General features: G+C 32.9%; 46 protein-coding genes, 2 tRNA genes and 1 pseudogene (2 of these 49 running past the window's edge). 36 read left to right on the forward strand and 13 right to left on the reverse strand.

Annotated features, from left to right (window positions below; translation table 11 throughout):
- Together CAP47_RS06900 and CAP47_RS06905 are read left to right on the forward strand one after the other, a co-directional pair.
- On the forward strand, positions 1-155 hold the 3' portion of the coding sequence (locus CAP47_RS06900; RefSeq protein ID WP_192869959.1) for a glycosyltransferase. It extends 979 nt beyond the left edge of the window; 155 of the gene's 1,134 nt are visible here — the last part of the coding sequence; its start codon lies off the left edge, out of view; it ends in the stop codon at positions 153-155.
- A gap of 22 nt (positions 156-177) precedes the next feature.
- Complete coding sequence (locus CAP47_RS06905; RefSeq protein WP_100775964.1) at positions 178-1,005, forward strand: hypothetical protein; 828 nt, start codon at positions 178-180, stop codon at positions 1,003-1,005.
- On the opposite strand, the gene CAP47_RS06910 is transcribed toward CAP47_RS06905, so the two are convergent.
- Positions 1,006-1,455: a hypothetical protein gene (locus tag CAP47_RS06910; RefSeq protein WP_100775965.1), complete on the reverse strand. Its 450-nt coding sequence runs from the start codon at positions 1,453-1,455 to the stop codon at positions 1,006-1,008.
- Positions 1,456-1,592: 137 nt separating this feature from the next.
- On the opposite strand from CAP47_RS06910, the gene CAP47_RS06915 reads away from it, so the two are divergent.
- The gene (locus CAP47_RS06915) at positions 1,593-2,093 is read left to right on the forward strand and encodes a DUF456 domain-containing protein (RefSeq protein WP_093245097.1); all 501 of its coding nucleotides are present in this window, start codon (positions 1,593-1,595) and stop codon (positions 2,091-2,093) included.
- On the opposite strand, the gene CAP47_RS06920 is transcribed toward CAP47_RS06915, so the two are convergent.
- The 3 genes from CAP47_RS06920 to CAP47_RS06930 all read right to left on the reverse strand — a co-directional run bounded on the left by CAP47_RS06920 (position 2,090) and on the right by CAP47_RS06930 (position 4,648).
- Positions 2,090-2,653 carry a nitroreductase gene (locus CAP47_RS06920; protein ID WP_100776105.1) on the reverse strand — a complete coding sequence of 188 codons (564 nt, stop codon included), beginning with the start codon at positions 2,651-2,653 and terminating at the stop codon, positions 2,090-2,092. The two genes, CAP47_RS06915 and CAP47_RS06920, sit on opposite strands and share 4 nt — an antisense overlap.
- Positions 2,654-2,687: 34 nt before the next feature.
- Positions 2,688-3,272: a sugar transferase gene (locus CAP47_RS06925; RefSeq protein WP_100775966.1), complete on the reverse strand. Its 585-nt coding sequence runs from the start codon at positions 3,270-3,272 to the stop codon at positions 2,688-2,690.
- 125 nt (positions 3,273-3,397) lie between these two features.
- Complete coding sequence (locus CAP47_RS06930; RefSeq protein WP_100775967.1) at positions 3,398-4,648, reverse strand: metallophosphoesterase; 1,251 nt, start codon at positions 4,646-4,648, stop codon at positions 3,398-3,400.
- A 104-nt stretch (positions 4,649-4,752) separates the two neighbouring features.
- Here CAP47_RS06930 and hemW point away from each other — a divergent pair, with 104 nt between their 5' ends.
- Together hemW and CAP47_RS06940 are read left to right on the forward strand one after the other, a co-directional pair.
- Positions 4,753-5,877 carry a radical SAM family heme chaperone HemW gene (gene hemW, locus CAP47_RS06935; RefSeq protein WP_093245112.1) on the forward strand — a complete coding sequence of 375 codons (1,125 nt, stop codon included), beginning with the start codon at positions 4,753-4,755 and terminating at the stop codon, positions 5,875-5,877.
- Positions 5,878-6,243: an MmcQ/YjbR family DNA-binding protein gene (locus tag CAP47_RS06940; RefSeq protein ID WP_093245116.1), complete on the forward strand. Its 366-nt coding sequence runs from the start codon at positions 5,878-5,880 to the stop codon at positions 6,241-6,243.
- A gap of 2 nt (positions 6,244-6,245) precedes the next feature.
- Here CAP47_RS06940 and mnmD read toward each other — a convergent pair whose 3' ends face one another.
- Positions 6,246-6,932: a tRNA (5-methylaminomethyl-2-thiouridine)(34)-methyltransferase MnmD gene (gene mnmD, locus CAP47_RS06945; protein ID WP_093245120.1), complete on the reverse strand. Its 687-nt coding sequence runs from the start codon at positions 6,930-6,932 to the stop codon at positions 6,246-6,248.
- Positions 6,933-7,204: 272 nt separating this feature from the next.
- Between mnmD and CAP47_RS06950 the strand changes: the two genes are divergently transcribed.
- Positions 7,205-8,866, forward strand: coding sequence for a MutS-related protein (locus CAP47_RS06950; RefSeq protein WP_100775968.1), 1,662 nt, complete (start codon positions 7,205-7,207; stop codon positions 8,864-8,866).
- On the opposite strand, the gene CAP47_RS06955 is transcribed toward CAP47_RS06950, so the two are convergent.
- Complete coding sequence (locus CAP47_RS06955) at positions 8,863-9,579, reverse strand: hypothetical protein (protein ID WP_100775969.1); 717 nt, start codon at positions 9,577-9,579, stop codon at positions 8,863-8,865. The two genes, CAP47_RS06950 and CAP47_RS06955, sit on opposite strands and share 4 nt — an antisense overlap.
- A 71-nt stretch (positions 9,580-9,650) precedes the next feature.
- On the opposite strand from CAP47_RS06955, the gene CAP47_RS06960 reads away from it, so the two are divergent.
- On the forward strand, positions 9,651-9,863 hold the full coding sequence (locus CAP47_RS06960) for a hypothetical protein (RefSeq protein ID WP_100775970.1): 213 nt from the start codon (positions 9,651-9,653) through the stop codon (positions 9,861-9,863).
- Here CAP47_RS06960 and CAP47_RS06965 read toward each other — a convergent pair.
- From CAP47_RS06965 to CAP47_RS06995, 7 genes are all read right to left on the reverse strand, one after another.
- Positions 9,838-11,217 carry a glycosyltransferase ArnT-like protein gene (locus tag CAP47_RS06965; protein ID WP_100775971.1) on the reverse strand — a complete coding sequence of 460 codons (1,380 nt, stop codon included), beginning with the start codon at positions 11,215-11,217 and terminating at the stop codon, positions 9,838-9,840. The two genes, CAP47_RS06960 and CAP47_RS06965, sit on opposite strands and share 26 nt — an antisense overlap.
- Before the next feature lie 5 nt (positions 11,218-11,222).
- Entirely contained in the window at positions 11,223-12,665 is a 1,443-nt protein-coding gene (locus tag CAP47_RS06970; RefSeq protein WP_100775972.1) for a cellulose synthase family protein, read from the reverse strand.
- A complete protein-coding gene (locus CAP47_RS06975; RefSeq protein WP_100775973.1) occupies positions 12,662-13,354 on the reverse strand; it encodes a glycosyltransferase family 2 protein in 693 nt (230 codons plus the stop codon). Before CAP47_RS06975 ends, CAP47_RS06970 begins: the two co-directional genes overlap by 4 nt.
- Entirely contained in the window at positions 13,354-14,937 is a 1,584-nt protein-coding gene (locus CAP47_RS06980; RefSeq protein WP_100775974.1) for a 4Fe-4S binding protein, read from the reverse strand. The genes CAP47_RS06975 and CAP47_RS06980 overlap by 1 nt, the downstream gene beginning before the upstream one ends.
- Positions 14,938-14,947: 10 nt before the next feature.
- Positions 14,948-16,243 carry an NAD(P)/FAD-dependent oxidoreductase gene (locus tag CAP47_RS06985; protein WP_100775975.1) on the reverse strand — a complete coding sequence of 432 codons (1,296 nt, stop codon included), beginning with the start codon at positions 16,241-16,243 and terminating at the stop codon, positions 14,948-14,950.
- A gap of 141 nt (positions 16,244-16,384) precedes the next feature.
- On the reverse strand, positions 16,385-17,632 hold the full coding sequence (gene odhB, locus CAP47_RS06990) for a 2-oxoglutarate dehydrogenase complex dihydrolipoyllysine-residue succinyltransferase (RefSeq protein WP_093245158.1): 1,248 nt from the start codon (positions 17,630-17,632) through the stop codon (positions 16,385-16,387).
- A 26-nt stretch (positions 17,633-17,658) separates the two neighbouring features.
- Positions 17,659-20,448: a 2-oxoglutarate dehydrogenase E1 component gene (locus CAP47_RS06995; RefSeq protein WP_100775976.1), complete on the reverse strand. Its 2,790-nt coding sequence runs from the start codon at positions 20,446-20,448 to the stop codon at positions 17,659-17,661.
- A 357-nt stretch (positions 20,449-20,805) separates the two neighbouring features.
- On the opposite strand from CAP47_RS06995, the gene CAP47_RS07000 reads away from it, so the two are divergent.
- From CAP47_RS07000 to CAP47_RS07135, 29 genes and pseudogenes are all read left to right on the forward strand, one after another.
- Positions 20,806-21,771: a polyprenyl synthetase family protein gene (locus CAP47_RS07000; protein ID WP_100776106.1), complete on the forward strand. Its 966-nt coding sequence runs from the start codon at positions 20,806-20,808 to the stop codon at positions 21,769-21,771.
- 75 nt (positions 21,772-21,846) lie between these two features.
- The gene (locus CAP47_RS07005; protein ID WP_100775977.1) at positions 21,847-22,443 is read left to right on the forward strand and encodes a TetR/AcrR family transcriptional regulator; all 597 of its coding nucleotides are present in this window, start codon (positions 21,847-21,849) and stop codon (positions 22,441-22,443) included.
- 3 nt (positions 22,444-22,446) lie between these two features.
- Positions 22,447-23,808, forward strand: coding sequence for a TolC family protein (locus tag CAP47_RS07010; RefSeq protein ID WP_100775978.1), 1,362 nt, complete (start codon positions 22,447-22,449; stop codon positions 23,806-23,808).
- A 7-nt stretch (positions 23,809-23,815) separates the two neighbouring features.
- Positions 23,816-24,991, forward strand: coding sequence for an efflux RND transporter periplasmic adaptor subunit (locus tag CAP47_RS07015; protein ID WP_192869960.1), 1,176 nt, complete (start codon positions 23,816-23,818; stop codon positions 24,989-24,991).
- Positions 24,992-24,997: 6 nt separating this feature from the next.
- Complete coding sequence (locus CAP47_RS07020) at positions 24,998-28,444, forward strand: efflux RND transporter permease subunit (RefSeq protein WP_100775980.1); 3,447 nt, start codon at positions 24,998-25,000, stop codon at positions 28,442-28,444.
- 144 nt (positions 28,445-28,588) lie between these two features.
- Positions 28,589-28,672, forward strand: a tRNA-Ser gene (locus CAP47_RS07025).
- Between the two features lie 21 nt (positions 28,673-28,693).
- Positions 28,694-28,768, forward strand: a tRNA-Pro gene (locus CAP47_RS07030).
- Positions 28,769-29,192: 424 nt separating this feature from the next.
- Positions 29,193-30,413, forward strand: a complete 1,221-nt coding sequence (locus CAP47_RS07035) for a site-specific integrase (protein ID WP_238140986.1) — start codon at positions 29,193-29,195, stop codon at positions 30,411-30,413.
- 76 nt (positions 30,414-30,489) lie between these two features.
- Positions 30,490-31,302, forward strand: coding sequence for an RteC domain-containing protein (locus CAP47_RS07040; RefSeq protein ID WP_192869961.1), 813 nt, complete (start codon positions 30,490-30,492; stop codon positions 31,300-31,302).
- 121 nt (positions 31,303-31,423) lie between these two features.
- Positions 31,424-31,690, forward strand: a complete 267-nt coding sequence (locus tag CAP47_RS07045; RefSeq protein WP_100775982.1) for a helix-turn-helix domain-containing protein — start codon at positions 31,424-31,426, stop codon at positions 31,688-31,690.
- A 4-nt stretch (positions 31,691-31,694) separates the two neighbouring features.
- Positions 31,695-32,360, forward strand: coding sequence for a hypothetical protein (locus CAP47_RS07050; RefSeq protein ID WP_153043503.1), 666 nt, complete (start codon positions 31,695-31,697; stop codon positions 32,358-32,360).
- Positions 32,347-33,039: an ATPase gene (locus tag CAP47_RS07055; protein WP_100775984.1), complete on the forward strand. Its 693-nt coding sequence runs from the start codon at positions 32,347-32,349 to the stop codon at positions 33,037-33,039. The genes CAP47_RS07050 and CAP47_RS07055 overlap by 14 nt, the downstream gene beginning before the upstream one ends.
- Before the next feature lie 31 nt (positions 33,040-33,070).
- The gene (locus CAP47_RS07060) at positions 33,071-33,754 is read left to right on the forward strand and encodes a hypothetical protein (protein ID WP_100775985.1); all 684 of its coding nucleotides are present in this window, start codon (positions 33,071-33,073) and stop codon (positions 33,752-33,754) included.
- A gap of 93 nt (positions 33,755-33,847) precedes the next feature.
- Positions 33,848-35,071, forward strand: a complete 1,224-nt coding sequence (locus CAP47_RS07065; protein WP_100775986.1) for a YARHG domain-containing protein — start codon at positions 33,848-33,850, stop codon at positions 35,069-35,071.
- A gap of 114 nt (positions 35,072-35,185) precedes the next feature.
- The gene (locus CAP47_RS07070) at positions 35,186-35,761 is read left to right on the forward strand and encodes a hypothetical protein (protein WP_100775987.1); all 576 of its coding nucleotides are present in this window, start codon (positions 35,186-35,188) and stop codon (positions 35,759-35,761) included.
- Between the two features lie 313 nt (positions 35,762-36,074).
- Positions 36,075-36,401, forward strand: a complete 327-nt coding sequence (locus CAP47_RS07075; RefSeq protein ID WP_100775988.1) for a hypothetical protein — start codon at positions 36,075-36,077, stop codon at positions 36,399-36,401.
- 775 nt (positions 36,402-37,176) lie between these two features.
- Positions 37,177-38,505 (forward strand): hypothetical protein, encoded by a 1,329-nt coding sequence (locus CAP47_RS07080; RefSeq protein ID WP_100775989.1) that lies wholly within the window; start codon positions 37,177-37,179, stop codon positions 38,503-38,505.
- Between the two features lie 10 nt (positions 38,506-38,515).
- Positions 38,516-39,598 carry a hypothetical protein gene (locus CAP47_RS07085; RefSeq protein WP_100775990.1) on the forward strand — a complete coding sequence of 361 codons (1,083 nt, stop codon included), beginning with the start codon at positions 38,516-38,518 and terminating at the stop codon, positions 39,596-39,598.
- Between the two features lie 2 nt (positions 39,599-39,600).
- A complete protein-coding gene (locus CAP47_RS07090; protein ID WP_100775991.1) occupies positions 39,601-40,764 on the forward strand; it encodes a hypothetical protein in 1,164 nt (387 codons plus the stop codon).
- Positions 40,765-40,770: 6 nt separating this feature from the next.
- Positions 40,771-42,576, forward strand: a complete 1,806-nt coding sequence (locus CAP47_RS07095) for a hypothetical protein (RefSeq protein WP_100775992.1) — start codon at positions 40,771-40,773, stop codon at positions 42,574-42,576.
- Positions 42,577-42,581: 5 nt separating this feature from the next.
- Positions 42,582-45,572, forward strand: coding sequence for a virulence factor SrfB (locus CAP47_RS07100; protein ID WP_100775993.1), 2,991 nt, complete (start codon positions 42,582-42,584; stop codon positions 45,570-45,572).
- Positions 45,573-45,582: 10 nt separating this feature from the next.
- Positions 45,583-48,390 (forward strand): virulence factor SrfC family protein, encoded by a 2,808-nt coding sequence (locus CAP47_RS07105; protein WP_100775994.1) that lies wholly within the window; start codon positions 45,583-45,585, stop codon positions 48,388-48,390.
- A complete protein-coding gene (locus tag CAP47_RS07110; RefSeq protein ID WP_153043504.1) occupies positions 48,387-49,745 on the forward strand; it encodes a S8 family peptidase in 1,359 nt (452 codons plus the stop codon). The genes CAP47_RS07105 and CAP47_RS07110 overlap by 4 nt, the downstream gene beginning before the upstream one ends.
- Positions 49,742-51,481: a hypothetical protein gene (locus tag CAP47_RS07115; protein WP_100775996.1), complete on the forward strand. Its 1,740-nt coding sequence runs from the start codon at positions 49,742-49,744 to the stop codon at positions 51,479-51,481. Before CAP47_RS07110 ends, CAP47_RS07115 begins: the two co-directional genes overlap by 4 nt.
- Before the next feature lie 17 nt (positions 51,482-51,498).
- The gene (locus CAP47_RS07120; protein ID WP_100775997.1) at positions 51,499-52,008 is read left to right on the forward strand and encodes a DUF4339 domain-containing protein; all 510 of its coding nucleotides are present in this window, start codon (positions 51,499-51,501) and stop codon (positions 52,006-52,008) included.
- Positions 52,009-52,063: 55 nt separating this feature from the next.
- A pseudogene (locus tag CAP47_RS12560) lies at positions 52,064-52,219 on the forward strand (DUF6804 family protein); the annotation flags it as partial.
- 186 nt (positions 52,220-52,405) lie between these two features.
- Positions 52,406-54,781 carry an EcoAI/FtnUII family type I restriction enzme subunit R gene (hsdR, locus tag CAP47_RS07125; protein WP_100775998.1) on the forward strand — a complete coding sequence of 792 codons (2,376 nt, stop codon included), beginning with the start codon at positions 52,406-52,408 and terminating at the stop codon, positions 54,779-54,781.
- Between the two features lie 137 nt (positions 54,782-54,918).
- Positions 54,919-56,274: an ATP-binding protein gene (locus tag CAP47_RS07130; RefSeq protein WP_100775999.1), complete on the forward strand. Its 1,356-nt coding sequence runs from the start codon at positions 54,919-54,921 to the stop codon at positions 56,272-56,274.
- A 3-nt stretch (positions 56,275-56,277) separates the two neighbouring features.
- On the forward strand, positions 56,278-57,671 hold the 5' portion of the coding sequence (locus tag CAP47_RS07135) for an N-6 DNA methylase (protein WP_100776000.1). The gene runs 43 nt beyond the window's last position; the window shows 1,394 of its 1,437 coding nt (coding positions 1-1,394); it begins with the start codon at positions 56,278-56,280; the stop codon falls past the right edge of the window.

Below are 57,671 nucleotides of genomic sequence, written 5' to 3' on the forward strand. Positions count from 1 at the left end.
GACTTTTAAACGAATTTTCTAAGAAGTTTCATTTAGGATTTTGTGCTAAAGAACTTTTATTATTTTATATAGTTTACCCTTTTAGTCTTTTTATTTTTATTTTTGCAGTTCTTAATAAAGACTACAGTTGGAAATCACGCCAATTTAAATTTTAATCCATTTAGATATACATTAAATATGAAATTGATATACACTTTTTGTTTATTTTTTCTAATATGCATTGCTTCAGCACAAAATAAGATAACAGTAGATCAAAAAACTTACGATGTTAAGTTGTTGGAAGATGGAGAGTTGAGTTTGTATTCAGAGCACACAACTGGTGATCGCCTTTATATTATGAGTTATGAAGGGAAAAACGTATTGTTAGAAAAAAATAACTTTCATCAAAAGATTCAAACTTTGCTGAATCGTTCTCTCTCGATGAGGTCTGTTAACTATAGAACACGATCACTTGTAATATTCACAGAGAGATTCAATCATCGTGTTGATGATAAAGTTGATAAACTTAGTCTCGGTTTAAGTGTTTTTGGTGGTATTTCAAACCAGTTTTTATTTACGAATCCAAATAATGAAAAATATGGCGTCGCTGGTGCTGAACTTGAACTTTCTAACAGAAAAATGTTTAGAAGACATAGTCTCTTCTTTCAGTTTAATCAAACGATAAATACAACGGATTATGATTTTAATCTTTCTCAATTAACTTTGAATTATAGATTCAGATTTATAGATACAAAGTATTTTTATGCGGCTGCCAATGTAGAATTTTTCAGTTTGAATTACGTTTCATTTGAAAACTCTTATTATAATCAAGATGAGGAATTAGTGGTTGAAGATGAAGAAACAACAGCACTTGATACACCAATTAGCTTTGGCGCAAGTCTTAACTTCAACCTTTCTAAAGTCACAACGATTTTCGTGAGTTATAATGATTTTGTTGCACTTGGTGTTAACGATAACGGTGAAACACCTCTCGATTTTAGTTTGGGTTTACGTTTCGCTTTATAACTATTTAAATTGTAGAGGAATTTCAAAACTCAATTTAACAGGAACACTCCTTTTTTGCGCTGGGTAAATCGGCTTTAGTTCAGTGATGCAACTATCAATTTTTTGAGAAAGCTTCAAATTATTTTTCGTTGATGAAGCTAATGAGTCGAAAATTATTTCTCCACTTTTAGAAACACTCAAGTGCAATTGAAAACAATCGTTTGTGTTTTTAAGTTGAGTAGGAAGACATTGATCTAGATTTAAATAAGCACCAATATTTTCAGTAAAGCATAAGAAGCTTTTTTCTTTGCTTAATCCTTCTTCACAAAATTCAAAACCTGGATAAATATCAACTTCATCCCAATTGATGTGCTGTTTTTCGTTTTCTAAAATTTGTTGTGCATTTTGCTTTTCAAATTTTTGGCATCCTAAAATCAGGAAAATAAATAAAACAGCTAAAATTGATTTCATAGTGCTAAATTAAAAATAAGTCTGATTTTAATTCAATCTTCACAAAGATATGATATGTTTTGACTTAAATACTTCTTCTTTATCAATCTTAAAGTCAGTTTTGTATTCTGAGATATTTTATATTTACAATAAAAAAAATGAGCATTCTATTAATCACTATTGGCTTTATACTTTGTATTGTTGGCATTCTCGGTAGCTTTTTACCGGTTCTGCCAGGTCCTCCTTTGTGCTGGTTGGGTTTGTTGTTTTTTTATCTAGCACCAGTTATTCCGATGAATTATACTATTCTTATTGTAACATTTGTGGTTGCTTTAGTTGTATTCTTGCTAGATTATATCGTTCCTGCGATTGGTACAAAATCTTATGGTGGTAGTAAATATGGCGTGATAGGAACCACAATAGGACTTATCGTTGGGCTCATTGCACCAATCCCTTTCGGATTTTTGATAGGGCCATTTGTTGGTGCTTTTATAGGTGAATTTATTTTTAATAAAAGCAAAGGAAAAACAGCTCTTCGTGCTGCTTATGGTTCGTTTCTAGGTTTCTTAGGGTCAACTTTGATGAAGTTCACTTTTAGTTTGGCTTTTAGCGTTTATTACATTTATCAAATCATCAATTATCGTGATTTAATATTTTAATCAAAGAATTGAATCTTTTCATCTATTGAAGTTTGTCGCTCACCTTTTGGCCATTCCTCATCAGTTTTTCCTAAATATAACAAGCCTAAGCATTTTTCACCTTCTTTAAAATCAAAGAATTCTCCAAAATCTTTAATCATTTTTGGCGAACTCCAATAGCAACCAATTTGCATTTCAGTCGCAAGTAGCCACATGTTCTGAACCGACATTGCTACAGCGGCAACTTCTTCCCATTCTGGAACACTTTCTTTAGGGTCTCTTTGTAAGCAAATAGCAATTACAGCTGATGATTGCTGAAACTTATCAATAATTTTTCTCTGTTTAAATTTAGAAGGCTTATCAGTTGACTTGAGATATAATGAACCAACAAACGCACTAAATTTTGTTTTAGACTTTCCTTGTAAAACCTTGTAACGCCAAGGCTCAGTTTTGCGATGTGTTGGTGCCCAATTTGCCGCTTCTAAAAGTTTTTGAATTTCTTCTTTTGAAACTTTTTCATCATTATATTGATGTGGATAGATCGATCTTCTTTTTTTGATAATATCAGCAATCGTTTGCATAGAAATTTTTACCGTAAATCTAATTAATTTAACTTCAGGAATCAAGTTCAGATGATGAACGAAAAGGTAAGAGTACAGTTTTTAAAATGATTTTAATATCTGTTGAAAAGCTGATATCTTCAGCATATTGAGAGTTTAATTTTAACTTTTGAGGAAAAATGATAGTGTCATTATAGCTTAACGGGTCACTTTGTGATTTTAAAATCTGCTCTTCGTTGGAAAAATGTAGAGAAGCATAACCAGTTAATCCTGGCTTTAACTTGCTTATGCTTTTATATTTTTCTCCTAATTGGTCATAATATCCTGGTATATCTGGTCGTGGACCTACAAAACTCATTTGCATCGCCATAATATTGATCAATTGTGGTAATTCATCAAGTTTACTACGTCGTAAAAACGCCATAAATCTCGTCGTTTTCCCATTTTCAGTAATGCTTTTAAACTTGAAAATTTTAAATCTCTTTTGATATTGGCCTATACGTGTTTGAATAAAAATAGGACTTGACCGATGTGCAATTGAAAGGATGACAGAAAGTATCAATAAAATAGGTATCAAAAAGACGAAGAGGAAAAAAGCGCCTAAAAAATCAAAAAAAGGTTTAATATAAAATTGATACATAAATTCGTAAACAGCTCATTTAAATGCTGACTTCCTATTTGTTAGATTTTAAACTGAATCTCTAAAAATACAGAAAATAAATGTATGTTATTTTTATGCTTTTAAACTCAAAAAAGTCTTTTATTTTAAGATTTAACAGCTACTGTTTTTGATTGATCAGGATTTCCTTTCTTAAATTTAATAACTGTTATTTCTGGCCAAATCCCAACACGGCCAGGATAAGCTAAGTATCCAAATCCTCTATTGACGTTGATGTAACGTTTTTTGAATTCATAAACTCCGGCCCATTGTTTATATCGATACTGGATCGGACTCCATTTAAACCATCCAGGAATTTCAATGCCAAATTGCATGCCATGTGTGTGTCCGCTTAAAGTTAAATGAAGATTTTTTTCATGCTGATGTAAAACTTTGTCCCAGTAGGAAGGATCGTGACTCAATACGATTTTAAAATCTTTTTGGGTTAAACCCTCGCAAGCTTTATCGATGTCACCAGCTTTTTTGAAACGACCTTTTCCCCAGTTTTCAACACCAACAACCGCTAAATGCGCATCGTTTCTTTTGATGAGTCTGTGTTCATTTCTGAGCATCTGCCAACCCATTTCTTCATGAACTTTCAGGAAATTCTTGAAGTTTTCTTCTTTATCTTTTGGCTCTTTAAATTTATAGTAATCGCCATAATCGTGATTACCTAAAATTGAATAAATCCCATCTTTTGCCTTTAATTGACCAAAAAGATCTTTCCAATCATCCATTTCAGAGGCTAAACTATTCACAAGATCACCTGTAAACATGAGCGCGTCAGATTCTTGTTTGTTAATGAGGTCAATAGCGTATTTTATTTTCTCACGATTGCTGAAGCTTCCAGAATGAATATCGCTTAATTGGGTGATTTGATAACCGTCAAATTCCTCTGGTAAATCCTCAAATGCGAGTTCATATGTCAAGACTTTAAAATTATATTTCCCTTGAAACATTCCGTAAATCAATGAAAAGAAAGGAATAGAGCCGAGTCCCATAGCGATTTGACTTATAAATTTTCGACGACCTTCAATTTGAACATGTTCGGAAGGTGTTTTTAGCTTTCTATAAAAATAGCGAAAACTTCTGACGATATCTTCACCAAACAAAAATATAATCAAAACATTTTTTAAAGAGTAAACAGCTAAGACAATGCCTAGTGAAACACCTCTAGAGCCACTAAAAGTTTTGTCAACAGTGTCGCTATAAAAGCTATACACCAAAAATAAGATTGGCAGAAAGCTGAGGATAAAATAGAGAATATAATGTAACTTGGAAGAAGTTAGTCGCTTGATGGCTTGAAAGGCGTAAATTTCTAAAACCAGAGCGAGTAGAGCAACAAGCAACCACTGCATATTTTTTTTGCACAAAGATAAATCCAGCATATTGAAATTGAACATGATTTAAAATTAAATTAGGCTTTGTCGCAATTTTCAGATATACATCATAACTTTGTCGCATGTCAGGTATCTATATTCATATTCCTTTTTGCAAACAAGCATGTCATTATTGTGATTTTCATTTTTCAACTTCAATGAAATATAAAGAGCAACTAGTCTCTTCTCTGATGAAAGAAATAAGTTTGCGTCGTGATGAAATTTCTCCAAACATAAAAACAATTTATTTTGGAGGAGGCACACCGAGTTTATTAAATCAGGATGAAGTGACTAAAATTATTAATCAAATTCATAAAGAGCTTAATGTTGATGAAAATGCTGAAATTACCTTAGAAGCAAACCCAGATGATTTAGATGAAAATTACCTGAAGGAACTCAGTCAAACTAAAGTAAATCGTTTAAGTATAGGTGTGCAGTCTTTTTTTGAAAAAGATTTAAAAATGATGAATCGTGCGCATAATTCTGAAGAAGCGCACAAATCAATTCAACTCGCAAAAAAGTATTTTGATAATATTTCAATAGATCTTATCTACGGAATTCCTGAGATGTCGATTCAACGTTGGAAAGAAAATATCAATAAAGTTTTTGAGCTAAATGTTCCGCATATCTCATGTTATGCATTGACTGTAGAGCCACAAACAGCCTTAGCAAAATTTATTGAAAAAGAAATCATCAAACCCGTTGATGATGCCTTAGCGAGAGAACATTATGAAGTTTTATGTGAAGAAATGTCAGCTAATGGCTTTGATAATTATGAGTTTTCTAATTTTGGAAAAGCGGGTTATTACTCGCAAAATAATATGGCTTACTGGACGGGAAAATCTTATTTAGGAATTGGTCCTGCCGCGCATTCCTTTGATGGTAAAAAGCGAAGCTGGAATATTAATAACAACATCAAATATATTAAGGCGATTGAAAGTGGTAAACTGCCAAGTGAAGTTGAGACTCTAACCAAAAGTGACCGGTTTAATGAATATATCATGACAGGTTTACGCACCAAATTTGGTGTTTCTTTACAAAAAATCAAAAATGATTTTGGTCAAGTTTTTTATGATCATATTCAAAGAGAAGTTTCACCTTTAGTTGAAGAAAACCATCTTGAATTGATTGATGGATTTATACACATTACGCCAAGTTCACGATTTTTAACGGATGGTATTTCATCTGAACTTTTTAGAATTATTTAAATGGACATAGAACAAATAAGAGATTTTTGCTTGTCACACAAAGAAGTGACTGAATCATTTCCTTTTGATAAAGATGTTTTAGTTTTTAAAGTTTTTGACAAGATTTTTGCTTTGATTCCACTTTCAAATTGGGAAAAAGGAGAGCAAAGTCTTAACCTAAAATGCGATCCAGGTGTTGCTGCCGAATTGAGGGAGAAATATCCGCAAACTGTTCTGCCAGGTTATCACATGAATAAAAAGCATTGGAACACTTTAATGCTGCAAACAAGTGAATTTTCAGAAAAAAAAGTCAAACACTTTATTTTGCATAGTTACAAATTGGTGGTGAGTAAATTACCAAAATCAAAGCGAGAATCATTGAAGTAAATTTAAATTAATTCGCCACGTAACATTTCTCTTTTTCCGGGTGGGCCAGGCATGCGTTTCATCTTAAAGCCCAAGCTTTCAAGATTACGCCTTACACTTCCTTTGGCACAATAAGTGACAAAAACTCCTTTATCTTTTAAGGCAGTTTTAAATAATTCTAAAGTTTTCATGTCCCATAAATCAGGTTGAACACGTGGGCCGAAAGCATCATAAAACACAATATTTGCGGTATCGATTAAACTGAGCTGATCAAATTTTTGATGTATTTTATGTAATTTGAAATTTGATGAAATCTCTGTTCTTTTATCCCAAATAGCAGAATGTAATTTCTTAAAAATAGCATCAGCTTGTTCGCCTTCAATCTGTTGAGGATAGTTGAGTTTCGAAACTTCTTTTTCTGCAACAGGAAAAGCTTCTAGGCTGATATAATTAACTTTTACTTTGTTTTCTTTCGCCCAGAAATAGGAGAGAAGCGCATTCAAACCTGTTCCAAAACCAGCTTCAAGAACCGTAATTTCTATATCATTTTCTCTGAAATAATCAAGATCAAGAGAAGCTAAGCCTGTCTTTAAAAAAACATGTTTGGCTTCCTGAATTGCACCATGTTTAGAATGGTACTGCTCATTCCATTCTGGAATTTGAATGGTTGTTGAGCCATCTTTGGTTGTGATGATTTGGTGTGAAAGCATAAAATTGTAAATCTTTTCAAATTTAAGCTATTTTTTGAAGTAGTCAAATCTTTGTGAAAGCCTAGTGTAAGAGGTGACTCATTTTTAAATTCTCTTAAGTAAAGTCTGAGATTAAAACTCTATTTATTATTCAAAAAAACTTAGTTTTGTTAGCTAAATTCAGAAATGTGAACATTCAATTCTACGAAGATAAAATCTCTAAAACGAATCTGAAACTTAATAAAGTTAAGTCCAAATTGTTGTTATCAAGCCTTTTCAGGCTTTTTGTGTTTATGGCAACGCTATTTTCTGTTTATTGGTTTTGGGGCTCAGCAAGATTTGTCATCGGAACAATAATTGTTTTCATCATTCTCTTTTTGGTACTCGTTACGAGACATCAGAAAATTGTAGATCAAAAAACAATTTTATTGAATATAATTACGATTAATCAAAACGAGATTCAAGCGCTTAACGGTGATTATTCAGCTTTTGCAGATGGTGAAAATTATACGGATCCAACACATGAGTTTAGCCATGATATTGATTTGTTTGGCTTGCGTTCATTTTTTCAATTTTTAAATAGAACAGCTTTAAAAGAAGGAGAGCAGAAGTTAGCAAATTTATTGACCTCAAATGATCACGATCATATTCATCAAAAGCAAAAAGCAATACAAGAGCTTGCTAAAAAAGTTGATTATCGTCAATCATTTTCAGCCGAAGCCATGCGGGTTGAAACACAAACAAGTACTAAAGAAATTCATGATTGGGTGTCAAGTTATAAAACCTTTGTGCCAAAAATAATGCGTTGGCTGCCGACTGTTTTTTCGGTTTTATCACTTGTTGTCATCAGCTTGTATTTCTTCGATGTAATCAAGGTGATGCAACTTTTATTATGGATGTTTATCGGTTTAATTATTGTTGGGTTTTATGTTAAAAAGACAACGAAACTCTATCAAGACATCAGTCGGATGCAAAGCTTTTTTCAGAGTTATCAAAAGTTGATTTCTGATATAGAAAATGAAAATTTTGAAAGTCAACTTTTAAAAGACCTACAATCCAATATAAAAAGCACGCCAAAGGCTTCAGAGAGATTAAGAAAAATAAATCGTGCGATTGATGGATTTGAACAACGTAATAATCTTCTTTTAGGTTTGTTCTTAAATGCATTTTTGTTGTGGGATGCAAAATACACTTACATTATTGAGCAATGGATCATCAATAATAAAACGGATGTTTCTAATTGGTTTTATAGCATAGCTGAGTTTGATGCTTACCATAGCTTGGCTAATTTGGCTTACAATAAAACAACATATAATTATCCTGAAATTTTAGACGAAAAAAGTGAATTTGTTATCAAATCTCAGAAAGCAGTTCATCCATTATTGGATGAAGGTATTGCTGTTAAGAATGATTTCAAGATCTCTTCTCAGGAATTCTTGATTGTGACAGGCGCAAATATGGCTGGGAAAAGTACGTTTTTGAGAACCTTATCTTTACAGATTTTAATGTCTAATTTGGGATTACCAGTTCGTGCAGAATCTTCAGAATACAGACCAATTAAATTGATTACAAGTATGCGAACTTCAGATTCATTGATGGACGAGTCATCTTATTTTTATGCTGAATTGAGTCGATTAAAGTACATAATCGATCATAGTGAAAAGGATGATTATTTTATCATTTTAGACGAAATCTTAAAAGGTACAAACTCTAAAGACAAAGCTGAAGGTTCTAAAAAGTATGTGGAGAGATTATTGAAAACATCAAGTCACGGTGTGATTGCAACGCATGATTTAAGCCTTTGTACATTAGAAAATGAACACCAAGAAATTAGTAATTATCATTTTGATGCAGATATTACAAACGATAATTTAACCTTCGATTATAAATTGAAATCAGGTATTTGTGAGAATATGAATGCTTCTTTCTTGATGAAGAAAATGAATATTGTTTAATCTTTTAAAACTAAATTAATCACATCAATTTTTTGTTCACCAATGATTTTTCTTTCAATAAAATAATGATCAAAATCTGTGGGCTTATAACTGCTAAGTGAAGTCTTTTCAATCTTTTCACCATCTATCTTGACTAGATAAGCATCGTCAAAAAACCATTTCTCAAAAAGAAATTGTTCAATTTTGTTTTGCTCGGGTTCTTTGTTAAATATTGGTAGGAAGCTAGGAAGCTTTTCATTATTGACTTGCTGTTCAAAGCTCATTTTTTTGTAGATATCTTTGATGAAGTTCAATTCTAAATCTCTGTAATAACGCTCATCTTCATCCAGTGATTTCCAGTCCTTAACAAGCGTATTATACTGTGTTAGCATAGCATCAGTAACAACACTGCTATTTGAAAAATTTTGAATAGAAGTTCTTTGAATATTTAAAATATCAAAATTTGTTTTTTTAAGCTCTTGTTTTATTTTTTCTAAAAAAGCATCTCCAGTAATGTTGTCAACTCTTAATGTTAAACTTGAGAGATAAGTTGAATCTTGATATTCAGGCTCAGTTTGTTTATCAAATGCTTTTGAAAGATGACTGAGCTTGATTTCTTCTCCATTCTTTAAAATGATTGAATCATTTTTGATTTTTAGTTCAAATGTATTCTCTTGAGAGAAAATTGTTGAAAAATTAAGGAGACAGACAAGAAAAAGTAAATATTTATGCATGTTTTTTTGTACAAATTTAAACAATTAAAATTATTTCATATATTTGTAATCACTTTGAACCAATTTTACGAATGAATTTTAGACAAAAGACTTTTGCTTTCATCCTAATGCTGACTCTTGTCTGTTCAGTTGATGCTTTTTCACACGGACCGCCTCCTCCTAACGGTGGTAATGTAGATGATGTCCCTGTGCCTATTGATTCTGCTTATCTTTTAGCATTCGGCCTTTTAGTTGGAGCTATTGGCGGGTATATATTAATTAAGAAAAACTCTTCGAGAGTTTAATCCTTTCCCCTGTCATCACTATAATCAAGATGACAATTCCATATTCTATCATGACAATCCACAAATTCTCACTGAAATAATTTTGATGATAAGCGTGGTAGCTCAAAATGATGCTCAGGCTCCATACCCAAAACAATTTTTGTTTCGTTAACATGCTAACGCCAAAAGGTAGAATTAAATACCAAGGGTGTATCGTTGTTGAGAGCAGCAAATAAATTGTAAATATATAAACAATACGTTTTAAAAAATCGACTTCTCTGTTGTTTTTATATTGATAAAAACTCGTGAATATCACCAAGCTAAAGATGCTAATAGCAAGGAGTTTCCCGATTAAACATATCGCATTATAATCTACCCATTGATATCCGATTTCTCTAAAAATATAATACAAACTCGCGTTAAATTCAAATTTTTGAAACCACAAACTTAAACTACTTTGATAAGATGAAATCAAATTTTCATCAATGAAATTAACGTAGGCTAAACCAATTATTAAACTTGATAGAAGAAGTATTTGAGTTGATTTTATAAAATTCTTTTTATTGTTTCCTCTGTAAAATTGATAGCTAAGAATTAATGGAAAAATAATTAACGGAAGTAATTTTGACAAAATGGATAATGACAAGAAAATTGAGATTAATCTCACAGATGAATTCTTTAACATGTGATAGATGAATCCTAAAAAGAAAAATAGCATTACAACTTCAAAGTGCAGATTCCCCGTGATTTCTAGTATTATTAACGGGTTAAGGATAAAGTAAAAAACATAGTGTTTTTTTATTTTGAGAAATTTTAAAATTTTTATCAAAAAAAAGATGATTCCTATTTCAGCTAACCAGTTGATTGCTCTCAAAAAAATTATGTTGTTGATTAGTGAATCTTTGGAAACTCCGTAGCTTAAAGTATAGATCCATTGCGCTATTGGTGGATAATTTGTATGATTCCCAGCGCTTAAATCACCCATTTTCTGTACAAGGAATTTTGCGAAACCGAGATTCTCTAGATGATGTTTTTCTAAAAATGTTTGAGGTAAAGCGACATAAGCATTATAGCCTTCCCAGTTGAGCATTCCATCCCAAATAAATCTATAAAAATCTTGTGATAAAGCAGGAATGTGATTAATGAAAAAAAGCCGAATGATGATTGCTAAACCAAAAAGCAGCCAAACTTTTTTTTTGAAAAGCTCCGTTAGAATTATACTGAATCCGAAAGCAAGTCCATAATAACTAAAAAGCTTCAGGTGTTCGTAACGCTCAGTATTAAAACTCAGTTCAGCATAAACAAGGAGCATCAAAGCAATCGATAGAAAACCTGCTAACTTTTTGTTTTGATGTATAAAATTTAATGTTTTCAATTAATCTATTTTGAAAAAATACTCTTGTAAGAAACAAAACTAAAACCTAAAAACAACATCACATGAAAGAATAATAAACCGTATTCATTTAATCGAAAAGCTGAATAAATCCCGAATGCGAAATAGATTGCCAAGCAAACTTCAAGAATATTGACGACTGATATTTGTTTCTTAATATAAGTGTTGTTTTCTAATACATTATTAAGTTTAGGCGTTCTGATAAAAGCAGATTTCTTTCCAAAGTGTCCTTCCAAAACAGCAATTGAATTATGTAATGATAAACCCATTGCAGCAGAGAAAAAAGAGATAAATAAAAAGATGAATTCAAAGAAATTAACTTTTGATTGTTCATTAATCGATTTAAAGCTTTTCCAATAAACAATTAAAAATAAAATAGTGCTTATGCCCAAAATACTCATCGCATAAAAAAACCATTTTAATTCGGGATGAGTTGCTTTGATAAATAATAAAGGAACGCTAATTATGGCGAGCAATAGTACAACAAGAAACATACTACTATTAAGCAGATGAAAAAAGCTATGAATTTTTGTTCTTAAACTCACCTCAGAACTTTGTAAAACTTTTTTGAAATTTTTACTGAAATTCTCAGCAGCACCTTTATTCCATCTGAATTGTTGTGATCGTGTTGCACTCATAATCGCAGGAAGTTCAGCTTCAGCAACAACACCTTCAAGATAAACGAATTCCCAACTTTTGAGCTGAGCTCTATAGCTTAAATCTAAATCTTCCGTCAGAGTATCACCTTGCCAATTGCCAGCATCAATGATGCAGGTTTTACGCCAAACACCTGCGGTTCCATTAAAATTGATAAAATGTTTTGAAAGATTTCTGCCAACTTGCTCAAGTGTAAAATGAAAATCTAGTGCAAAAGCTTGAATTTTGGTCAACAAACTATCTTCTCTGTTGAGGTGTCCCCAACGCGTTTGAACTACACCAATTTTCTCGTTGCTAAAGTGCGGAATTGTCTTTTTAAGCCAATCTGATGAAGGCATAAAGTCGGCATCAAAAACAGCAATAAATTCTCCTTCTGCCTTTTTTAAACCTTCTTTTAAGGCGCCAGCCTTAAAACCAACACGATTTTTTCGCCAAATATGTTTAATATTGATGCCTAGATTTTGATAGTTTTCAACAAGTTTTATTGTTTTGATCATTGACTCATCTGTAGAATCGTCAAGAACTTGAAATTCTATTTTTTCTTTTGGATAATCAAGCTGAACAACTTGATTTATTAGGCGTTCAACAACATAATTTTCATTGAAAACGGGAAGTTGTATGGTGACTTTAGGCCAAGATTTAAACTGTTTGATTTTACGCTTTTGAGATTGCATCCTGTATTTAAGATAAAGATCAAATTGCACTAAACTGTAAAGAAAAACTATGAGCAAAAGTAGCGCATAGATGATAAGGATGAGATATGTCAAAATCACTTTGCAGGATATTTAATGATCCAACCAATTATTTTTATACCAGCAAAAACAGCACCTTTCACAGTTCCTGAGACTTTAGAAGTTCCGATTCTGTTTCTGTAATTTACCTTAACTTCCTTATACTTCAAATTATATTTTAATGCTTTCAATTGCATTTCAATTGTCCAACCATAAGTTTTATCTTGCATGTTAAGCATTAGTAATTTGTCATATTTAATAGCTCTAAAAGGCCCAAGATCGGTAAATTTTGCATTGTATAAAATCTTCATGAGAGTTGTGGAAAGCCAATTTCCGAAAATTTGAGGAAACGTCATCGCACCTTTCTCTCTACCTTTTTTATGGCGAGCTCCCAAAACAAAATCATAACTCTCATTGATAATTGGTGATACGATTTGAGTCAAATCTTCCGGATAATCACTGAAATCCCCATCTAAAAAAACAATTATGTCAGTTTCAGGTGCATTATTTTTGATGTAATCCATACCTTTTAAGCAGGCATAGCCATAACCTTTTTGCTTTTCTTTTAAAACTGTCGCACCAGCATTTTTAGCGTTTTCTTCAGTTTGATCAGTTGAGTTATTACTGATAACAATCACTTCATCGACAATTTTAGGAATGTGACTAACAACTTTTCCGATGGAATCTGCTTCATTAAAAGCAGGAATAATAACCCGAATACTCTTTTTCATTATTTTGTTTTCTCATTGAAAAATTCCATCAAATCAATGTCGTTACCCGTTGTGATTTCTTTTTGATTAATGCGGTTATCAAGTGAATCGTTTTCTAGTTTTAATACACCACGAGGGCAAACTGAAGCACAGATACCGCAACCAACGCAAGAAGACCTCACGATGTTTTCTCCTTTTTGCGCATAAGCTCTCACGTCAATTCCCATTTCGCAATAAGTAGAACAGTTTCCGCAAGAAATGCACTGTCCTCCATTTGTTGTGATTCTGAATTTAGAAAATAGACGTTGTTGCATACCTAAAACTGCAGCCATTGGGCAGCCAAAACGACACCAAACACGATTTCCGAAAATAGGATAGAAACCAACGCCAATCACACCAGAAAAAGCTGCGCCAATTAAGAAGCCATAAGTTTCGCGAAGCTTGTGTGCAGGGAAAAGAAAAATATCTTGATTGTAATTGAAATAATTGATACATATCATTGAGAGGATCACAATGAGGAAACCAGCTCCTGCGTATTTTGCATCTTTGGCAAGTTCTTCTTTTTTGAAATACATCAACAAACTAAAAACAAGGCTAAGAAACCCAGCTGAACTCCAGAGAAAAACATCTTTTGTAAACCAAAATTCGTCTGGATTTTGGCTTAAATAAGAATAGACCACAGCGATTGTCATGACTGTTACAAAAACTAAAACACTGTGAATCACCCAACGCTCAACTTTCCATGCAAAAACTGATTTATCAGAAAGATGTCTGTATGGATCACCAGCAGTTTCTGCTAATCCACCACAACCGCAAACCCAACTGCAATACCAGCGTTTGCCGTATTTGTAGGTTAAAATTGGTGAAATAACAAAAATTGAAAGAATACCGAAAGCGAACATAATCAAGCCAATCGAACCAGCGCTAAAAAATGAATCGAGTTTATAGCCAGCAAAAAGATCATAATTTAAAGGCCAAATATTGGCTGGATTAAAGTAAGGCTGATTCAATCGCATGAGAATTTCAGGAATCAAAAAGGCAAAGCCTAACTGAAAAAACATCACCGAGAATGTTCTCAAAACTTCATATCTGTTATGTCTGTATTTTTTAATGAATTTATATCCGAAAATGAAAATTGCCAAAGTATATAAAGTTCCGTATACAAACCATTGACTAGCTGGACCGCCATTAATGAGGCGACTCAATGGATCAAAAAGAGAGATGATACCTGTGTTTGCGCCTTCGCTATTTAATCCTAAATATTCAGGATACCAATATAAAGCAACGTAAAACATCGTTAACGCTAAGGCTGTTATCCATGCAAAAAGCCCACGACTTGTCATTGATTTAAACCAAACACCATCATTTTTGATTCCGGGTTGTTTGTTTTTATATAAATCATAAGAAAAACCAACTGTTCCTAAAGTCATGAGCCCGAGACTTAGACTTAAAAAAAGTGTTTTATTGGGAAAATTGACATTTGCAATGGCTAAAATAAGTATGAAAAGTCCTGTTATTCCAATAGCACTAAATATCTTCTGTCCTTTTGATAATGCGGCTGGCTTTTCACCAGTCATTGCCATGTTTCTTTCAAACTTGCTCATCTATTTAATATTAAAGATGTTTTTGGTAACTTTTAAAAATATCTTTTTCATATGACTGAAAAAACTCTGGATCAAAATTGGCTTGTTTTAGATTTTTCATCACTTCCAGAATTGTTTTGTTTTGTTCAAGCCATCCATTCACAACCTCATGTCTCAATCTAATTCCGAAAGTATTGATTCCTATAAATTGATTATTTTTTTGATTGAAGTTTACCGTCATTGCTTTAGTTCCATCTGGATGCGACCAATGTAATTGTCTGTTGTTTTCGATCTCTTCAGGGTAAACCCAACCATAGGTTTGGTACTCAATATCGAAAAATTTAGCCGAGTTAAACCAATGTCCAGGATTGTATTTCATCGGTTTGCCACAAATTGTTTGTGCGACTGTTTCGCCCATCATTTTCCCTGTGTACCAAACAGCTTCAATTGAAGGTCTGTTCTTGATGACTTCACGTTGTTCAGCACAATCCCCAATTGCATAAATATTGTCATAATTTGTTTTTAAATAAGGATTGACAAGAACACCCCTATTTGTTTCAATCGAAGTTTGGCTTAGCATTTCTAATCTGGGTTTAACGCCAGTTGTTAAGCCAACGAGATCACATTGAATGGTTTCGCCTGTTTCTTTGATTTTAACAGCCCTAACTTTTCCGTTTTCATCGGTCAGGATTTCATCAAGATTTGTCTCCAATCTTAAATCGATTTGGTGTTTTCTGATATGTTCATCAACAAGCTGTGCGTCGTGTTTGGGTAAAACGTTGTTCCAAAAATGTTTTTCTCTAACCAAAAATGTAACAGGAATGTCACGTGTTGACAACATTTCAGCAAGTTCAATTCCTATTAATCCTCCACCGACGATGATAGCTCTTTTACAAGCACGATTGTGAGGTGCATTTTTTTCTAAAAGTTCTAAATCTTGCTTGCTGTAAAGTCCTTGAACGCCATGAGCCTCTTGTCCTTTCCAGCCAAACTTTTGAGGTTCAGAGCCTGTTGCTATGATTAAATCTGTGTATTGTAAATGGCGTCCATCTTCTAGTTTGATGCTTTTATCTTCCGGACTAATTTCGGTTACGTAGGCTTTTAAGAGATTTATTCTATTTTTCTTCCAAAATTGATCTTCATAAGGTTTGAGATGGTTCCACTTCATGTGTCCCATATAAACGTACATCAAGGCAGTTCTTGAAAAAAAATATTCTGATTCTGAAGAAATAATCGTGATTCTTTTATCAGATAGTTTTCTGATATGTCTGGCAGCAGTCACTCCTGCAATTCCGTTACCGATAATAATGACGTGCTCTTGTACCAATTTTTGTTAAAGTTTATTGAATCTTAAAAGTGGGTGAAGCTAAGAAATTGAATGTACTCATTTTCTAAACAAACTCCCAAAAAATAAAAAAGAGGTTTGATTTGTCAAACCTCTTTCAGATATTCTTAAAGAAGATACGAATTAAAGCTCAAGTGCTTTTTTGATATCTCCATCCATCAATAATTTTTCAGGATCTTCAAGTGCTTCTTTAATAGCAACTAAGAATCCGACAGACTCACGACCATCAATAATTCTGTGATCGTAAGATAATGCTAAATACATCATTGGTCTGATCTCAACTTTACCATCAATGGCAACTGGTCTTTCAATAATGTTATGCATTCCTAAAATACCACTTTGCGGAGGATTGATAATTGGTGTTGATAACATAGAACCGAAAACGCCGCCGTTTGAAATCGTGAAAGTACCACCTGTCATTTCATCAACGGTAATTTTTCCATCTCTTGCTCGTGTTGCTAAGCGTTTTACTTCTTGCTCAACACCTCTGAAACTTAAGTTTTCTGCATTTCTCATGACAGGAACCATTAATCCTTTAGGACCTGATACAGCAATACTGATATCTTTATAATCATAAGTGATCATTTCTCGACCTTCAATCATACTATTAACAGCAGGATATTCATCAAGTGCACGAACAACTGCAAGCGTAAAGAAAGACATAAAACCAAGGCTCACACCGTGTTTTTCTTTAAACTTCTCTTTGTATTTAGAGCGGATATCAAAAATAGGCTTCATGTCAGCTTCGTTGAATGTTGTCAACATCGCTGTTTCATTTTTAGCTGTCACTAATCTTTCTGCGACTTTACGACGAAGCATAGACATTCTTGATCTTTTTTCACCTCTTTTGCCAGGGCCAGGAGTTCCCATAGAAGGTTTGCCTTCAGCTTTGACAGCATCGTCTTTTGTGATTCTACCATCGCGACCACTTCCCTTAACGTCTTTGGCGTCGATGCCTTTTTCGTCAAGTGTTTTCTTGGCGGCAGGAGATGGTGAACCAGAAGCGTAAGTTTCTTTTTCTTTAGAATCAGATTCTTTCTCTTCTTTTGTTGGTTGCTTTTCTTCTTTCTTTTCGTCAGATTTTTTCTCTTCCTTTTTTTCCTCCTTGTCGCTATCGCTACCTGAAGGCTTCTCTGCATCTGTGTCAATTAAGCAAACAACCCCGCCAACATCAACAACATCACCTTCTTCAGCTTTAAGCGTAATAATTCCGCTTGCCTCAGCAGGTAATTCTAGTGTTGCTTTGTCAGAATCAACTTCTGCGATTGTTTGATCTTTTTCAACGTAGTCGCCATCCTGGACTAACCATTCCGCGATTTCAACTTCGCTTATAGACTCGCCCGGTGAAGGGACTTTCATTTCTAAAGCCATAATATTTATTGTTTCGTCGTCTTAATTTATTTTTTATAATCTAATATACAATTGTCCTTTGAAGAATCAAAAACGTAATCAATGACTTCTTCGTGACGTCTTTTAAATCTTGCAGGACTTCCAGCTGCTGGTGAACCGTAGAATCTTCTACTTGCAACTCTAAAGTCTTTTGCTTTTGTGTAATGCAGCAACAAGTGAGAATATGTTCCCATATTTCTTGGTTCTTCTTGCGCCCACACAATTTCTTCGGCTTTGCTGTACTTCTTAATCACTTTATCCATTTCCTTTTCTGGTAATGGGAAAAGTTGTTCTATTCTTACAAGTGCAACATCTTTTCTGCCTTCTTCCTCTCTTCTTTCTAATAAATCATAGTAGAATTTACCAGTACAAAGAACTAAATTTTTAACATCTTTAGCTTTAGGATTGTCTGTATCAATAACTTTTTCAAATTTTCCTTTTGCTAATTCAGCCTTTGTTGACCTTACTTTTGGGTGTCTTAATAAACTTTTTGGAGTGAAAACAATCAGTGGTTTTCTAAAACTCAACTTCATTTGTCTTCTTAATAAATGGAAATAGTTGGCTGGCGTTGTACAATTTGCAATATACATATTGTCTTTAGCGCATAGTTGTAAATAACGTTCCATGCGTCCTGATGAATGTTCAGAACCTTGACCTTCGTATCCGTGAGGAAGAAGCATGGTAAAACCATTTTGAGATTTCCATTTATCTTCAGCAGAAGAAATGTATTGGTCAATCATGATTTGTGCACCATTACTAAAGTCGCCAAATTGTGCTTCCCAAATTGTTAATGTATTTGGGCTTGCCATTGCATAACCATAATCGTGACCAACAACTGCGTATTCTGATAATAATGAGTTGTAAATGTAGAAGTTTGCATCATCACTAACATGTGCGTGAGGTACATATTCTTCTTCACTTTCCTCAACTTTAATGACTGCATGTCTGTGAGAGAAAGTACCACGCTCAACATCTTGACCTGAGATACGGACGTCATGTCCTTCTTTTAGAAGAGTTGCGTATGCTAAAAGCTCACCCAATGCCCAATCAAGACTATCCTCATCAAACATTTCTTTTCTTGACTTCATCAAGCGTTCTACTTTACGTAAGAACTTTTTACCCTCGGGTAATTTTGTTATTTTTTGAGCTAATTCTCCAAGTTCTTTAATGTCGAATGTTGTGTCAACATCCTTCATCATATCTTTACGCTTACCGTATTCAATACCTTCCCATTCTTCTTGAAGGATTTTGGTAACAACAGCATTGTTTTCTTTTTTAGAGCTTTCAAAATTTTCTTCAAGAGTTTCTTTATACTCTTTTTCAATTTTTTCTAAATAAGACCTATCAATGACACCTTCATTAACTAATTGTTTTGTATAAATCTCACGAGGATCATCGTGATTAGAAATAGCTTTGTAAAGTTTAGGTTGTGTAAAACGAGGCTCATCACCTTCATTATGTCCATATTTACGGTAACCTAAAAGGTCGATAAATACATCTCTGCCAAACTCCATTCTATAGCCTAATGCGAAATTCATTGCATGGACGACAGCTTCGGCATCATCAGCATTCACGTGTAATACTGGTGACAAAGTTACTTTAGCAATATCTGTACAATAAGTTGATGAGCGTCCATCGGTATAGTTTGTTGTAAACCCTATTTGGTTGTTGACCACAATATGTATTGTTCCGCCAGTTCTGTAGCCATCAAGTTGTGACATTTGTACAACTTCATAAACAACGCCTTGACCAGAAACAGCAGCATCACCATGAACAACAATAGGTAAAACTTTTTGTATTTCAGATTTGTGATGGTCATCTTGCTTAGCTCTTGCTATACCTTGAACAACAGCTCCTACCGTTTCAAGGTGAGAAGGGTTTGGAGCTATATTAAGGTTGATTTCTTTTCCGCTATCAGTGTGACGCTCACAAGTCCAACCTAAATGGTATTTAACATCACCATCAAAGCCGTCGATTTCGTAATCTTTTCCTTGAAATTCGTTATAGATATCTTTTGGGCTTTTGCCAAAAATATTAGTAAGTGTATTTAATCGACCACGATGAGCCATTCCCATTACAAATTCTTTAACACCCATGTCTGCTGCACCTTCTATAAGTGCGTCAAGTGCAGGAATAAGTGTTTCGTTTCCTTCTAATGAAAATCGTTTTTGGCCAACAAAATTTTTGTGAAGAAAAGTTTCAAATAAGAAAGCTTTGTTAAGCTTTCTTAAAATTTTTTTCTTTTGATCAGCATCAAATTTAGGGTGGTTGTGATTTTTGTAAATTTGTTTTTGAATCCATTCAATTTCTTGAGGCTTTCTAATGTAAGCGTATTCAACACCTATTGATTCACAAAAAACTTTTTCGAGAAAATCAATGATATCTCGAAGTTTGGCTTTTCCAATCCCTATTAAGTCTCCAGCCTCAAACTCAGAGTCTAAGTCTGATTTCGATAAACCAAAAAGATCTAAAGTGATTTTAGGGTTGTAATCACGTCGATCTCTAACGGGATTTGTGTGTGTGAAAAGGTGTCCACGATGTCTGTAAGCATCAATAAGATTGACAACTTGGAATTCTTTCTGTACGTTTTCAGGTACTTTAATTGTTTCAGTTTCCTTTGTTTCAGCATCTCTGATAACAACTTCTTCGGCAGAGCCATTTTCGGTCATACCAAAATCAAACCCCTGAAAAAATGCACGCCAACTTGGCTCGATAGCATCAGGATTTTGAAGATAATTGTCGTAAAGTTCAGCTAATTGTTGAGGATGTACTGCGTTTAAAAAAGAAAATTGGTCCATATTTGGATTTGCAATAGTTTTGAAGTAACAAAATTACAATTTCTTATCTAATAGCATCTATATTATCATATTTTATGATTTTGTTTTCAATTAACAATATTGAGTTTTATATAAAATTACTGTATTATTATTAGTAAATCATATATTTTGGTTTAAATAAATTCATTTTATTCAGGATATGTTCGGTATAGATAATTTTTATTAAGATATACTTTTTTTATCTTGCTAATAATGTAAAGTTGGGCATAGGATTTTTGTCAGATTTAAAACAGTTTTTGCTTTACAATCTTTATTAATATCTCAAAAAATATAACAAACTCTTTAAAAAGTTTATTTTCGCCCAAAATGTTTTTAGAGATGAAAAATATCGACGTTTATAAAGCTGAATTTCTTGAAAATCTTAAAAAAAGATACAAAAACAAATCACCTGAAAGTTTATATGAGCCTATTGAGTATATTTTAAATTTAGGAGGTAAACGAATACGGCCAATTTTGGTTTTAATTAGTGCAGATTTGTTTGCTGATAAATCATCAGATGCTATGGACGCAGCATTGGCAATCGAGATATTTCATAATTTTTCACTTGTTCATGACGATATTATGGATGCAGCTCCATTAAGACGTGGAAAAGCAACAGTTCATGAGAAGTGGGACATCAATACAGGAATTCTTTCTGGGGATGCGATGCTCATTACGGCTTATCAATTATTTGAAAATTATCCTGTTGATCATTTTAAGCCTTTAGCACAATTATTTAGCAAAACAGCACTTGAGGTTTGTGAAGGTCAACAATATGATATTGATTTTGAAACTCAAATTGAGGTTGATATCGATGCATACATTAAAATGATAGAGTATAAAACGGCAGTTCTCGTTGGTGCTGCTTTAAAAATGGGAGCTATCATTGCTGGTGCTAATCAAGAGCAACAAACATACATTTATGAATTCGGTCGTTTATTAGGAATTGCTTTTCAAATTAAAGATGATTATTTAGATGTGTTTGGTGATGAATCGGAGTTTGGAAAACAGTTGGGTGGCGATATTATTGAAAACAAGAAGACCTATTTATATTTAAAAGCTTTGGAAGGTAAACAGAGGGAGCAACTTCAACATTTGTTTTCTGTAACACCTTTAGATCCGAGTGCAAAAATCAAAACTGTTAAGCATATTTATGAAGCTTCTGGAGCTGCAGAGGCAACTTTAAGGGAAATTGAAAAATACACATTAATGGCTTTTGAATGTCTGGAAAAAATCGAACTTTCTGATGATAGAAAAGCTTATCTGAAGAATTTTGGTTTGAACTTGATGAATCGAACTTTTTAGAATCTTAGAATTTTAATAAAACTTCAAAAACTTTTATTGTTCTAAAAGTTTTTTAGCTTAATTTTGCCCTCTATTATGAGGAATCAAATTATTCGCAAGGCAACTGAGATGTTTTTAGAACTAGGTTTTAAAAGTGTCACCATGGACGATTTAGCCCATGAGTTATCCGTTTCTAAGAAAACAATTTATGACTTAGTCGGAAAGAAATCTACACTTGTAGAGCTTGTTGTGCAAAGCGTTATTGCTGAAATTGATGTTGAAATGAGCGATGTATCCAGTCAGGAGTTTGATGCAATAACTGAAATGTTTGCTTTCCGAGATATTGTTGTTAAACGATTAAGAAATCAAAAAGCATCACCTCAATTTCAGCTCAAAAAATACTATCCGAAAATTTACGATAAATATAGAGGGAAACAAATTGATATTATGAGCCAGAATATCAAAAAGAACATTCTTAAAGGTGTTCAAGAAGCTTATTATTATGATGATTTATCAATCAATTTTGTAGTGAATTTGTACATCGTAGGTCTTCTCGATATCAAAAATGAGGAGTTACTCAATGTAGATCAATTTACGCAAAAGCAATTGTATCATGAATTTGTACTATATCACTTAAGAAGTGTGACAACTCAAAAAGGACAATGGAAAATGAATGAAATTTTAAAGGCATAAGAAATGAATTTTAAAAAACACTTTTTACTAATTTTTATACTTCTGACGACGCTGACTTTCGGTCAAGAAACTCAAGAGAAATCAGAAGTTTATAAAATGACATTGCAAGAAGCTATTGATTTTGCAATGGACAGCGCTTACGCAAACATCAATGCTCAGCAAGATGTTGCGATTGCGATCAAGAAAAAATGGGAGACAACAGCTGATGGTTTGCCACAAATTAATGGTCAGGTGAATTATGAAAATAATCCGAAATTGTCAGTGACGCCACTACCAGGTGAACTCATCGGTGAGCCAGGAACTACTGTGCCTGTGAGTTTTGGTAACAAACACAACATGAATGCATCAGCGCGTTTAGATCAATTAATTTTTGATGGATCATATATTGTAGCGCTTCAAGCTGCAAAGACTTTCTTGGAATATTCTGCCAATAATAAATTGAAAACAGAATACGAAGTCAGAACCAACGTCATCACGGCTTATGGAAACGTTTTACTCTCCAAAAATTCAATTGATATTACTGAGAACAATCTTGATAATGCTGAGAATAACCTTGATGAAACTCAAAAGATTTTTGAGAATGGATTAGCAGAAGAAGAGGAAGTTGAACAACTTAAGATAACAACTCAGCAACTCAAATCTCAACTGAACAATGCAAAACGTATGCACGAAATTGCAAAGGAAAGCCTGAATATGGTTTTGGGTTTACCAGTTGAAGCGGAGGTTATTTTGTTAGACGAATTAGAAATTTTAGCAACTCAAAATATTTTAGAAACTGATGCTTCTGAAGATTTTAAGTTGGAAGAAACTGTTGATTTTAAAATTGCTAAAAACTTAGTTGAGCAAAGAGATTTAGAGTTTAAACTCGAGAAAAGTAAAGCCTTGCCAACTTTGTCAGCATTTGTCAATTATGGGGCGACAAGCTTCGGTGATGAGTTCAACTTTTTTGAAAGTGGGAAAGATTGGTATGAGTTCTCAACAATTGGCGTGAGTTTAAGCGTTCCGATTTTCAGTTCATTCCAGCGTCACTCAAGAACTCAGCAAGCAAAAATGGAGCTCGAGAAAGCTGAGGTGCAAAAGGAGCAAGCCATTAATGAAATTAAGAGAACTTACAATGCAGCTAAAAGTGAAATGACTTATGCTACTGAAAATTTCGAAATTTCTAAAGATAATTTAAACCTTGCAGAGAGAATCTCACATAAAAATGAAATCAAATTTAAAGAAGGTTTAGCCAGCAGTTTCGAACTTCGACAAGCACAAGTGCAGCTGTATCAAGCTCAAAACGAATATTTACAAAGTATGCTAAATGTAATTAATGCTAAAGCAGAACTTGAAAAAATTAAAAATAAGCCACTCCAAAACTAAAAGATCAATGAAAAATTCAATTCTTTTTATCGCAATCTTAAGTCTGTTGATGACGACATCATGTCAAAATAAGGAACAAACGGTTGATGAAGTTATAGATTCTGGAAAAGTTGACTTGATGAAAGAAAGACGTCAAGAACTGAACAAAGAGCAAAGATTGCTCAATACAAAAATCTCAAAATTAAGTAAGGAAATCGAAGCGCGTGAAGATTCTAATTCCTTCTCACTTGTGAGTGTCAAAAAAATAGAAACAGAGAAATTTGTTCATTATATTGAAGTCCAAGGAGATGTTGAAACGGATCAAAATATTTTGATTTATCCTGAATTTAGCGGCGTCTTAGATAAAATTTATGTCAAAGAAGGTGATCGCGTTAAAAAAGGTCAACTCTTAGCTAGAATTGATGATGGCGGTTTGTCTGAGGAAATGGCAGAGCTCGAAACACAGCTTCAACTTGCTGAAACACGTTTTAAAAGACAAAAGCGTTTATGGGATCAAAACATAGGTTCTGAGATTCAGTTTTTAGAATCTGAAACTTCTTATAAATCTTTAAAAAGCAATAAAAATAGATTGCAAAAGCAAATTGACAAAACACAGATTAGAGCTTCTTTCTCAGGAGTGATAGATAGTAAGCTTGCAGATCAAGGTCAAGTAGTGAGTCCAGGTCAAACCCCAATTTTCAGATTGATCAATTTATCTGAAACATATATTTATGCTGAGGTTCCAGAGCAATTTTTGAATGCTATTAAAGTTGGAACATCTGTTAATGTTTCTATTTCTTCAATGGGATTAAATTTTGATACTGAAATTATTCAAGTCGCTAACTTTATAGACCCAAATAACAGAAAGTTTATGGTGAAAGTTGGCATTCCTAAAGATATCAAAAACCTGAAACCAAATCTTATTGCTATAATTAAAATTAATGATTACACTTCTGAAAATACGGTTGTCATCAGTCAGAATATTTTACAAGAAACATCAAGTGGCGAACAGATCGCTTATGTTTTTGAACCAAAAGATGATAAAGTTGGGGCTGCAAAGCAAGTTAAAATCAAAACAGGTAAAAGCCTAAAAGGAGATATTGAGGTTTTAGAAGGTTTAGAAGAAGGGCAATACATTATCACAGATGGTGCGAGAAGTGTAAGAGATGGTGAGAAGTTAAGAGTTTCAGAAGCGATAAAGTAGAGAGGGATGGCAAATAAAAACACATATAAAGAGTTTAGTATTTCATCATGGGCGATTGACAACAAAATGACTGTTTTCGTTATTATTGCGATCAGTCTTTTGGGCGGTCTATTGTCTTACTATAGTATGCCTCGCGAATCATTCCCTGAGATTGTACAAACAAAAATTTACATTAGCTCGATAAATCCAGGAAACTCTGTTGAAGATGTGGAGAAATTCATTACAGAACCTTTAGAAGAAGAGTTTAAAAATGTTAATGGTGCACGCGAAATTAACTCAACGACGATGCAAGATTATTCAATGATTATTGTTGAGTTTGAAGAAGATATTGAGGTAAGTACAGCAAAGCAGCTGATCAAAGATAAAGTTGACCAGGTTAAATCAGAAACAACTTGGCCAACATTAGATAATGGTGCTAAGGTTGAACCTAATGTTTTCGATCTAAATATTTCTGAGGAAATGCCGATTTTGAATATCAATTTTGTCGGAGATTTCACAACTCAAAAGCTGAAGGATTTTGCAGAGTATATGCAAGATGAGGTTGAACTGCTTCCACAAATTAAAGAAGCTAGTGTAAGAGGTGTTGACGAAAAAGAAGTTGAAGTTGCTATTGATATCTATAAAATGGTTTCTTCAAAAGTTTCATTTGATAATGTGATCAACGCAATTAGAGCAGAAAATAAAACCATTTCAGGGGGAAATATTATCAGTAAAGGTTTAGAGAAAAACATTCGCGTTATTGGAGAGATTGACAAACCTTCAGATCTTGAAAAAATTGTTGTAAAATCTGACGATGGATCTGTCTTTTTAGAAGATATCGCACAAGTTAGATTTAATGAAAAAGATGCAACAACTTTTGCTAGAAATAAGGGTAAGCCAGTTGTTATGCTCGATGTGAAAAAGCGAGCTGGTAAAAATATGATTGAAGCCGTTGAGCAAATAAAAGAAATAGTCGAAAAGGAAAAGTCAGACTATTATCCAGAAAATTTAGAAATTAGTATTACTAATGATCAATCCGTACAAACAGAAAATCAAGTGAATGATTTAGTCAATAATATTGTATTTGGTGTCATTTTAGTTGTTGGTGTTTTGATGTTCTTTTTAGGTTTTAGAAACGCTTTGTTTGTTGGAGTTGCTATTCCATTGTCAATGTTTATCGCACTGACTATTCTTTCTTCATTAGGCTTTACTTTAAATACAATGGTTTTATTTGGTCTTGTTATGGGATTAGGTATGCTGGTGGATAATGGTATTGTTGTTGTCGAAAATGTTTATAGTTTGATGGATGAAGGCATGCCTCGAATCAAAGCTGCAAAACAGGGGGTTGGAGAAATCGCATGGCCAATTATAGCTTCAACAGCAACAACTTTGGCGGCTTTCTTTCCATTAGGACTATGGCCAGGAATGATTGGTAAATTCATGGTTTATTTCCCGATTACACTTTCAGTTGTCTTAACATCTTCATTATTTGTTGCATTAATCATCAACGCTATGTTGACATCACAGTTTATGAAAACTGAAGAAGGTGAATTAAGAAAAAATTTATTGATTAAATGGAGCTTGATTCTGTTTTTAGTCGGTGCATTGGTTTTAGTGACTGGGTTTATTGCTGATTCAGGAGGGTTGAGAGCTATTGGTAACTTGAGTATTTTGGTTGCCATCATGATGTGGGTTTACAAATATTTCCTAGAAGGCGCTATTCGTTATTTTCAGTTTAATCTGCTCAAACGTATGGAGCGTTTTTATGAATCAAGCTTGGTTTTTGCTTTATATAAAAAAAGATCCTATTTCTTTTTTTTCGGAACAATAGGAATGTTATTGCTAGCTTTCGTTTTGGTTAGTGTGGCAGAACCGAAAACTCTATTTTTTCCAGAAAATGAACCAAATCAAATTATCACTTACATTGAATATCCTGAAGGGACAGCCATAAATAAAACGAATGCTTTGACAAAACAAGTTGAAGAAAAAATATATGATGCTGTCAAGAAATATGAAGATGACGACGGCTATAATTTTATGATTGAGTCAGCTATATCTCAAGTCGGAAAAGGTTCAGGAAACCCAATGACGAATAGTGGAATGGCTAATGAAATGCCGCATCGCGCTAAAATTACTTTAACTTTAAGAGAGTTTAAATTTAGAAGAGGAATTTCAAGTTTGAAAACTTTAGAAGAAGTGAGGCAGTCTGTGCAAGGTTTTCCAGGTGCTTCAATTATTGTTGAAAAAGACAATATTGGTGCGCCAACTGGTTATCCGGTTAATTTAGAAATAAGAGGGGATGACTATGAAGATATGCTTGCAGAAGCAGAAAATTTACGTCAATTTATCAATCAATTAAATATTGATGGAATTGAAGAGCTGAAAATTGATGTCAATAAATCTAAACCTGAAATTGATATCAGAATTGACAGACAGAAGGCTGGTGAACTTGGTATTTCAGCTTCTATGATTGGACAAACGATTAGGCGTTCTGTTTTTGGACAAGAAGCTTCAACCTTTAAAGATGGGGAAGATGATTATGAAATCAATGTGCGTTTAAATGAGAATCAACGTTATGATGAAAATGCAATATTGAATCAGCCAGTTACTTTTAGAGATACAAAAGGGCAAATCAATCAGATCCCTATTTCTTCTTTAATTACAACTGAACCAGCCGCAACATTTAATTCTATTAAAAGAAAGGATTTAAAAAGAGTGATTACACTTTATTCTAATGTTTTAACAGGAAGTAATCCAACTGAAATCGTCAATACCTTAAAACAAGAATTAGAATATTACAACCAGAAACCAGAAATGAAGTACGTTTTCACTGGAGAACAAGAAGAACAAGCTGATAATATGGATTTCTTATTGAAAGCACTTCTTATTGCTATGGGTGGAATTCTCTTGATTTTGGTAGGTCAATTTAACTCAATCAGCAAGCCTGTCATTATTTTATCGGCTGTAATTTTGAGTTTAGCAGGTGTACTTTTTGGTTTGATTATTTTCCAGATGGATTTCATTGTTATTATGACGATGATGGGAGTGATTTCATTAGCAGGTATTGTTGTGAATAATGCGATTGTTCTTGTAGATTATACACAAATATTAATTGACAGGAAAAAGCAAGATAAAGGAATAGATAGTGATCAAATGCTTTCAAAAGCTGAATATTTTGATGTTTTAGTTGCAGGTGGGAAATCACGATTAAGACCTGTTTTATTAACAGCTATCACAACTGTATTGGGACTAATTCCATTAGCAATTGGGCTAAACATTGACTTCTTTTCTTTATTTACAGATTATGATCCTAAGATTTATATAGGAGGTGATAATGTTGTTTTCTGGGGACCATTAGCTTGGACAGTTATTTTCGGATTGATTTTCGCAACTTTCTTAACTCTAATCGTCGTTCCGGTCATGTTTTATTTATCAATAAGAGCAAAACTAAGATTTAAGAAAACAAAAAAATAGCTTAAGATGATGTGGATCAGTGAGATAAAATACTGGAGCAAATTATAATAAAAAATAAAGTAAAAAATATCTCTTTTTTGTTTTGGGAAATGAAAAAGAGATGTATATTTGCACCCGCAATTAGGGGGTTTTTTAAGCTCACTAGGAGAGATGGCAGAGTGGTAATGCAGCAGGTTGCTAATCTGTCAACGCGAAAGTGTTGCCAGGGTTCGAGTCCCTGTCTCTCCGCAAAAAAAGTATAACCACATTCGGGGTGTAGCGTAGCCCGGTTATCGCGCCTGCTTTGGGAGCAGGAGGCCGCAGGTTCGAATCCTGCCACCCCGACTTTACTGATTTATAAATACTTATAAATAGTACTAAAAAGACCTGTAAGTCATTGATTTACAGGTCTTTTTGTTTTTATAAAGTAAAGAACTTTCTATTTAGTAATAAATAGAAAGGGACCTATTCGGTTACCTATTCGGTTACCTATTCGGTTACCTATTCGGTTACCTATTCGGTTACCTATTCGGTTACCTATTCGGTTACCTATTCGGTTACCTATTCGGTTACCTCTTTTTGATTCATTTTGTAGGATGTGAATTCCATCAAACAATTTAAAGTCAAAAAAACAATAGCTTTTTATTTATCAGAAAAACGTATATATTTACAATGCAATTAAAAATAGGCAGACTTTCCAATAAGCCTGTTTTTAAAAATCCCATTGCTTGTTTTGAGATTTTTCGATTAATCCTCTAATCGAAAAGTTATGTTATCAAAAATCACAATTTTAGCTTGGATGAAAAAAGCCAAGACAAACTCCTTAAATCAAGCTCCGATTTATTTAAGAGTTACCAAAGATGGGAAAAGAGTAGAAATCAGTTTAGGAATTAAAATTAAGCTTGAGCAATGGAATGCTTCAGCTCAAAAAGCTAAAGGTAATTCCATCGATTCTCGAAAGGTTAATAATGTCATTGAAAAAGCGAAATCTAAAATCACATCTATATGTGAGGAGATTGAACGCAAAGATGAGTTTATAACGCCAATACTTATCAAGAATAAGTATTTAGGTCTTGATATTAAATATGAAACTCTCAATCAGCTTATAAACTATCATCAGGAAAAAATGAAAGCGACTTTAAAGAAAGGAACGCTTAAAAACTATTACACAACGCAAAAATATTTAAATGAGTTTGTAAGATCAAAGCACAAATCAACTGATGTTTATATTAAGCAAGTCAATTATAAATTTATGATTGATTTTGAAGATTTCCTGAGAGATCAAGACGGCTTAAACAATAATGGTTTGATGAAGCATCTTGAGAGATTAAAGAAGCTCATTAACTTTGCAGAAGATTTAGAGTGGATTGAAAAGAATACTGTTAAGCGTTTCAAGCTGAGGTTTGATCAAGTTGATAAAGGTTATCTAACAAAAGCTGATCTTGCCAAACTGATTAATTCAGAGCTTGAGAATGACACATTAGAAGTTGTCAAAGATGTGTTTTTATTTGCTTGCCATACGGGTCTTGCTTATTCAGATTTAAAAAAACTTTCTAAAGATGAAATAACATTAGGAATTGATGGTAAGAAGTGGATTTATACACGCCGACAGAAAACAAATACATCCTTAAGAATTCCGCTTTTAGAATTGCCATTGCGAATCATTCGGAAATATAAAGATCATCCACGTGTCTGTAAAACTGATAAGTTATTACCAGTTTTTACAAATCAAAGAATGAATAAATATCTCAAGCAAATCGCTAAGAAGCTTAATATAAGCCAAGCATTAACCTCTCATATTGCCAGGCATACATTTGCAACAACTGTCACTTTGTCTAATGGAGTTCCTATTGAAACGGTTTCTAAATTGTTAGGCCATACAAAGCTTTCAACAACACAAATTTATGCGCGAATCGTTGATACGAAAGTTTCTGAAGATTTAAGATGTTTAGATGTAATTGATAATCCTAAAAACGCAATAAGCAACTGATAAATATAATTATTTAGTGTTAATATTATTAAAAATTATATATTTACTAATATTTATGTTAAATAGTGTGTTTATAATGGAGTATCAATTAATAATGAATGCTTTTAATGAGGAATTAAAAGAGATTCAAAATAAGTCTCAGGAAATAGTAAGTGAAGCTATCGAAGTTTTGTCATTGTCAAAAAAGTACCTCGTTAGACTCAAGCAAATATATTATTTGGATGAAGATAAGTCTGTTTTAAAACAAACAAGGTTTTTTAGATATATGAAACCAACTATTGCTCAACATATCTATTTTTATAAAAAAGTTAAAGATTTTGAAATTGAATTGACAGGAAAATCAGATATAAAAATAGAAAAGATTTATTGTAAGTGTTTAAAGAAAATAGATAAGTTTTATGAGAAACATAAAGAGTTTATCTTCAATGTGAGATACTATCCTGATAAAATAGACGCGCTTTATTTTACAACTTCTCCCGACAACTTCTCAGCTAAATTTTTATATGTCGAAACACATTGCTATGATTTTTACGAATGCTCTTACAGCGGAATCTACGCAAAGAGCTTAGCAATTGAGAAATTTAAATCTTACGTTGAACAAAGACAGAATCAAAAAAATGATAGCAGAATCAAAATATCTGATCTCGATGTCAAGCATCCTTGGACAGCAAGTGCAACTGATTTTGTCGAAATCGCTTATGCACTTTATTACTCTAGATCAATCAATAATGGAGATGCAACAATCAAGGAAATCATTCAATCTCTATCCAAAGCTTTCCATATAAAACTTCCCAAAAACTACTACCAAACAATTGATGATATCAAGAACAGAAAAGATCTTACAAAATTCATTAATAAGCTTGAATTTGCACTAAAAAACAATTTATAAGCCTACTTAAATGTTAAATTTTCACCTGATATCACCCTGATATCAGGTGATTTATTTCTGCTTCATTCTGATTTTTACTCGTGGAAAGTCTCAAAACAAGTATTAATCAAAATTAAACATTATGAACGCAGAAATCGTCACCACCAAGCACTTATCAGATTTAAAAACTGATCTACTAAAGAAGCTTAATGAAATTGAACTCAATCAGAAAAAAGGAATCAAAAAACGTTGGTTAAGAACTGATGAGGCAGCTGAGTATCTCAATATCTCAAAACCCACATTACTGAATTACAGAGTGAATAATATCATTCCCTCAAGTAAGATAGGTGGCTCTTATTATTATGATGTTGAGCAAATCGATAAACTTCTAATTGATAATAAAATCTGAACTCATGAACTACATCGAACACCTCAACCAGGCGTTCCGGAAGATTCATGAAGATACAAAGCTCAGGCCAACACATATTTCTCTTTACATGGCCCTGTTTCAGTTTGCAAATGCAAGCAGATTCAAAACTGAATTTCAAGCAGGGCGGGAGGAACTTATGCAGTATTCAAAAATAGGTTCTACAAAAACCTATTACAAATGCCTGAACGAACTTCAGAAGTGGAATTACATCCGCTATTATCCATCCAAGAACGTCTATCAAAGCAGTCGCTTTAGCATAAGTAATTTTTACCCAAAGGGTAAACAAGCGGTAAACAAGCAGGAAACAAGTGGTAAACAAGCACTACCACCATATATAAATATATATAAACTATATAAAGATTATAAAATCTATAAACAGCTTAAGCCCAATTTTGAAAATGAAGTCATTAATTTTTTAAAAAAGGAAAAACAATCAAGCAAGCTTGATTTAAAAATTGAAGCTGAAAAGTTTATCGCGTATTACGAGAAGCTCAACTGGAACTTAGCAGGACAAAAACCAATCACTAATTGGCAACCCCTCGCTCAAAAATGGCTTATCTCAGCCATAAGTTTTCAGAAACTCAATCAAAAGAGTCCGGACAAAAATCATCAACTCAACCAAAACAAGACCTACAATGAACCTCTCTGAACCTATCGGTAAACTCATCAAAGCAGCAAACGGAAAAGAATTTTGTCTTGCTGTTAAGCACGATAACCATTTGCATTATAGCCTGAAAGAAGTTGTCAATTTCCTAACGGCAAAAGGCAAAGAACGCTTTGGCGATCATTTCAAGATTTATCCAACAGATCATGAATTGATTTATAAACTCTGCATACTCATGATTCAAGACAAGCGCAATGCTAAAAGATTGCATCTAAACCTCAACAAAGGCGTTTTACTTTCTGGTCCTGTTGGCGTTGGTAAAACATCCATCATGCAACTTATCTCTGAAATATGCCATCAGAAACCCGAGTATAAAACCAAAACTGCACGTGAAATTACTTTCGCTTACAACGAGAATGGCAGTAAAATCATCTCTCAATATGGTAATCAAAAAAGCTATTGCTTTGATGATCTCGGCCTGGAGCCAACAGGGCGATTTTATGGTAAAGATGCAAATGTCATGGCTGAGGTGCTGTTAAGCAGACATGAGCTTTACACCAACTACAGAACCAAACCCAAGTTCTTTTTAAAAAGAATGACACATATCACCACGAATCTAAATGCAAGTGAGATAGAAGAACGCTACGGTAAACGTGTACGCTCAAAGCTCAGAGAAATGCTCAACCTCATCGCATTTCATCCCAACACCAAAGACAAAAGATAAATCAATTAACAATCACTAAAGCCATAATACAATGAGAACAATATCAATCAAAACAGAACTTAAAAAGCAAGTCATTTATAACAACCCACATCACTTTTGGAGTTGGTTCAAGCAGGATTTATACATGGTTCAAAACTATCCATCACTAAATTCCGTCAGAGATTTTGCAGTGTGGTTCTCAACACACTTGTACTATTATTGCAAGGGAATAGGTTTCAAAATTGTTGTCTCCAGTGAGGTCATAGATATAAATTTCTATGCAGGAGGAAATCCAAAATTTATAGAAGCCATTGTCTCATTAGTTTGTAAAGCACCAAAACTAGATAACATCAAAATCAAAAGCTTTCAAGAAGCAGACATCACAGTAAAGGACATTAAAGAAGAACTGATCATTATCAAAACTGATAATTTAAGAATTCAATTTAATGAGCTGAGATATGCAGTAGATGAAATTTGTCAAGAATCAAGAAGATTTGGGATAACGATTTACTATTCAGAATTTATATTTATCAAAGACAAAGCAACATTAATCAATGAAATTTATGAACACTTAGTCAGATATTTAGGCGAGCAGTTTATTTTTAAGAAGATCATGTATATCAACTTTGCTTCGTGTTACCCCAACAATAATTACCAACCAGTATCATATCTAAAACAAGACCTTAATAATGATGTTATCTATTTTTTAGATAGCGTAAAATCTATTGATATTTGATAAATATCACTATCTATAGTGAGATATATAGAAAAGGTTATATATTTTTGAGGATGTATATTAGTTAGCCTTAATGTTAAAAAACATTCATCTATGACTAGAAAAATATTACTATTGGTTTTATTGATTTTTACATCTATCAAAATAAATGCTCAATGTGATTACATTACTAATCGTCTTAATGGTGTGACGGTAAAACAATTTGAACCTTCTTTAGTTGCTTATGATAGCAATTACCAAATCGGAATTGCATTAGGTAAAGTCGAGAATGATATAACTTTAACAGTTCTCGTAAGATTTTCAGGAAATGCTAAGCTTATAAACTCAAACTTATTAATTTTCACTGATGAAGAAAATGCTGTAAACTTAGAATATGATGATAGTCAAAAAGATTATATGGCTGGCAGCGAAATTTCTTTAACCAAATTTAAAATTAACCCCAATCAATATGATGATTTACTACATAAATCATTAAAAACATTTCGTTTTAAATTTGCTAATGAGGATATATACCGAACTTTTGAAGTTGTAAGAAATTTGGATGTAATTTCAAATCAATTAAAATGTTTTAATAAAAACAATCTGATAATAGAAAGTAAAAAAAACAGAAAAAAGAAATCTAATACAATTATAATTTATGAGTTAGATGATTTAATTAAACTTGATGTTGATGAACTTAGGATTAAAAGGAATGAAGTGTACGCTAGGAGAGGTAGAATATTTAAATCAAAGTACTTGCAAGAATATTTTTCAAAAACTGATTGGTATGAGCCAAGATTTGAAAATGTAGAAAACTTATTAAGTAAACGAGATCGTGATAACATATCAAAAGTTAAAAGGGTAGAGAACACTGTCAAATTTCAAAATATCGAAGAAGCAAAATTGAAATTTAAATTACCAAATATTCATTGGAGATTTACAGAACGAAAAACTCATAAGGACAAAATTATTTACACCTATAAACGAGATGTTATTTTGGATTCAGCAGGAAGGGAAATTGATCCACAAATCACATTTATAATTGAGCCAGTTGGTTCTAACGCTGACGTAATACAGTATTCAATTGTGAAAAGAATGGCTACACCTTTTGATTTAGTTGATATGTTTACCCATGAGGATGGGTACATGAAATTTAAGAATGGTGTTGGTTATCAAGGAAAATATTTTGACAGGGGATTAGAACATAGAATTTATATAGTTCATGGAATTAATAACAAAATGGGAATTACACTTGTTATGGATACAACAGAGGAAGTTTCTGATATTGTAGCTCCTGAATTTCAAAAATGTTTATCAACTTTAGATATAAAAAAATAAAACAGTTGCCAGCATTGTAAAAGCGTAATGCGAAATAAGGTAATAAGATTGAATCATTAACGACATAAATCAACAAGGCTATCACGTTTAACATCAACAAGTTTCAAGTAAGTTATGACTTTTATAGAAATTGCAGACAAAATCTTTAATAATTCAAATCAAGTTATTTTTGGGACAAATGACAATTGGCAGATTGACGTTTTTAAAGCAAATTGGTTCACGTATTTAGATAAACCTCGACCAAATGCACCCGGTTTATATTGGTTTCTAACTGACTCGAATATTACGAAAATTGAACGACCAACATCATTGCCGAATAAAGGTTGCGATTTCGAAATAACTACAAAAAATAACTTACAAATATTTCCAAACTATTTATTGAGTGAATTAAATGTAAATGGATTAAAAGTTGTTTACAATGGACACGAAAACAATGTAATGAACAGAGTAAGACAACACTTTAATTTATCAAATAATAACACAGGAGCGTTAGGAATTAAACATTACAAACTACTATCCAACAAAAATTGGGTTTTGAAATATTTCACAACAAAAGACATTGGTGCTTTAGGTTTAGACAACTCAGCTCAAGATGTTATTTTAAATTTACTAAATTCAAAAACGGGAAGATCAGCTTTAGAAAATGCTTGGAGAATTAAAAATGGATGGCCAATATTATGCAAGAAATAAAAACGGCTACTAACAACAGATATAAGTAATAGCGTGGGTTTTTGATGAAACAAAACTGTAAGGCTTTTTAAGGCACTACTACGCATAGCCGAGAACCGTTGCCTACAATTAAAAGAAACCCATTTTCACTAATATGATTAGAATAACATTAACCTTATTATTGCTTGGAGCCATCTCATTTTACGGACAAGAAAAGGATTGTGATTGTCTTGACGAACTGAATATTAATAAACATATCGGAAATTAGTTATCAGAAGCATCAGGAACAAATGCCCCTGAAACTATGAATCATGTATATTTAAATTTAAAATATATGACTGTATCGAATATCAAAACTGCTCTCTTAGAAGCCTGTTTAAATGGAGATGCTGAATTGTTTATTGATTTTCTTCAATCTGATTTAGTAGAGACGAATATGCCGAATAAAATGCGATTTTACAGATTCTTTAAAAGGATGATTAAAGACTCACAAGAAAACACAATTGGTGGTTTGAATTTAAGAATTGAAGATGCTGATTGGTTAGAGAAAGATGGTCGTCAAATTTATTGTTCTTATGATCAAATGCATAAATATCCAAGACTTACACTAATTGTCAAAGAAACGACAAATAGAATTTATATAGAAACGATGCCATTTTAGTGAAATTGATTTTATGACAAAATTGGATAAAGAGAGAAAAGGATTAATACTTTATAACTCTAGCGGAATTTGTATTGGCTATACACGTATTTATAGTCTTAAAAGTAGTAGGTTTTCTTTAACAAAAGTCATTAGAATGGAAAGAGATGATGACGCTAAAAAATGTTTATAAATTAATTTACTCTATAGAAAACGGAATTTAAAAATTGATTAGTAAAAAAGAGAGTAGATATTAACAACCGTAAACTGCGTCGATAGTGATTTTCATCAAAATTCGTAGCTTCACTGGTATTGAAAATTTCAGTAAAGAAGAATTCATATTTCTTAACTTTAAATGCGGGCTAAGTTAGTAACTTCATATACTATAATACCTCAATAAGTATTTTGTATTTTAAGATTTTCTTAATATATTTCGAATTTAAATTTTGGTTCTGTATAATAGATTTTTAGGCAGATAGTATGATTTTTTTTACGATGCAAAAGCTTAGATTGTAAAGAGCACTGATCCAATTGTATGAAATTAACAGAGATTTTTTTCTAGGGTAATTTAATGGTTTTTTAAATTCTCAAGACGGATATAAAAATCATGACAAAAGCCATTATTAAGAAATGGTTTAAGCTGAATTTTAAACCTATAAAAGTTGACCAAGATTGAGATCTTGATAGTGTGTAAAGATATGAGAGGAAATATTCAAAAAACTGTAATTTCTATTAAGTCTAATTTTAGTAAGAATTGTGGATAAAAAAAATGTTATAAGGCTCATTAAAATTGACTATGAAAAATATTATTTACTTACTGTTTTTTGCATTATTATCATCATGTCAGAATGATAGTAGACCTACAGAAATTTATAATGATTTCTATTCAAATCTCGTTTTAATAGAAAATGGTTATTACTATACTGTAACCTATAATAATGATAGGAAACAGTATGTTACAATTGATAGAAATAATATCAAAATTCACGATAATGTCCAGAACGCAATAGAAAACACCAATAAAAAGGTTGGTGTAGGTTTTTTTATTTCTAAAAACGGTAGAATTGTTACACACAAAAGTTTAATTGAACTACAAAATAAATCACCGATAATTAAAGAAAAAATTGATGAACGGATTAATGATTCGGTATTAAAATATAGACGAAGTATAAATAGTTTGAAGAGTGAGCTGTCAAGACTTGAAAAAGATCCATTTGATTTAACTTTCAAGAAGCTGGATATGATAAATGAGAAATATCATGCAAATTTGGATAGCATAAAGTTGATTGAGGAAAAGATAAATAATATAAAGAAAAAAAGTTTTACTATTGGTGCCGTGAATTATGATATAAGCGTCTCAAGAGTAAGTGGGGGTGATTTTCAATCTTTGTCTTCACTGGAATTTGTTCCTTCAGACGAACCAGATATCAAACAGAAATATACTGGAATGTTTTTTTTAAGGCCTAATAAACCTACTCTTCTTAATGATGTGGAAAACATATATTTAAAAGAAAATGCTAGCTCAACAATAAACGAAAAAGACTTAGTTCATATCTTTACTATGAAAAAAGAGAACTCAGAAACCCCAAAATATAACTCTGTTTTTGTGAAGGATGTTAGGGTAGAGAATGTACACGATTCTTTCTTAGAAATTAATGATAAAAGAGTAGAAGTTATGCCTGGCTCTCCCATAATGAATTTACAAGGGAAATTAATTGGACTAAGTGATGTTTCAGCAACAGGTCCTTCTCAAAGAGTTATGAGAATAAAGTCACTCTATGTTGGCGCAAGTAACAGAGAAACTATTGTGAAATTTTTGGAGGCTGAAGACGAAAGAGATTTCGAAAAGATAAAAGATTTTTTTGCTCCAAATATTGAAACCTATTACGATATGTCAAACCCTAGCTTTTATAGCCTTAGTAAGAGATACAGATATATTTGGAGTTTTACTAAAAATTCGACCAATAATATTTTAAAAATCAATAAGATTGATAGTTTAAACTTTAATCTCACAACTGAATTTTCGTATTTCAATATCAGAAATCAAAAGCATTTAAGTACAGTGAGCAAAATAAGATTCACTTTTGACCGTAATGGTAAAATAACAAAAATTCATAAAATTTAAAGAAAACACAATGGCAGTAGATCTCAAATCGACTTCAAACCAATCAAAACCCAGCTCTTCAAAAGGTAGTATAATTGAATTACTATTTTTTATAGCGTTAAATGTTTTAGTCATTCCTTTTAGTGCCTATCAAACTTATATAGGGTATGATAAAGTTGTAGGAAGTTCATTGTTGGCGCTTATTATAGCACTGATCAGTGGTGTTTTGTTTGCTGCCATGAATTTTGGCATCAGGCAAAACCGACTCAATAATGAAAGACACTTTCTTATGGTAATTATGTATATTATACCCTTAGGAATTAGTTTTTTTGGTAATTTTAACGCCTTTTATTCTAACCAAATGGAGACGAGTTTACTACGGAATGAAGTAAGTAAGTATAAATCTACACTTACGCAAACCAGGGACATTGCTGTACAAGAAATTGAATCATCTATTGGCTTAAACTCCTTTAAACAGGGGTACGAGGCAAAGTGGACTGATCTTAAAACAGAATTCTATGACGCAAAACCACCTTCATGGGGTCCTAAATCCCAAGCTAAATGGAGGGCGCTTTGTGTTTTTTTACAGCAAGAAGGTGGAGCAATTAAAGTAAGTGATCAAGGAAGAAATAAAAATAATTATTTTGCTAATGCCGAGGTGTTTTCTCAGAACACATTTAATAGTTTGTTAGCATCTAAGAAAAACACGATTAAAACACCGTTGGATTATATAGATTCAAAATATAGCCCTGTGATAAAGGAAATAGATTCTTTAAGCAGCCTGTCCAAACCTATTTATAGCTCAGCCTTATTGGATAAAATGGTAGAAGCAGAAAATCAGATCAGATCAAAGGCAAAGTCTTTCTTAGATAAGGAAGATTTATTTGGTTATCCTAAATTGCTGCCGAGTTCTGAAAATGAGATAGGGACAATAAAACATACAATCAACTCAGCTTTTGTGAAACTAGAAAATCCTTCAGCAACGATTTTTAGTTTGTTCTTAAGTTTAATTATTGATTTGGCTGCTTTACTCTATATTGTCGTGTTTATACCTTATAAAAAAGCTAATCGTAAAGGTGGCAGATTAAACAGTAATGGTCCGCAAAAAATTTAATTATGAAAAAGAAGAAAGGAGAAAATAAACCTATTCCAAACTCACCAGAAAAAAATGATGAGACTCATAAAGTAGATGAAAACCCCTTTAATAACAAGAGTGACAATACTGGGGAAGAAGAGCCTATTGACCTACCGCCGCTTCCCGAGAACTTAAACGATGATCAAGAGGTAATTGAAATGCCTCCTTCATTTGAGACGAAACCAGACTCCTCTCCTGAACCACCTGACCTTCCTGAGTTGGAAAACAATCAAATAGACGATACGACAACTAATCAAGACGACGGTGAAGCCCCTCCTGATATAAATGTTAACAAAATAGAATACACCTTAGAGTATAATGATGAGTCTTCTTATCTGTTCATTTTCGGTCCTGGAAGTTCAGGGAAAACTGTTCTCATAAGTTCAATTTTGTATTATTTAGATAGTACCAGATCAGTTAATTATGGTGACACGCTCAAAAATTTAAATGATCCTTCTAAAAAACACGAAAGAGAAGGTAATAAATTATGGAAAGAGCTTAAAACGACATTATTTGATAATAAATTCCCCAGAGGAACTGCACAAGTACAAGTGAGTAATCCATTCCCCAGGCATATTAACGCGCATTTTGAACCCGCAAACAAGGAATTAAACAATTTTCAGTTCTGTTTAATGGATATGGCAGGGGAGGATCTCCATAGTGTTGATTATGAGTCTGAAGAGTCCTTGCCAGATAGTATAAGGGTTTATATTGAACAGATGCCAAAGAGCAATATTTGCTTTGTGTATGTTTTGGATCCTAATTCTGATATCTATGAAAAAAGTGAACAGTTAAGTATATTTAGTGCCTTTATTGATTTATTGGATAAAAATGATCATACGGAGACACCATTACTTTTTCTAGTTACAAAATGGGACACAATAGAGGATAACTATAATGATGTAGAAGAATATATTAAATCTGAATATCCGCCTATATGGGGTAAATTAAATCAACAAGCCAGGGATATAAGTTATTCTAAGTTTTCTATTGGAAAAGTTAATGAAGATAATGATGAAATTAAAAAATATAGTCCTGAACACGCTGAGAAAGTGTTTAATTGGTTCTATAAAAAACAAACGGGAAGTGCTATAGTAGGTGAAAATAAAAAAAGAAGAGGCTTTTTAAAAAGATTTAAATTTTAAATATAAATGACAAGAGTTGGATTTAGTGTTTTTGGGAGGCCTGCAGTTCATAATCATTGCAGTAATGGCTTATTTAATGATCTTAAATTAAATAATGAAACTTATTTGAATTTGCCTAATTCAGTATTATTAGACAAAGGACAAAAAATCGCGGTTTTAAAACGCTATAAAGACTCCCAAGGTGTTGAGGTTATCAGTGTTTTTGTAAATGACTTTGCAAACTCTACCAATGATAGGGCTGGAGCTTATGTGGGGGCTGGTGTCGCATTTGTGGGGAGGCCAACCCCAAAATTAATCAAGACACTGGAGAAGCTCCATCATCAAGCTTTAAGTTTAATTGATCCTGAATCGAAAAAATTTAAAGAAAGTAAAATAAACTGTGATGCATTAAGTCTTCCTGACCCGAATGCAAAAGGATATTTTTATGAGAGTTATCCAAAAAAATACAGTAATAGGAAGGAATTTAATATTGGTATCAACATCCAAGGAAGTTTTTTTGAAGGTTTAATGACGGCGATACAAGGCTTTATGTATAACACAAGTTTTCGCAGTGCAACTACAGCTTATATATCCCAAGATGTAAATCTTTTAGAAAAAATCGTTCCAAAAAAATATATTTACAATACTTATCACTTGCTGGATTTTTCGCACTATATCAAATCGAAAAAAGAGGAAATTAAGTTGTTGGAAAAAAATATTTCAGATAAAGAAAAAAAGTTTATAACCTTAGATAAAGAAAAAAAAGAATCGCTTGAAAAATTAGAAAAAGATAAAAAAGAAAAAGAGAACGAAATAAGTGATCGAGAGCGAAAGCTTGCCAAGATTCAAAATGACATTCAAAAAGAAGAAAAAAATTTAGAGGAGATAAAGATAAAAAATGAAAAATCTAAAGAAAAAGAATCAAACTTAAAAAGTGAAATAGGTAACTTGAAAAAAACCAAGTCAGATCATTTCAAAGCTTTTTTGAACTCGCCAGATTTCAAAAATGAAAGAGATCAGTATGAGAGTGAAATACTATCGCCTATACAAAAGGAGAAAAAAGAGTTGTCTCAACAAAACCAAAAACTTCAAGGAGATCTTAGTGAAGATAAAAAGAAGCTAAAGCGAAGAAAATTTATTTTATGGGCGGTTATTTTGTTATTAGTCTTGGATCTGGGCTTTAGGGGCTACGATCTTTTTTCTCCTAATGATACTACTGAAGACATTGTTGAGGAGAGCCAACCACCTTCAGAGATTAACACTATTGATTTACCAAAAGAATACACGGCTGATGAATTTAAAGATCTTCCTCACGATAAAAAAGAAGAACACAAGAAGAAAATTGATAGCACTATCTCTAAGTTATTAAAAAAGGAAGATTCAACTGATTCTAAAACCGCTAAACACTTTTTTAATAGAAAATGGAACTTCAGAGAAGTGTTGGATGCAGGTGATAAAAATGATATTGACAAAGGCCTACATAGAGTTATAGAGATTAAGAAAATCTATAAAAAATTTGGAAGGGAAGATAAACTATTTAGCGACGAATTTTTGATTAAAAGTTTAGAGTTTGAAGAAGAGGAACATGATTTCGGTACAAATGATTTCAATGCGATCTTACTTAAATATCTAGAACTCGATAATAATATTTATACAGAAAATAATATTGAAAGAAAGGAAGATAACAGTGGTAATAGTAAAATATCTAAAATAGATCCCATTTTGTTTATGCATTTTAGATGGATGCTCTACAATCTTCCGAAAAAAGATAAAAGTAAGATAGACCTTTTAGAGAATAAAAAAACCAAACTTACCATCCCAATTGTAAAATAACTATTATGATTACAGACCTTATAATAAATTCTGGTATTCAATATGTCAGTATCCCAATCAACCTTACTGATGCTATTGTTAACAAGGTTAAGAAAAGCTTTTTCGATAAGTTGATTAAAGAAACTGAAGAAGGGGATATTTATGAGTTAAAAGAAGTTTATTACTGGGAGGATAGAGAGATTTTTATAGCTCAAGACAGCATAAACGCTGAAGCCTTTGGCAGATTTGGCCACTTAAATCCTAAGGAAATCAGGCGCGATTATGTAGAAATCATAGAGGAGGAGAATATATATTCTATTGGCGCAAAGGAGGCTTTGAAGGTGTGTCAGGAACACTGGATACCCTTACCTTATTTTAGAATTCGTCAGGATGTACAACAACCTTTTCACCACGGGCCTGAAAACTGGTGCAGAATGAATTTGCAACCAAAAATAGATGAGGATAAAAACACCACTCATATACTGACCTTAGCATTCGATACAAATACGAATGATCATGATGAATACTATTCACAGCCTCGCGAGACCGACGCCAATGATAACGGAAGCGAACGTTTTAAATGCGTTCCAGAGTCAAAACACGCACCTTCTTTTTTCAAAAACCACAATTTGTGGGAGTGGCTGTATAATATATTTTGGGTTGATGAAGATTATGCAGGTAGAAACGAGCGTGAGCTAAAACATGTAGCCATATATCACACACTTATAAAATTACTTGATGAAGTCGAGGCATTACCCGAAATAGGCTTGTTGAGTGGAGAAAATAGCATAGAAGTGGGAATGACTTTAGATATTGGCAACTCTCGAACATGCGGGCTTATTTGTGAAAAATCAAGCCCTTTTCGTGCTTCTCCTTTTGATTTTACCTCAGCTAGAAAATTACAAATCAGAAACCTTAGCAAACCACATATAGTTTACGAAGAACCTTTTGAGATGCAAGTGGCTTTTTCTGAAGAAAAATTTGGTAACCCAGCCAGTGAGGAATATGATGATGTTTTTGATTGGCCAAGTTTAGTAAGGGTTGGACCTGAAGCCGTAGATCTCACTTCTTTATTTGAAAGTGAAGACTCTCAAGCAACACTTAGCAGTCCTAAACGCTATTTATGGGATAAAAAACCTGTTAAAGTTCCTTGGATAAAGGTCGATACTGATGGAAGATTAGGGTATCACGATAAAGTTAAAATTAAAGAGAATGCTTTATACGGTATTGCTCCCCAAATAACATCGGACGGTAAATATATTAAAGAGAGTGAAAAAGATCACGTCATGGGTGCTACAGAAAGTAGGTTTTCAAGATCATCAATTATGATGCTCTCCATCTATGAGATACTTTTACATGTTGTAAGCCAGATAAATAACCATGAGTTTAGAAAAGACTTGGGCAATTCAACTTACCGCAGAATCTTAAAAGATGTGGTGATTACTTGTCCAACAGCCATGACTGTACAGGAGCAGTATGCATTGCGTAAAGCGGTGGTTGATGCCACCAAGCTTTTAAAACAAACAATTGGGGAAAAGGTTGATTTTCAGAAAATTAAAGTAGAGGTTCATCCTTCATTGCCAAATTTAGACCCAACACGACAAGATGAAAACCCTTGGAAATATGATGAAGCTACTTGTTCGCAAATTGCCTTTTTATATGGCGAGTTGGTTCATAAATACAGCGCTAATCAACATTTGTTTTTTGATTTAAACGGGAAGTATCGGAATAATTCTACCACTAAATCTATTAATATGGCAAGTATTGATATTGGTGGCGGTACAACTGATTTTATGATCTGCAACTATAGCTTTGATAAAGAGGCTGACGTTCCTTTTATAACTCCAAAGCCAATTTTTTGGGAAGGCTTTAATTTAGCTGGTGACGATATCGTAAAACGCATCATTGAAAAATTACTGATCCCTACTATTCACGAAGATGTAGAGAAAAAGGGAGGCAAAAATGTTGTTGCCGTTCTCAATGAGCTCTTTGGACAGAATTTAGGCGGACAAACAGCTAAAAATAAAATTTATAGAAAGCAATTCGCTAATTTAGTGGGCACATCTGTAGCCTATATGGTTTTCGAACATTTGACCAACCCAACTAAAAATAGTTATTCTTTTACGATTAAAGAAGTCTTTGAGCGTTTTGGTTGGCCAAAGAGTGGACTAATTGATTTTATCAATAAAAACATAAATAGGAAAACAGGAGTTAATACATACAATATTCTTGAACTTGAGCTGCTCATTGATGATAAAAATATGAATGACGGTATAAAAGATGTAATGGGGGATATATTAAATCAACTCAGTTACCTCATTTCATTCTTTGATTGTGATATTATTCTATTATCTGGTCGTCCAAGCCGATTACCCGTTATTACTGAGATAATAACCTCAAGTTTAAATTTTGGGATGAATAAGGTTGTGAATTTAGGCAATTACAGGTTTGGTAATTGGTATCCATTTGCTGATTCAACAGGTTATGTAGACGATCCAAAATCTACTGTTTGTGTAGGCTCGTTAATTGCTTACCTCAATGAAAATGGAAAATTGCCTAGTCTTCGTTTTGATTTTGCTCATATGCAAAAGGTGGCAAGCACAGCAAATTATTTTGGGGTTATAGATCATTCAAAGTCCAATTTACGTATTAAAGATAGAGATTTGTTATTAAGCCCAAACAAGAGCGAAGACAAATTTAAATTTTACGGAGAACCAATTTCTATTGGGATGAAACAATTAGAGTCCCAAGATTGGACAGCCACGCCACTTTATATGTTTGATTATATTGATGATAATAGAAAAGCAAGAATGAATCGGGATTATGAATTTCCTTATCACATTAAAATTCATAAACCTGTAAGTGAGGGAGAGTTTTTATCTAAAGATAATATTGAAGTTCAAGATAATCAAGGAGTGCCGATTGATGCTTATAATTTTGATTTTAGGTTACGTACTTCGAGCGCATTACGACTTCATTGGAAAGATAGCGGTTCATTTATAACACGGATTGAATAAAGACAATAAGATGGAAGATATAAAGGAGAGAACAGGAAAGATTGCCGATAATCTGGAAAGAGCTTTTGATTGGGCAAATGATCAAGATGATGAAATTACCAAAACGAGTGTTGGAAAAGCCCTTAAATCTGTTAGTCGATCATTAACAACAATAGATAGAGCGGTTCAAGAGCGACCATCCATTGCAGTTTTTGGACAAAGCCAAGTTGGTAAGTCATATTTAGTTCAAAACTTAACGAAGCCCACTGATGAAAAGTTTTTGAAAATTAAGGTTGATGATAATAAACCAGGAGTAAATTTTTTGACAGAGATGAATCCTGATGGCGGCAAAGAATCAACAGGATTAGTAACTCGGTTCACAACAAAAGAAACTGCTAATCCAAAATCTCATCCTTTTTCCGTACAGCTATTTGGTCAATTGGATATTGCTGCTATCCTATTAAACTCATTTTGGTCTGATCTAAAAGATTACGATAATATTTTAGACGACTTTTCCTTTAACGACTCCAAACAACTCCTACAAAAGATATCTACAAATGAATATCAAGACGATTTAGACGAATATGATATACACTACTTTGTCAACTATATTTATAAGAATTTCAGCGATACTTTTTTAATCCGAGAGTTAAAAAAAATAGGTTACTTTAAAGAGCTAATTGATTTATTAGGTAAAATTAAGTACAGTGATAGATGGGAAGTTTTGCAAGTGTTTTGGGGGAATAATAAATTCATAACGGAGCTTTTTAAAATGCTTTCAGAAGGCTTGGCAGAGTTGGCGTTTAGCAAAGAGGTAAACGTTAATTTAGCTGCGTTGGCACCAAACAAGACTACTATTCTCGATGTTGCACGCATTCGTGAATTATTTGAAAATATACCCAATTCTGAAAATATTGAGGTGCTTACAAAAGACAATAAATTAGTTTCGATAAATCGTTCAATTGTCAGTGTTCTCGCTAAAGAGGTCCAATTAGAATTAGCAAACACTTTTGAAAATGATGAGGAGCGAACTTTTATGAATACTTCTGATGTTTTGGACTTTCCAGGGAGTAAATCAAGAGAAAAAATACCCTTAAAAGTTTTTAACTCAAATTCAACCGATGAAAAATTACAGCTATTAATTAGGGGTAAAGTTTCTTATCTTTTTGATGCTTATACCAACAATCTTGGAGTTGCAACCCTACTCTATTGTATGGATGATAATCCTCCTGAAGAAAAAGAAGCACCAAATAGGCTTCATAAATGGGTTAAAAAATATGTTGGCGAAAATATAGAAGATCGTTCAAATAGGTTGTCAAAGACACTTGGGATACTTCAGAAAAATCATTTAAACGTAAATCAGGTTTCACCGTTGTTAGTTGTTTTTACAAAGTTTAACCAAGAACTCAATAAAGTAATACCAGGTAAAGAGGCTAGTATTGAAACGCATGATTCCAAATGGTTAGCAAGATTTCATGAAAATTTTGTAGAGTTTATGAGTAGGCCTGTAGATGATAAATGGATTAAGAATTGGACTAAACAACAGCAAACATTTAAGTTTGTTTTTCCTGTCCGCGACCCTATGTATTCACAAGCAACTTTTGAAGGCTATGAAATAGAGAAAACAGAAACGCGCATCAGACCAGAGCGAAAAGAAGCAATGAATGCCATAGGGATTTCATTTCGGGGGTCAGAACTTGTGCAAGATCATATCTTAAAGCCAAAAAAGGTATGGGACGAGTTGAGCAATCCAAACGGCACAGGTGTGAGCTACTTGTCGAAACATCTAAAAAGCTCAGCACACCCAGAAGTGACAAGAACACGCTTTAATTTTGAACTCAATAAAATTAATCGAGAACTTACAAGTATTCTTAAACCCTATAAAGTATCTGGTAATATAGACGATGATTTAAAAAAAGCAAAAAAGGAATCTTTACGAGTTTTTACGAGCATGGTGGCAATAGCAAATCGTTCAGATCATGCCTTAAGCCAAATTCTAAACAAAATGTTGATGACAGACACCGAAGTTTGGAATATCGTTTATGATAGTATTTTTAATACCAATGAACCATTGGATAGTGAAAGTAATATTGACTTACAGCAAAGTTTTAAGGATTTAGGGATAGAAATAACTTCTGAGACAAAGCAGTCTGAAATAATGGAAGGGCTTAGGGATTTGTATGAAGGCTTAAGTGATGATGAAATAAGAACTTTGATTTTAGATCAATTTGACTTTGATATTAATAAGATAGGTCAATTAATTGCCAATAAAAATGATAAAAGTAATAATTCAAGTTTAGCAGAGCGCATCATTGGCTATTGGGTGGACAAAATGATCAGCCTTAGCTTAAGTGATGATGTTTCTGATCAGCTTAATGATAAACAGCAAGAATCTTTGAGAGCATTGGTTAATGAGATACTCAAAAGCAGGGAAAGACTTCAACTAAAAACCCACTTGTTAAATATCATAAGTGATATACAGACTGGGGCTATTTCTATGGAGGATATCGAATTAATAGCCAACTGTTCTTCAACTTTATTAAACAACTTCATCTTTTCTGCAGGCTGGTCCCTCAGTGAAGAAGAAGATAAGCCGTTAAATAAGACTGGGCAAAATATTTTCTCAGATTATGGTAAAGTATTTAATATAAAGAATCTAAACTATAAACCTAAGGAAAGTAAAGGGATATATTTTAAAGAATGGCGTATTGGCTGTAAACATATTTTTGAAGAAAACGTCAAGTTTGAATATGGGATAAAAGAAACTATTAACACAGACCATAATAAACTTTTAAATGACATCTTAGTCACTTTAGAAAATGATATAGAAATCGAGTGAAGAAAATTAATCACATAGTCAAAAAGCGTGTTTATCATTTTGGTTGGTACAAGTGGCTAAGCTCAGGCTTACTTGTTCTACTTTTACTTTGTTTGTTTTTTAAATGCTGTACTAATGAAAGACAAATGCCTAATCAGTCAGTACGTGTACATTCTATAGATACGACAAAGATTAAACGTATAAAAAATGATCCCTTAGGTCGGTATGCAGTAAACGATTTAATTAATATTTATTTAAAAGAGAATACTGATATTGATGAGTTTGTAAGTGATTTCCAAAAAAAATTACCAAACGATACGATTGTTGTTAATTATTATGCAGAGGCATATAAACGTATTCAATTTTCAGTTAATGAAAAACGTAAAGAATTTATAAAAAACATAGCGAAAGCCGATACAAGTGCAGTCAAATTTGTCACTAATGAATGGGTTTTTAAAAAACAGCAAAATACAAGTGACCCAGGTTTTAATTCGGTTAAAAACACTTGGTTTTATAAAAAAATTGGAGTTTTTGATGCTTGGCAAAAAACAAAAGGAGATCCAAATATTAAAATTGCGGTTTTAGATGATGGTTTTGACTTAAAACATATTGAACTTAAGAACAGTTATGTTACGCCTTGGAATGTTTTTGACTATTCTAACAATGTTTATGCAAGGCCAGAAACACAGTTTCATGGTACGCATGTAGCAGGGATTATTGTTGCTGAAGCTAATAACAATTTTGGAATTGCCGGAGTAGCGCCAGAATGTAAAATCATACCGGTACAAATATCCAATGAATCTGGTATTATCACGACATCCTCTTTATTAGATGGTATTTTTTATGCCTTGAAAAATGATGCTAAAGTTATAAACATTTCAATTGCAATGAGCATCGGCCCACAGGCTAGAAACCTTAGTCTTCATGATCAGAAATTAATAGAAAAATTTTCATTTCATGAAGAGCAAGAACTTTGGGATGAAGTGTTTGAAATTGTACAAAAAGAAAATGCTATAATAGTTCAAGCTGCTGGAAATGACGGAGTGATTGCTTCCGTAGATCCAATGAAGAGGTCAGAAAAAACAATTATAGTTGGAGCAACTAATGAAAATGACGAGAGAGCATATTTTTCAGACAAAGGGGATGCAGTTAATGTGTATGCCCCAGGAACAGATATTTATAGCACACTACCCAATAACCAAATGGATTATTTAGATGGCACATCTATGGCCTCTCCAATAGTTGCCGGATGTGTTGGACTTGTCTTATCTGCCCACCCAGATTTATCTCCTAAAGAAGTGATTGCATTGTTTTCGAAGCAAAATGATCAGAACATACCTTTTAATGTAAATGATTTAATTTCAAAGAGTTTATGAAAACTGTTCATACTTCATACTTAAACGAAATTAAATCTGTTTTCAATAGCGAAGCGGATAACGAGCAGTATTATAAAGTTTTAAAAAACAGTAACTCTTCCAAACTCTATAATGTGGAGCTTGCTCAACCTATTGTTAGAAAAACAAAAGCTACGGTGATTTGGAAATCTGAAACAAACTTAGATTTAATTAAATTATCAGAACTTGAAGAGAGTAAGCGCCTTGAAATAGGAAGTATAATCGAAAACTTCTTTAAACTATTTGAGCAACGCATCCAACGATTTAAAAATATACCTAAAGACTTTACCAAAAAGGTCATGGAAATCCCAGACTGGAATTCTATTTTAGTAAATGAAAGCGAAGGCTATATTGTTATTGTAAATTGGGGGTTCTTGAATGATAAGTTTGACCGCAGAGAAGGTCTGATAAAAACCATATTTCCCGTACCGGATCAATCTATTTTGATACATCTTCAAAATGAAGATAAAGAACCGATATCGGGTCACTCCCTGAATGTAGTTACTACCTCCGAGAATCGAAAAGATTTAACTGATACAAATGGTTATGCGCGTTTTGGTACGATGATCAGAGGTGAAGAATTTGAGGTTTATGAAGTTAATGAGAATGGTGAAGAACATTTTCTTAGAAAATTTGTATGCGATGGCAGCCCTGAATACTTAATTGAAAAAAAAGAATATGTAGAAATAACGGTTGTGGTCAAATCAGAGACAGAACAAGGCATACAACATAAAGATTTCTATGTTGACACTATTGAGTTGAGTAACGAGTATTTTAACACTAAAAAATTAGGCCGTTTCACCTTAAAACATCCTATAGCAGAAAGCGATTTTATAGTTAAAGACTCTAAAAAAGAGATAGTACTAAGGGAAAGTCTTCCTGTAAAAGATACCACGTTTTTAATCGAACTGAATGAAGAAAAAGAACAGAGTCAACCTACAGAAAACAAAATAAAAGAAAACACACAAAAACATTTAAAACTTGTTTTTTTAAATAACTTCAATAAACCGCTGAAAGACTTAGAAGTAGAATTAAATTATGACAAGAAAGAAGCTAAAGAGACTTTCACTACTAATCAACAAGGAGAAGTTGTAGTCAATAAACTCAAAGGAAATCAAATCGATTATTCTTTTAAGAGGTATAGAGAAATTTGGGAAAACAGTATTCATGTTCAAACCGATAACGAAACACATTACATTCAAACCAAACCCAAATTCCCCTGGATATGGTGGTTGATTATATCAGTGCTATTGGTGCTGCTTTGGTGTTGCTTTTTTGGAAATTGTTTTTGTAAAAATGATACTAAAACAGAAAAGCAAGCAACTGGCCAAAACGAAATTAAAACAGAAGAGCAAGCAACTGACCAAAACGAAACTGAAATACGAATTGTTGATTGTAATGAAGAAACAAAAAGTGGGGGGTATGGTGTAACAAAAACTCAACACAATATGGGGGCTAATCCAGGTAAGGTAATAGTCCAATATGAAATGCAAAACATTCCAGATAAACTTGAGGTTTTTTATGAGGGAAATGTTTTAACCTCAACCTTCGAAATCAATGGAAATGAAAATGGGTTTGTTGGTGATGCTTTGAAATCTGGAGGTCAAGGAAAGCTATCGTTTGAGTACAAACCAAACAAAGAGAACTTTGTTACTGTAAGAGTTACAGGCACTGATGAAAACACGGCTTGGGGGTATATTATTTTGTGTCCTAAATAGTTTAAAATATAGTAATCATGAAGAAGTATTATTATTCTGATGGAGAAGAAAAATTTGGACCACTAAATCTAAAAGAATTATGTGATAAAGACTTAAAGCCAGACAGCTTAATTTGGTACAAAGGATTAGAGAAATGGCGTTTGGCTATAAACATTGAAGAGTTAAATTTTAAATTTGATAATCAATCACAGAGGGAAGTTAAAAATAAAGATAACCCACAAACTAGCGAAAATGATTCTGCCAGAATTATAAAGGATATTCAGATAAAAAAAAAATTAAATCATTTATTGCTTTTTTATCTTTATGGCCTAATTGCACTTTTTATTCTTGTAGCGCTATTTTATAATACCACTTTTGAGTATTACTTTTCTATTGTATCTGATCTTTATAATAAACAAGGTTTAATAAGTGATTATGATTCTTTTAAAAAACAAAAAGGAGGCTTTAGTTTTATTGTTGTGCTCACTCCTATCATTATTACCGGAGGTCTCTATTTTTACCACAGAAAACAAATAAAAAATCATTGAATATGACGTCAATTTGTCCTAATTTGAGAGAAGCTTACAAGATGAACAGAACAGCAATACTGAAATAATTGTTTACGGTGCTCTAGCTCTTCTTTTTCAACCATTTTTTAAAATAGCACTAGGAAGAGAAATATGGAGCATTGTAGATGTAGTTGTTGGCATTGGGCTTATTGTCAGTTTGTTTATGGATGGAAGAAATAAGCATCATTAAAAATTAACTCATTACTGATTTAGAATACAAAAATTAAAGCAAGATGAAGAAAAGTAGCAAAGAGTATTTATAACTCAAAAATGGATTAAAATTAATTACCTTCACAAATTCCAAACCTCAACCCTCAAGCCCCAAAACCTAAAACAAAACCCTATCTTAGCCAAAGCTTGATTAAAATGAAAACTAATGAATAAAAAAAACTTATCTGAATCTGATATAAAAGCGAAATTCATTACACCTGCAATTTTAAAATCAGGTTGGGATGAGCAAACTCAAATAGGAAGAGAAGTTTTCTTCACTGATGGGAGAATTCACGTGAGAGGGAAAATGACCGCAAGAGGAAAACGTAAATTTGCTGATTATATACTTTTCTATAAACCCAATGTTCCAATTGCTATAATTGAAGCAAAAGACAACAAGCACACAGTGAAAAGTGGTATTCAGCAAGCCCTTGATTATGCTAATATCCTTGACATCCCTTGCGTATTTAGTAGTAATGGAGATGGATTTTACTTTCACGATAAAACAGCAACAGATGGAGAAATTGAAAAAGAACTGACCTTAGATCAATTCCCAAACCCTGATGTTCTTTGGCAGAAATACAAAAAATATAAAGGAATTGAAACTGAAGAAGTTGAAGAAATCGCAAAACAAGATTATTTTCAAGATGGCTCCGGCCGTAGCCCCAGATACTATCAGCAAATTGCGGTAAACCGAACAATTGAATCCGTAGCAAAAGGTTTAGATCGTATTCTTTTAGTAATGGCAACAGGGACAGGAAAAACCTACACAGCTTTTCAAATCATATATAGACTTTGGAAAAGTGGAGCAAAAAAAAGAATCCTATTCTTAGCAGACAGAACAGCGCTAATCGATCAAACAGCTCGTGGTGATTTTAGACATTTTAAAGATGCCCTAACAATCATAAAGAAAAAACAAATCGATACAGCCTACAATGTTTATTTAGCATTATATCAAGGCTTATCTGATAATAAATCTGAAGATGCCTATAAAAAATTTAGTCCCGACTTTTTTGATTTGGTCATTATTGACGAGTGCCACAGAGGAAGTGTAAAAGAAGACAGTAAATGGCGAGAGATTTTAGCCTATTTTGATAAAGCAACTCACGTTGGCTTAACAGCAACACCAAAAGAAACAACAGAAGCTTCTAATATTGATTATTTCGGAGAACCTATCTACACCTACTCCCTAAAACAAGGAATTGATGATGGCTTCCTAGCACCTTACAAAGTTGTAAAAGTAACCTTAGATATTGATGCTGAAGGTTGGCGACCACCACAAGGATTTACAGATAAAAATGGAAACCCAGTTGAAGACAGAATCTATAATAGAACTGACTTTGATAAAAATATAGTTGTTGATGAACGTAGAAAATTAGTTGCTGAAAAAATAACCGAATTCCTAAAAGGTTATGACAGATTTGCGAAAACAATTATTTTCTGTATTGATATAGAGCACGCAGAAGGAATGCGTACAGCCCTAGCAAACGCTAATGCTGATTTGTTTGCACAAAACAATAAATACGTGATGCAAATTACAGGCGATAATGAAGAAGGAAAACGTGAGTTGGATAGCTTTATTAACCCGAGTGAACCTTATCCAGTGATTACGACCACTTCAAAATTAATGACAACAGGTGTGGATGCGCAAACCTGTAAACTCATTGTTTTAGATAGTAATATTGGATCTATGACTGAGTTTAAACAGATTATTGGTCGCGGAACGAGAATAAACGAAGAGTATGGCAAAACATACTTTACTATCATGGATTTTAGAAACGTAACAAACTTATTTGCTGATCCTGATTTTGATGGCGATCCGGTTATGGTAAAACAAGTTGAGCAAGATGACGATTTATCTGATGCAGAAGATGAAACTTTAGATGAAACGATCACAGATATTATAGATGGTGAAGAAATTGATTTTCCTGAATATCCAGAAGTAGAAGGCGGTGGTGACATTGTTGAAGAGCCGAGAACAAAAGTTCGAGTAGATGGCGTTCGCGTTAAAATTGTAAATGAACGTGTGCAATATTTAGGAAATGATGGGAAAATTATCACTGAAAGTTTAAAGGATTACACAAAAAATAGCATTACAAAACAATACCAAAGTCTAGAAAAGTTCTTGAGCACTTGGAATAGTACAGAAAAAAAAGAAATCATCATAAAAGAGCTAGAAGAACAAGGTGTTTTCTTTGAAGCCTTAAAAGATGAGGTTGGTAAAGAATTTGACCCTTTTGATTTAATCTGTCATATTGCTTTTGATGCAAAACCACTGACAAGAAAAGAACGTGCTAAAAACGTGAAGAAAAGAGATTATTTTACAAAATACAATGAGAAAGCTCAAACTGTCTTAAATAGTTTACTTAATAAATACGCAGAAGATGGCTTATTGACCATTGAAAGTACAGAGGTTCTAAAATTAGATCCTTTAAATAAATTAGGAACAGCAATGGAACTCATAAAATCTTTTGGAGGTAAATCAGAATATTTAAAAGCATTGAAAGAATTAGAGTCTGAACTATATAGTTTAAAGGCATAATCAACAATTCAACCCCTGTTTTAAGACATAATAAACGTAAAACACCCCCTATTTTGTAACAAATATTACTTAAAACACCCCTTGTTTTGTTACAATAATGACTACATTTACCCCCTTGGTTTATAAAAACAATAGCATTGAACTTTAAAAGACACATAAATACATATCTGATAAATTGGAAAAAAGCCAGTCGCCGAAAACCTTTAGTATTAAGAGGTGCTAGGCAAGTTGGTAAAACGACCTTGATTAAAGATTTTTCTAAAAATTACAAACACAGTATTTTATTAAATCTTGAAAAATCTAAAGATCTTCGGTTTTTTGAAGATTATGAAGATGTAAGTACCATTAAAGATGCCTTGTTTTTCGAATATAATATTTCAAGTGATGCTATAGGTGATACATTACTATTTATAGACGAAATTCAAGAGTCACCAAAAGCTATTCAATTACTGCGTTATTTTTACGAAGAATTACCAGAATTGCATGTAATAGCTGCTGGATCGCTATTAGAATTTGCAATGCAGCATGTAAAGAGCTTTCCTGTAGGTCGTATTGAATACTTGTATTTATACCCTCTGAATTTTTCTGAGTTTTTATCAGCCATTGGTAAGCAGCAAGCTTATGAACAATTAAATCAAATTCCTGTCAAAAATTTTGCGCATAAAACTTTAATAGATTTGTTTAATACTTACACTATTATAGGAGGAATGCCTGAAATTGTACAAACATATATTGCTAATAATAGCATTGCTGATCTGCCAAAAGTGTATGAAAGCATTTGGGCAACCTATAAAAATGATGTCGAGAAATATACTTCGAATGAAACAGAACGCAAGGTGATTAAGCACATCATGGATGTGGCACATTTATATGTTGATCAACGCATAAAATTCCAAAACTTCGGAAGCTCTAATTACCGTTCACGAGAAGTAGGTGAAGCCTTTAGAAATTTAGATGCTGCAAAAATTATTCAACTCATCTATCCAACAACGAGTTTGGAAACACCTATAATGCCAGATATTAAAAAATCACCACGCTTACAGTTTTTAGATACAGGTCTCATTAATCACGATTTAAAAATACAAGCCGATTTATTAGCACTTAACGATCTAAGTAACGCCTATAAAGGAGCTATCATTCCGCACATGATCACACAAGAAGTGATATCGCTAAACACCATTAATAACCATAAACCTAATTTTTGGGTGAGAGAGAAATCGCATGCTTCCTCAGAGGTCGATCTGGTAATTCAATACCTAGATAAAATCATGCCTATTGAAATTAAATCAGGAGCAACAGGTTCTTTAAAATCTTTACATGAATTTATAGAACGAACCAGTCATCATTATGCAGTTCGTATCTATGCAGGCGAATTCAGCATAGAAGAACATCAAACTCCAAATAAAAATAAACCTTACAAACTCATGAATTTACCTTATTATTTAGGAACTAAGCTTCCTGAATATATTGAGTATTTTGTGAAAAACAATTAAAAAATGGCAAACGTAGCAGCAGTAGTCAGCAGCATAAGAAATATAATGCGTCAAGACAGAGGGATTTCTGGTGATGCACAACGATTGGAGCAATTAGGTTGGATGCTCTTTTTAAAAATTATTGATGATAAAGATCAAGAATTAGAAATCTTAAAAGATAATTATCAATCTGTTATTCCTGAAAAATTCCAATGGAGAACGTGGGCAAGCAACCCAGAAGGAATCACGGGTGAAGATTTATTAGAGTTTATTGATAGTAACGCACAAAGCAACAGAGGTCTATTTGCTACTTTACGAAATTTAACAAGCGTTAATAACCCAAAGCGTGCTGCCATAGTCAAAGAGGTTTTTGATGGCTCTAACAACTATATGAAAAGCGGTTACGAAATGCGTAAAGTTATCAACAAACTCAATGAGGTTGATTTTAATAACTCTGATGACAAACACATCTTTGGAAACATTTACGAAAGCATTTTACAAGAATTGCGTGATGCCGGTAACAAAGGTGAGTATTACACACCCAGAGCTGTAACGCAATTAATGACTCAAATGACAGACCCAGAATTGGGCGAAAAAGTACTTGACCCAGCAGCAGGAACAGGAGGATTTTTAACCGCGGCTATTGATCACATTAGAGAAAAATATGTAAATACCGTTAATGATGAACACCAATTGCAAAAAAGCATCACAGGTTGGGAGTTAAAACCTGTGGCGTATGTTTTAGGCTTAACCAACTTAATTTTACACGAAATAGATGTTCCAGACTATCAGTATATTGATAGTTTAAAAAAAGAATACAACAGCATTGGGCGTAAAGATCAAGTTGATGTTATTTTAGCAAACCCACCTTTTGGAGCTCGTATAGCAGATGGTGTAGAAACAAACTTCCCAGGAACCTATAGATGTAAAGAATCTGCCGATTTATTTGTAATTTTAATGTTGAAACTCTTAAAACCTAAGGGGCGTTGTGCCATTGTACTGCCCGACGGTTCTATTACTGGAGATGGCGTAAAAGCAAGAATACGTGAGAAGTTGTTGACCGATACCAATTTGCACACCATTGTGCGTTTACCACAAACTACGTTTTTCCCTGCAACAGTAAGTACCAATTTACTATTCTTTGAAAAAGGAAACAAGACTAAAGATATTTGGTACTACGAACATAAATTACCCGAAGGACAAAAAAGCTATTCCAAAACCAAACCCATACAGTTTAATGAGTTTAAGCCTTTAATAGAATGGTGGGATAATAGAGAAGAAAACGACCAAGCATGGAAAGTAAATATTAATGATTTAAAAGATTGGGATTTAGATATTAAAAATCCTGTTCAAGAAGAGGAAGAAATATTAAAATCTTCCCCTGAAATTATGGAACAGCTTAATAATTCTTTTAAAAG

The organism is Psychroflexus sp. S27 (genome assembly GCF_002810405.1).
In the GTDB taxonomy this organism is placed as follows: Bacteria; Bacteroidota; Bacteroidia; order Flavobacteriales; family Flavobacteriaceae; genus Psychroflexus; species Psychroflexus halocasei_A.

Coding starts and splice junctions, on each gene's coding strand:
- CAP47_RS07045 (WP_100775982.1), top strand. CDS start 31,424: ATGAACGCAGAAATCGTCACCACCAAGCACTTATCAGATTTAAAAACT.
- CAP47_RS07080 (WP_100775989.1), top strand. CDS start 37,177: ATGAAAAATATTATTTACTTACTGTTTTTTGCATTATTATCATCATGT.
- CAP47_RS06915 (WP_093245097.1), top strand. CDS start 1,593: ATGAGCATTCTATTAATCACTATTGGCTTTATACTTTGTATTGTTGGC.
- CAP47_RS06975 (WP_100775973.1), bottom strand. CDS start 13,354: ATGAAAAAGAGTATTCGGGTTATTATTCCTGCTTTTAATGAAGCAGAT.
- CAP47_RS07020 (WP_100775980.1), top strand. CDS start 24,998: ATGGCAAATAAAAACACATATAAAGAGTTTAGTATTTCATCATGGGCG.
- CAP47_RS07000 (WP_100776106.1), top strand. CDS start 20,806: ATGAAAAATATCGACGTTTATAAAGCTGAATTTCTTGAAAATCTTAAA.
- CAP47_RS07065 (WP_100775986.1), top strand. CDS start 33,848: ATGACTAGAAAAATATTACTATTGGTTTTATTGATTTTTACATCTATC.
- CAP47_RS07050 (WP_153043503.1), top strand. CDS start 31,695: ATGAACTACATCGAACACCTCAACCAGGCGTTCCGGAAGATTCATGAA.
- CAP47_RS07070 (WP_100775987.1), top strand. CDS start 35,186: ATGACTTTTATAGAAATTGCAGACAAAATCTTTAATAATTCAAATCAA.
- CAP47_RS07035 (WP_238140986.1), top strand. CDS start 29,193: ATGTTATCAAAAATCACAATTTTAGCTTGGATGAAAAAAGCCAAGACA.
- CAP47_RS06950 (WP_100775968.1), top strand. CDS start 7,205: ATGGCAACGCTATTTTCTGTTTATTGGTTTTGGGGCTCAGCAAGATTT.
- CAP47_RS06940 (WP_093245116.1), top strand. CDS start 5,878: ATGGACATAGAACAAATAAGAGATTTTTGCTTGTCACACAAAGAAGTG.
- CAP47_RS06995 (WP_100775976.1), bottom strand. CDS start 20,448: ATGGACCAATTTTCTTTTTTAAACGCAGTACATCCTCAACAATTAGCT.
- CAP47_RS06930 (WP_100775967.1), bottom strand. CDS start 4,648: ATGCAGTGGTTGCTTGTTGCTCTACTCGCTCTGGTTTTAGAAATTTAC.
- CAP47_RS07060 (WP_100775985.1), top strand. CDS start 33,071: ATGAGAACAATATCAATCAAAACAGAACTTAAAAAGCAAGTCATTTAT.
- CAP47_RS07085 (WP_100775990.1), top strand. CDS start 38,516: ATGGCAGTAGATCTCAAATCGACTTCAAACCAATCAAAACCCAGCTCT.
- CAP47_RS07005 (WP_100775977.1), top strand. CDS start 21,847: ATGAGGAATCAAATTATTCGCAAGGCAACTGAGATGTTTTTAGAACTA.
- CAP47_RS07100 (WP_100775993.1), top strand. CDS start 42,582: ATGATTACAGACCTTATAATAAATTCTGGTATTCAATATGTCAGTATC.
- CAP47_RS06920 (WP_100776105.1), bottom strand. CDS start 2,653: ATGCAAACGATTGCTGATATTATCAAAAAAAGAAGATCGATCTATCCA.
- CAP47_RS07090 (WP_100775991.1), top strand. CDS start 39,601: ATGAAAAAGAAGAAAGGAGAAAATAAACCTATTCCAAACTCACCAGAA.
- odhB (WP_093245158.1), bottom strand. CDS start 17,632: ATGGCTTTAGAAATGAAAGTCCCTTCACCGGGCGAGTCTATAAGCGAA.
- CAP47_RS06910 (WP_100775965.1), bottom strand. CDS start 1,455: ATGAAATCAATTTTAGCTGTTTTATTTATTTTCCTGATTTTAGGATGC.
- mnmD (WP_093245120.1), bottom strand. CDS start 6,932: ATGCTTTCACACCAAATCATCACAACCAAAGATGGCTCAACAACCATT.
- CAP47_RS07115 (WP_100775996.1), top strand. CDS start 49,742: ATGAAAACTGTTCATACTTCATACTTAAACGAAATTAAATCTGTTTTC.
- hemW (WP_093245112.1), top strand. CDS start 4,753: ATGTCAGGTATCTATATTCATATTCCTTTTTGCAAACAAGCATGTCAT.
- CAP47_RS07105 (WP_100775994.1), top strand. CDS start 45,583: ATGGAAGATATAAAGGAGAGAACAGGAAAGATTGCCGATAATCTGGAA.
- CAP47_RS07040 (WP_192869961.1), top strand. CDS start 30,490: ATGGAGTATCAATTAATAATGAATGCTTTTAATGAGGAATTAAAAGAG.
- CAP47_RS06960 (WP_100775970.1), top strand. CDS start 9,651: ATGAATTTTAGACAAAAGACTTTTGCTTTCATCCTAATGCTGACTCTT.
- CAP47_RS07095 (WP_100775992.1), top strand. CDS start 40,771: ATGACAAGAGTTGGATTTAGTGTTTTTGGGAGGCCTGCAGTTCATAAT.
- CAP47_RS07010 (WP_100775978.1), top strand. CDS start 22,447: ATGAATTTTAAAAAACACTTTTTACTAATTTTTATACTTCTGACGACG.
- CAP47_RS06925 (WP_100775966.1), bottom strand. CDS start 3,272: ATGTATCAATTTTATATTAAACCTTTTTTTGATTTTTTAGGCGCTTTT.
- CAP47_RS06905 (WP_100775964.1), top strand. CDS start 178: ATGAAATTGATATACACTTTTTGTTTATTTTTTCTAATATGCATTGCT.
- hsdR (WP_100775998.1), top strand. CDS start 52,406: ATGAATAAAAAAAACTTATCTGAATCTGATATAAAAGCGAAATTCATT.
- CAP47_RS07055 (WP_100775984.1), top strand. CDS start 32,347: ATGAACCTCTCTGAACCTATCGGTAAACTCATCAAAGCAGCAAACGGA.
- CAP47_RS06955 (WP_100775969.1), bottom strand. CDS start 9,579: ATGCATAAATATTTACTTTTTCTTGTCTGTCTCCTTAATTTTTCAACA.
- CAP47_RS07015 (WP_192869960.1), top strand. CDS start 23,816: ATGAAAAATTCAATTCTTTTTATCGCAATCTTAAGTCTGTTGATGACG.
- CAP47_RS06980 (WP_100775974.1), bottom strand. CDS start 14,937: ATGAGCAAGTTTGAAAGAAACATGGCAATGACTGGTGAAAAGCCAGCC.
- CAP47_RS07120 (WP_100775997.1), top strand. CDS start 51,499: ATGAAGAAGTATTATTATTCTGATGGAGAAGAAAAATTTGGACCACTA.
- CAP47_RS07075 (WP_100775988.1), top strand. CDS start 36,075: ATGACTGTATCGAATATCAAAACTGCTCTCTTAGAAGCCTGTTTAAAT.